Source organism: Falsiroseomonas tokyonensis (assembly GCF_019024325.1).
GTDB classification, from domain to species: Bacteria; Pseudomonadota; Alphaproteobacteria; order Acetobacterales; family Acetobacteraceae; genus Falsiroseomonas; species Falsiroseomonas tokyonensis.
Genome location: NZ_JAFNJS010000001.1, coordinates 500,153 through 557,823, shown reverse-complemented (window position 1 = coordinate 557,823; position 57,671 = coordinate 500,153). Strand labels below are relative to the sequence as shown.

At 70.4% G+C, this 57,671-nt stretch carries 43 protein-coding genes (2 of these 43 running past the window's edge); 29 read left to right on the top strand and 14 right to left on the bottom strand.

Going from position 1 to position 57,671, the window contains the following annotated elements:
- On the bottom strand, positions 1-137 hold the beginning of the coding sequence (locus J3S20_RS02565; protein ID WP_216834319.1) for an isocitrate/isopropylmalate dehydrogenase family protein. Its footprint begins 955 nt before the window's first position; the window shows 137 of its 1,092 coding nt (coding positions 1-137); the start codon lies at positions 135-137; its stop codon lies beyond the left edge, outside the window.
- Positions 128-817: a GntR family transcriptional regulator gene (locus tag J3S20_RS02560; RefSeq protein WP_343215136.1), complete on the bottom strand. Its 690-nt coding sequence runs from the start codon at positions 815-817 to the stop codon at positions 128-130. The genes J3S20_RS02565 and J3S20_RS02560 overlap by 10 nt, the downstream gene beginning before the upstream one ends.
- A 281-nt stretch (positions 818-1,098) precedes the next feature.
- On the opposite strand from J3S20_RS02560, the gene J3S20_RS02555 reads away from it, so the two are divergent.
- Together J3S20_RS02555 and J3S20_RS02550 are read left to right on the top strand one after the other, a co-directional pair.
- Positions 1,099-2,832, top strand: coding sequence for an ABC1 kinase family protein (locus tag J3S20_RS02555; protein WP_216834315.1), 1,734 nt, complete (start codon positions 1,099-1,101; stop codon positions 2,830-2,832).
- A 62-nt stretch (positions 2,833-2,894) separates the two neighbouring features.
- The gene (locus J3S20_RS02550) at positions 2,895-3,764 is read left to right on the top strand and encodes a class I SAM-dependent methyltransferase (protein WP_216834313.1); all 870 of its coding nucleotides are present in this window, start codon (positions 2,895-2,897) and stop codon (positions 3,762-3,764) included.
- Here the strand turns inward: J3S20_RS02550 and J3S20_RS02545 are convergent.
- Positions 3,761-5,077, bottom strand: coding sequence for a cytochrome P450 (locus tag J3S20_RS02545; protein WP_216834310.1), 1,317 nt, complete (start codon positions 5,075-5,077; stop codon positions 3,761-3,763). The two genes, J3S20_RS02550 and J3S20_RS02545, sit on opposite strands and share 4 nt — an antisense overlap.
- A 2-nt stretch (positions 5,078-5,079) precedes the next feature.
- On the bottom strand, positions 5,080-17,178 hold the full coding sequence (locus J3S20_RS02540) for an alpha/beta fold hydrolase (protein ID WP_216834309.1): 12,099 nt from the start codon (positions 17,176-17,178) through the stop codon (positions 5,080-5,082).
- 169 nt (positions 17,179-17,347) lie between these two features.
- Between J3S20_RS02540 and J3S20_RS30715 the strand changes: the two genes are divergently transcribed.
- From J3S20_RS30715 to J3S20_RS02515, 5 genes are read left to right on the top strand one after another with little or no spacing between them, the layout of a single operon-like run.
- Entirely contained in the window at positions 17,348-17,722 is a 375-nt protein-coding gene (locus tag J3S20_RS30715; protein ID WP_216834307.1) for a DUF6312 domain-containing protein, read from the top strand.
- Between the two features lie 57 nt (positions 17,723-17,779).
- The gene (locus J3S20_RS02530; protein ID WP_216834305.1) at positions 17,780-18,079 is read left to right on the top strand and encodes a DUF6200 domain-containing protein; all 300 of its coding nucleotides are present in this window, start codon (positions 17,780-17,782) and stop codon (positions 18,077-18,079) included.
- Between the two features lie 31 nt (positions 18,080-18,110).
- Positions 18,111-19,502 carry a PfaD family polyunsaturated fatty acid/polyketide biosynthesis protein gene (locus tag J3S20_RS02525; RefSeq protein ID WP_216834303.1) on the top strand — a complete coding sequence of 464 codons (1,392 nt, stop codon included), beginning with the start codon at positions 18,111-18,113 and terminating at the stop codon, positions 19,500-19,502.
- Positions 19,499-20,257 carry an alpha/beta hydrolase gene (locus J3S20_RS02520; protein WP_216834302.1) on the top strand — a complete coding sequence of 253 codons (759 nt, stop codon included), beginning with the start codon at positions 19,499-19,501 and terminating at the stop codon, positions 20,255-20,257. The genes J3S20_RS02525 and J3S20_RS02520 overlap by 4 nt, the downstream gene beginning before the upstream one ends.
- A 12-nt stretch (positions 20,258-20,269) precedes the next feature.
- Positions 20,270-20,653 carry a VOC family protein gene (locus J3S20_RS02515; protein ID WP_216834300.1) on the top strand — a complete coding sequence of 128 codons (384 nt, stop codon included), beginning with the start codon at positions 20,270-20,272 and terminating at the stop codon, positions 20,651-20,653.
- Between the two features lie 61 nt (positions 20,654-20,714).
- On the opposite strand, the gene J3S20_RS02510 is transcribed toward J3S20_RS02515, so the two are convergent.
- Genes J3S20_RS02510 through J3S20_RS02490 form a run of 5 tightly spaced genes read right to left on the bottom strand, consistent with a single transcriptional unit; the run spans position 20,715 to position 25,324 of the window.
- Entirely contained in the window at positions 20,715-21,920 is a 1,206-nt protein-coding gene (locus J3S20_RS02510; protein ID WP_216834298.1) for a mandelate racemase/muconate lactonizing enzyme family protein, read from the bottom strand.
- Positions 21,917-22,891: a Bug family tripartite tricarboxylate transporter substrate binding protein gene (locus J3S20_RS02505; protein ID WP_216834296.1), complete on the bottom strand. Its 975-nt coding sequence runs from the start codon at positions 22,889-22,891 to the stop codon at positions 21,917-21,919. Before J3S20_RS02505 ends, J3S20_RS02510 begins: the two co-directional genes overlap by 4 nt.
- Complete coding sequence (locus J3S20_RS02500; RefSeq protein ID WP_216834294.1) at positions 22,891-23,655, bottom strand: RraA family protein; 765 nt, start codon at positions 23,653-23,655, stop codon at positions 22,891-22,893. Before J3S20_RS02500 ends, J3S20_RS02505 begins: the two co-directional genes overlap by 1 nt.
- Positions 23,652-24,650, bottom strand: coding sequence for a Bug family tripartite tricarboxylate transporter substrate binding protein (locus J3S20_RS02495; RefSeq protein WP_216834292.1), 999 nt, complete (start codon positions 24,648-24,650; stop codon positions 23,652-23,654). Before J3S20_RS02495 ends, J3S20_RS02500 begins: the two co-directional genes overlap by 4 nt.
- A complete protein-coding gene (locus tag J3S20_RS02490) occupies positions 24,647-25,324 on the bottom strand; it encodes a GntR family transcriptional regulator (protein ID WP_216834290.1) in 678 nt (225 codons plus the stop codon). The genes J3S20_RS02495 and J3S20_RS02490 overlap by 4 nt, the downstream gene beginning before the upstream one ends.
- Positions 25,325-25,517: 193 nt before the next feature.
- On the opposite strand from J3S20_RS02490, the gene J3S20_RS02485 reads away from it, so the two are divergent.
- From J3S20_RS02485 to J3S20_RS02465, 5 genes are read left to right on the top strand one after another with little or no spacing between them, the layout of a single operon-like run.
- Entirely contained in the window at positions 25,518-26,165 is a 648-nt protein-coding gene (locus tag J3S20_RS02485; protein WP_216834289.1) for a hypothetical protein, read from the top strand.
- 13 nt (positions 26,166-26,178) lie between these two features.
- Positions 26,179-27,129, top strand: coding sequence for a hypothetical protein (locus J3S20_RS02480; RefSeq protein WP_216834287.1), 951 nt, complete (start codon positions 26,179-26,181; stop codon positions 27,127-27,129).
- 13 nt (positions 27,130-27,142) lie between these two features.
- Complete coding sequence (locus tag J3S20_RS02475) at positions 27,143-28,774, top strand: Dyp-type peroxidase (RefSeq protein WP_216834285.1); 1,632 nt, start codon at positions 27,143-27,145, stop codon at positions 28,772-28,774.
- On the top strand, positions 28,771-30,123 hold the full coding sequence (locus J3S20_RS02470) for a cytochrome P450 (protein WP_216834283.1): 1,353 nt from the start codon (positions 28,771-28,773) through the stop codon (positions 30,121-30,123). Before J3S20_RS02475 ends, J3S20_RS02470 begins: the two co-directional genes overlap by 4 nt.
- 56 nt (positions 30,124-30,179) lie before the next feature.
- Positions 30,180-30,728: a carboxymuconolactone decarboxylase family protein gene (locus J3S20_RS02465; RefSeq protein WP_216834282.1), complete on the top strand. Its 549-nt coding sequence runs from the start codon at positions 30,180-30,182 to the stop codon at positions 30,726-30,728.
- Here the strand turns inward: J3S20_RS02465 and J3S20_RS02460 are convergent.
- Genes J3S20_RS02460 through J3S20_RS02450 form a run of 3 tightly spaced genes read right to left on the bottom strand, consistent with a single transcriptional unit; the run spans position 30,725 to position 35,498 of the window.
- The gene (locus tag J3S20_RS02460) at positions 30,725-32,689 is read right to left on the bottom strand and encodes a hydantoinase B/oxoprolinase family protein (RefSeq protein WP_216834280.1); all 1,965 of its coding nucleotides are present in this window, start codon (positions 32,687-32,689) and stop codon (positions 30,725-30,727) included. The genes J3S20_RS02465 and J3S20_RS02460 overlap by 4 nt on opposite strands.
- Before the next feature lie 11 nt (positions 32,690-32,700).
- Entirely contained in the window at positions 32,701-34,758 is a 2,058-nt protein-coding gene (locus J3S20_RS02455; protein ID WP_246602237.1) for a hydantoinase/oxoprolinase family protein, read from the bottom strand.
- Positions 34,746-35,498 (bottom strand): SDR family NAD(P)-dependent oxidoreductase, encoded by a 753-nt coding sequence (locus J3S20_RS02450; protein ID WP_216834279.1) that lies wholly within the window; start codon positions 35,496-35,498, stop codon positions 34,746-34,748. Before J3S20_RS02450 ends, J3S20_RS02455 begins: the two co-directional genes overlap by 13 nt.
- 147 nt (positions 35,499-35,645) lie before the next feature.
- On the opposite strand from J3S20_RS02450, the gene J3S20_RS02445 reads away from it, so the two are divergent.
- Genes J3S20_RS02445 through J3S20_RS02425 form a run of 5 tightly spaced genes read left to right on the top strand, consistent with a single transcriptional unit; the run spans position 35,646 to position 41,084 of the window.
- Positions 35,646-37,235, top strand: a complete 1,590-nt coding sequence (locus J3S20_RS02445) for an ABC transporter substrate-binding protein (protein ID WP_216834277.1) — start codon at positions 35,646-35,648, stop codon at positions 37,233-37,235.
- A 31-nt stretch (positions 37,236-37,266) separates the two neighbouring features.
- The gene (locus J3S20_RS02440) at positions 37,267-38,271 is read left to right on the top strand and encodes an ABC transporter permease (RefSeq protein WP_216834275.1); all 1,005 of its coding nucleotides are present in this window, start codon (positions 37,267-37,269) and stop codon (positions 38,269-38,271) included.
- Positions 38,271-39,122 carry an ABC transporter permease gene (locus tag J3S20_RS02435; protein ID WP_216834273.1) on the top strand — a complete coding sequence of 284 codons (852 nt, stop codon included), beginning with the start codon at positions 38,271-38,273 and terminating at the stop codon, positions 39,120-39,122. Before J3S20_RS02440 ends, J3S20_RS02435 begins: the two co-directional genes overlap by 1 nt.
- Positions 39,112-40,122: an ABC transporter ATP-binding protein gene (locus J3S20_RS02430; RefSeq protein ID WP_216834272.1), complete on the top strand. Its 1,011-nt coding sequence runs from the start codon at positions 39,112-39,114 to the stop codon at positions 40,120-40,122. The genes J3S20_RS02435 and J3S20_RS02430 overlap by 11 nt, the downstream gene beginning before the upstream one ends.
- Positions 40,119-41,084, top strand: coding sequence for an ABC transporter ATP-binding protein (locus tag J3S20_RS02425; RefSeq protein WP_343215135.1), 966 nt, complete (start codon positions 40,119-40,121; stop codon positions 41,082-41,084). Before J3S20_RS02430 ends, J3S20_RS02425 begins: the two co-directional genes overlap by 4 nt.
- Here the strand turns inward: J3S20_RS02425 and J3S20_RS02420 are convergent, their stop codons facing one another.
- Positions 41,085-42,377 (bottom strand): NAD(P)/FAD-dependent oxidoreductase, encoded by a 1,293-nt coding sequence (locus tag J3S20_RS02420; protein ID WP_246602236.1) that lies wholly within the window; start codon positions 42,375-42,377, stop codon positions 41,085-41,087. It lies immediately after the preceding gene.
- 106 nt (positions 42,378-42,483) lie between these two features.
- Here J3S20_RS02420 and J3S20_RS02415 point away from each other — a divergent pair, with 106 nt between their 5' ends.
- From J3S20_RS02415 to J3S20_RS02360, 12 genes are all read left to right on the top strand, one after another.
- Positions 42,484-43,329: a VOC family protein gene (locus J3S20_RS02415; RefSeq protein WP_216834270.1), complete on the top strand. Its 846-nt coding sequence runs from the start codon at positions 42,484-42,486 to the stop codon at positions 43,327-43,329.
- A 70-nt stretch (positions 43,330-43,399) separates the two neighbouring features.
- The gene (locus J3S20_RS02410) at positions 43,400-45,001 is read left to right on the top strand and encodes an ABC transporter substrate-binding protein (protein ID WP_216834269.1); all 1,602 of its coding nucleotides are present in this window, start codon (positions 43,400-43,402) and stop codon (positions 44,999-45,001) included.
- Between the two features lie 7 nt (positions 45,002-45,008).
- The gene (locus tag J3S20_RS02405) at positions 45,009-45,983 is read left to right on the top strand and encodes an ABC transporter permease (protein ID WP_216834267.1); all 975 of its coding nucleotides are present in this window, start codon (positions 45,009-45,011) and stop codon (positions 45,981-45,983) included.
- A complete protein-coding gene (locus J3S20_RS02400) occupies positions 45,980-46,813 on the top strand; it encodes an ABC transporter permease (protein ID WP_216834265.1) in 834 nt (277 codons plus the stop codon). Before J3S20_RS02405 ends, J3S20_RS02400 begins: the two co-directional genes overlap by 4 nt.
- On the top strand, positions 46,810-48,417 hold the full coding sequence (locus tag J3S20_RS02395) for an ABC transporter ATP-binding protein (protein ID WP_216834263.1): 1,608 nt from the start codon (positions 46,810-46,812) through the stop codon (positions 48,415-48,417). Before J3S20_RS02400 ends, J3S20_RS02395 begins: the two co-directional genes overlap by 4 nt.
- Positions 48,418-48,473: 56 nt before the next feature.
- Positions 48,474-50,528 (top strand): hydantoinase/oxoprolinase family protein, encoded by a 2,055-nt coding sequence (locus J3S20_RS02390; protein WP_216834262.1) that lies wholly within the window; start codon positions 48,474-48,476, stop codon positions 50,526-50,528.
- Positions 50,525-52,156: a hydantoinase B/oxoprolinase family protein gene (locus tag J3S20_RS02385; protein ID WP_216834261.1), complete on the top strand. Its 1,632-nt coding sequence runs from the start codon at positions 50,525-50,527 to the stop codon at positions 52,154-52,156. Before J3S20_RS02390 ends, J3S20_RS02385 begins: the two co-directional genes overlap by 4 nt.
- A 25-nt stretch (positions 52,157-52,181) precedes the next feature.
- Positions 52,182-53,705, top strand: a complete 1,524-nt coding sequence (locus J3S20_RS02380; RefSeq protein ID WP_216834259.1) for an ABC transporter substrate-binding protein — start codon at positions 52,182-52,184, stop codon at positions 53,703-53,705.
- A 135-nt stretch (positions 53,706-53,840) separates the two neighbouring features.
- Positions 53,841-54,758: a glycine betaine ABC transporter substrate-binding protein OsmF gene (gene osmF, locus J3S20_RS02375; RefSeq protein ID WP_216834258.1), complete on the top strand. Its 918-nt coding sequence runs from the start codon at positions 53,841-53,843 to the stop codon at positions 54,756-54,758.
- 10 nt (positions 54,759-54,768) lie between these two features.
- Positions 54,769-55,893 carry an ABC transporter permease subunit gene (locus tag J3S20_RS02370; protein WP_216834255.1) on the top strand — a complete coding sequence of 375 codons (1,125 nt, stop codon included), beginning with the start codon at positions 54,769-54,771 and terminating at the stop codon, positions 55,891-55,893.
- Positions 55,890-56,804 (top strand): ABC transporter ATP-binding protein, encoded by a 915-nt coding sequence (locus tag J3S20_RS02365; protein WP_216834254.1) that lies wholly within the window; start codon positions 55,890-55,892, stop codon positions 56,802-56,804. The genes J3S20_RS02370 and J3S20_RS02365 overlap by 4 nt, the downstream gene beginning before the upstream one ends.
- Complete coding sequence (locus J3S20_RS02360) at positions 56,801-57,529, top strand: ABC transporter permease subunit (protein WP_216834252.1); 729 nt, start codon at positions 56,801-56,803, stop codon at positions 57,527-57,529. The genes J3S20_RS02365 and J3S20_RS02360 overlap by 4 nt, the downstream gene beginning before the upstream one ends.
- Here J3S20_RS02360 and J3S20_RS02355 read toward each other — a convergent pair.
- Positions 57,454-57,671 carry the end of an MFS transporter gene (locus tag J3S20_RS02355; protein WP_216834251.1) on the bottom strand. The gene runs 961 nt beyond the window's last position, so 218 of the gene's 1,179 nt are visible here — the last part of the coding sequence; its start codon lies off the right edge, out of view; its stop codon occupies positions 57,454-57,456. The genes J3S20_RS02360 and J3S20_RS02355 overlap by 76 nt on opposite strands.

Below are 57,671 nucleotides of genomic sequence, written 5' to 3'. Positions count from 1 at the left end.
AGGGTCTCCGTCGCCAGGCCCAGCCCGTGGCGGCGCACCAGCTTTTCCAGCACGAAGCTCGTGGCTTCCGTCACCTCCACGCCGATGCCGTCGCCGGGCATCACGGCGATGCGCAGGGAATTGGTGGTCACAGCCATGCCAGGCCACTCCGTTCGATCAGGGCAATCAGTTCCGCCCCGCCGCGCTGGCGGTGCTGGCGATAGACTTCGCGCGCGCCATCGGCATCGCCGGCGCGGATCGCGACCAGGGTTGCGCGATGCTCGGCGGTGGAGCGCGCCGGCAGCGGGCGCATGGCCAGGGTGAACATCCGCGCCCGGTGCGACTGGTCCCAGACCTGCATCACCATGGCCGACAACCGCCGATTGCCGCAGAGCGTGGCCAGGCCATGGTGGAAGGCCTCATCCGCGCGGGCCCAGGCCGGGCGATCCTCGGCCGCGATCGCGGCTTCCATCGCGTCGCAGGCCTCGGCCAGCGGGCGCAGCGCGGCATCGTCCAGCCCGCGCCGCGCCAGCAATTCGGCAGCCTTGGGTTCCAGGCTTTCCAGCACGTCGTAGATGTCGCGCATATCGGCGGCCGAGATCGGCTGCACGCGCATGCCGTGGCGCGGCGTCACCGTCACCAGCCCGTCCTGCTGCAGGCGCAGCATCGCCTCCCGCACCGGGGTGCGGGACAGGCCGAGCTGCACCGCCAGCTCCGCCTCCAGCCGCTGCGACCCCGGGGGCAGCAGATTGTCCAAGATCATCGCCTTCAGCCGCTGATAGGCGGTTTCGGCGGCGGTGGCCTGGCGCGCGGGCGCGGTGGGAAGGGCGGCGTTCACCCCCATAATAACGCATACGTTGTTGCATGCGACAAGGGCTTCACCCGGGCTAAAGACGCCTGCCACCTGGGCGTGTAGGTTGCACGCAGTTGCTCGGCGTGGGGACTGCTCGCGGGATGGAGGACAGGGACAGTCTGCGGCGGGTGACGGCGGTGCGCCGTGTGCGATTCCGCGACCCGGCGGCGCTGGCCGCTCGCCCGGGGGGGGATCAGACCCCGCCACCGCCTTCGCGGAAAACCTCGGCGCTGTCAGAGCATCTGCGGCCGAGTGACCTGGTCCCCGTGACCACCAGCGCAGCCATGACCTTCGATGCGCCGCCTTCCGTGGCCCGCCTGGCCACGCTGCGCATCGTGCTGAAGCTGACGGGCTATGGGCTGCGCGTTCTGGGCCAGCGCATCACCGGCCGCTACGATCCCACCGCCGCGGCGCGCGACCTGCGGGAGATCTTCGAGAAGCTCGGCGGGCTTTGGGTGAAGATGGGCCAGCTGATCGCGCTGCGCTCCGACCTGCTTGACCCCGCCTTCTGCGAGGAGATGAACCGGCTGCAGTATCGCGCCGTGGGTTTCCCGCCCGAGGAATCGCTGCGCATCATCCGCGCGGAGCTGGGGGTGAACCGGCTGGAGGATGTCTTCGAAAGCCTGAACCCGCTTCCCTTCGCCTCCGCCTCCATCGCGCAGGTGCATCTGGCGCGGCTGCGCAAGCCGAATGTCGATGTCATCGTCAAGGTGCTGCGGCCCGGCGTGCAGCAGGTGTTCGAACGCGACTTCCGCCTGCTGAAGAGCATGGTCTCGATCATCGACCTGATGCCCAGCATCCGCGTGCTGCGCCTCGGCGATGCCCTGGCCGAGCTGCGCCGCATCATCGCGGAGGAAACGGACTTCCGCTTCGAGGCGGCGAATATGAAGCGCATGCGCCAGCTGCTGCGCGACGAGAAGGTGCTGATCCCGCGCGTCTTCCGGCACTACTCCTCCTCTCGCATCCTGGTGTCCGAATGCGTCTGGGGCGTGCTGATGGCGGACTATATCCGCGTCAGTGCGCAGGATCCGGAACGGGTACGGCGCTGGCGGGCCGAGAACGACATCGAGCCGGAGGAGGTGGGTGAGCGCCTGTTCTCCAGCTATCTCCGCCAGCTGATGGAGGAGAATTTTTTCCATGCCGACCTGCATCCGGGCAACATCATCCTGCTGCGCAACGGGCGCTTCGCGCTGATCGACCTGGGCAGCGTGGGGTCGGTGGACCGCGAATTCCTCGGCATCTACCAGGCCATGCTGCGCTCGCTCGGCAACCAGGATTTCGCCAAGGCGGCGGACCTGCTGCTGCGCATCTGCAGCAATGTGCGCGCGGGGGACCTGCAGCAGATCCGGGCGGAGCTGATCCGCTGCTATCGCGACTGGGCCGCCAAGGTGCATGTGGAGGGCCTGCCCTATCACGAGCGCAATATCCTCTCGGGCAGCAATGCGGCGGGCCGGGTGCTGGCGCGCTACGGCGTGGCGCAGAGCTGGGACCTGCTGAAGCTGGGCCGCGCCTGGGCGACGATGGACGCCTCGCTGAACCAGCTCTTCCCGGACATGAACTACATCAAGCTGTTCCGCGCCTATTTCGCCGATGCGCAGCGCCGCCAGCTCAGCCGCATGCTGCGGCCGGGCACGCTGCGCAAGCAGATCGGCGGCGCCGTCAGCACCCTCTCCGAATACAACCTGGTGCTCAGCTCGCTGCTGCGGACCCAGGCGATCGCGCTGCAATCCACCACCTCCAAGCTGTCGCGCATCGGCGTGATCCTCGCGCGCGGCATGAAGCTCGGCACCGGCGTCGCGCTGCTGGTCTTCCTGATGACCTATCTGGAGCAGCACCATCCGCAACTGGCCCAGGCCGCGGGCCTGTCCCGGCTCAATCCGCTGTCCGGAACCAACATGCCGCGGCTCAGTGAGATGTGGTGGGGGCTGCTGCTGCTGGGGGGCTTCGTCACCTGGCGCGCGCTGAAGCGCATGCAGCGGGAGCTCTCGCGCCGCGATTGATCCTTCCCGTTCCACACGCAAAGCGATAGTCTTTCCCGCCTGCTGCAAGGGGAGGGCCGCCGATGTCGCAGACCGCAACCGCCGAGGCGCCGCAGCGCTCCGCCCTCGGCCTGCTGGGCCGGCTGCTGCTGGCGCGCGGCCGCAACCGCGCCGACCTCTGCTACGAATTCATGGGCACCCGGAACTGCCCGACCACCGACTGCACCTATCTCAACCTGGGCTATTGGCGGGACGCCACCAGCTATCGTGCGGCGGCGGAGGCGATGGTGGACCTGCTGGGGGAAGCCGCCAGCATCGGCCCGGGCGATATCGTGGTCGATGCCGGCTGCGGCTTCGGCGACCAGGACCTGCGCCTGGCCACCACGCGCAATCCCGCCCGCATCCATGCGCTGAACATCACCAGCCTGCAGGTGGAGCATGCGCGTATCCATCGCGCCGATCCGCGCATCACCTACCACTGCGCCAGCGCCACCCAGCTTCCCTTTCCGGACGGCAGCATCGACCGCGTCATCTCCCTGGAAGCCGCCTTCCACTTCGACACCCGCGAGGATTTCCTGCGCGAGGCGTTTCGGGTGCTGCGGCCTGGCGGGCGCCTCGCCGTGATCGACCTGGTGCCGCTGGAACGCGAGGGCCGCGTGGTGACGGGCGGGCTGCGCGGCACGCTGGAACGCTGGGCCTCGCAGATTCCGAACGCCAATGTCTATGGCGTGACGCGCTACAACGCGCTGCTCGGGGAGATCGGCTTCACGGACCGCGTCTTGCGCTCCATCACGGATGACGTGGTGCCGGCCTATCTCACCTTCATGCGCGGCGTGCTGAACGACCCGGCCGAGGGCGCGCGCTTCCACCCGATGATCCGGGAGACGATGAAGCGTAACGGCAACCCCTTCGCCATGTCCGACTACATCCTGGTGACCGCCGGCAAACCCTAGCGCCGCCCCTCATACCGCACCGGCACGCCGGCGGCGGGGGAGACGAGAAAGCCCACGCGCTTCAGCGGCGGCACGCCCGGCTGCAATAGCGAAAAGCGGCAGCGGGCGAGCAGGGTCCCCAAGAGCACCTTCAGCTCGAACATCGAGAATTGCGCGCCGGGGCACATGCGCTCCCCGCCCCCGAAGGGGAAATACTCCCAGGGGGCGTAGCTGCGCTCCAGAAAGCGTTCGGGGCGGAAGACCTCCGGCTCCGGGAAGATCGCCGGGTCGTAGTGCAGGATGGCGGAGGCGGCGGCAACCGTGATGCCGGGCGGAATCTCGTAGCCGCCGAGGGTCATCGGCTTGGCCAGCACGCGATTCACATCGGTGACGGCGGGCCACAGGCGCAGCACCTCCCGTACCACGGCATCGAGGTAGGTCAGCTTGCCCAGCGCTTCCGGCGCCGGATCCGGCCCCAACGGCGCCAATTCCTCCAGCAGCCGCGCCAGTGCATGCGGCGTGCTGTGCAGCCAGTGGATGGCCCAGGTGAGGGAGACGGCGGAGGTCTCGTGGCCGGCGACGATGGTGGTGATCAGGTTGTCGATCAGCGCGGCCTCGGACATGCCGTTGCCATCCTCATAGCGCGCCGCCACCAGGTGGCCGAGCGTGTCGCCGCGCCCCGCGCCTTCGCTGCGCGCCCGCGCGATGGCCTCGCGCAGCAGCGCCTCCAGTCGCGCACGGGCCACTGCGAAACGGCGGAAGGGCGGCAGCCAATTCCATTCGACGCGCAACGCGGACAGCAGCAGGAAGGAGGGACGGCCGAAGGCCAGCACGAAGTCGCGCAGTGCCGCATCGAAATCCGCGCGCTGCCGCGGCGTATCGGCGCCGAAGACGGTGCGCAGGATGACGTCCAGCGCGATCTCCAGAGAGGCCTCGCGCAGCACGAATTCATCGCCTGGCTGCCAGCGGTCCGTCACCTCCCGCACGGCGTCGCGCATCATGCCGCCCTGGCGGGCCAGCACATCGCCCTGGAAATTCGGTACCAGCAGCCTGCGGTCGCGGCGCAGCGCGCGGCCGGCGAGCTGCGCCATGCCATTCTCGCCCAGCACGCGGCGCGGGCCGATTTCGGTGTTCACGCCATACTGGTCGACGGGCGCGCCAAAAATCTGGCGGACGAGGTCGGGCCTTCCGGTCATCACGCAGCGCCGCGCGGTGCGGATGGTGAAGACATCACCGTAGCGCCGCGCGGCCTCCCGCAGCAGGGTGTAGGGATCGGCGACATAGCGCGCGGCCTGCAGCGCGCCGAAGCCGGGACCGGGGGGCAGCCGCGCCATGCTCAGCCCCGCTTCGCTAGACGCGTGGGGGTTGGCGGCGCGAGGATTTGCCCGATGCGTCGGCCATTCTCGCCCTGCAGCAGGGCAAAGTGGTCGCAATCTATAGGGATGCGCGTGATCGGTCCGGCGAAGAGCGCCTGCCAGCCCTCCCGGTAGCCGCGCGTTGCCGCCGTATCCGGCAGGCCCAGCAGATTGCCCGGCGCGGCGAGGCCGTCGCGGCATTCGAACAAAAGCACCTCGAGCTCCTGCGTCAGCGGCGCCGGGCGATAGGCGCGGAGCGCATCGCCGATGGCCCAGCCGATGCGATCCATGGCCGCGAGCTGCCGGCGCAACTCATCCTTCGGCAGCGGCGGCGTGGCGTGCTGCCGCAGATGCGCCACCACGTGGTCCAGCGCCGCGGGGCCGTCGAGCCCCGCCAGGTCCTCCAGCACCAGAAGCTGACGCATGCCCCAGCGGGCGCCAAGCCAATTGCCGGCGACAAGGTGGATATAGCCAGGGCCGAAGCTGGATTGCAGGTCCAGCAGAGCGGGACTGCCGGGCGCATTCGCGTCCAGCAGCACCAGCTTTTCCACGGCCTGTCCTGCAGCAAGAAGCTGCCGCGCCATCTCGAAGGCGATGGCGCCCCCGCCGGAATAGCCGCCGAGCCGAAAAGGTTCGGCGATGCCACTGCGACGCAGCGCAGCGACGTAATGCGCCGCCATCGCCTCCACCGTCGGCAGCGGCGCCGCCTGGCAATCGAGACCGAGCGCCTCCAGCCCGAACACGCGCTGGTCGGGGCCGAGGTGGTGCGCCAGTTCCGGCAGCCAGTGCAGGTCGCCGGAGCCGCCATGCACGAAGATCCAGGCGGGGCCCTCGCCTTCGTCGCGGATCGGCACCAGTGGATTGTCGCCCTCCGCCATGGCGATCCGCCAGCCGCCGCGCGGCGCCGGCGGCTGGCGCGCGATGAAGGCGGCGAGGCGTGCCGGCGTCGGATGATCCCAGAGCGCGATAGGCGGCAGGCGCACGCCGAAGTCCCGCTCCGCCGTCTGCATCAGCGCGATGGCGGCGACGGAATCGAGGCCGAGCGTGCCGAAGGGCGCATCCGGCGCCACCGCCTCCACGCGCAGCTGCGCAGCAACCAGCGCGCAGAGTTTCTCCACGCCCGGATCGGCGGCAACGCGCGGCCGCAGGGGCACGGGATCGGCGGCGGGCACGGCCACCGGCTCCACCCAATGCCGCGTGCGGGCGAAGCGGTAACCGGGCAGGGGCGGCACGCGACCGGCCGGCATGAGCGGCGCCCAATCCACCGCCTCGCCCGCCTGCCATCGCGCGGCGAGGGCGTGCAGCGGGCCGGCCGCACGCTGCGGTGGGTTGCCTACCAACGCCGCGCGCAGCTCGGCGAGGTTCGCGACGACGAAGGCCCGGCGTTCGGCAAAGGCGGCGCGGCGGCGGGCGAGGGTATATGCGATGTCGCCCAGCGCGGCCTCCGGATGGCGCGCCAGCCAGTCGGCCAGCGCCGCCGCGGCACGATCCAGCGCCGCGGTGTCGCGCGCCGACAGCACGACCACTTCGAGCTCCCGCGCCACAGCGGCGTTAGACACCGAAGAAGCATCCTCGGCCAGCACGAGGTGCGCATTGGTGCCGCTGAAGCCGAAGGCGCTGATCGCGGCGCGGCGCGGCGCGCCATCCGGCGGCGCCGGCCAGGGCTGGGTCTCCGTGGCGATGCGGAAGGGCGTGCCGGAGAGCGCGAAATGCGGATTCGGCCTGGTGCAATGCAGGCTGGCGGGAATGGTCTGGTGGCGCAGCGCGAGCAGCAGCTTGATCAGCCCCGCGACGCCGGAGGCCGCCAGCGTATGCCCGATATTGCCCTTCACCGAACCCAGCGCGCAGTCCCCCGTGCTCCCGAAAACCTCGGCCAGCGCGGACATCTCCATGGGGTCGCCGAGCTGCGTGCCGGTGCCATGCGCCTCCACCAGCCCGATCGTCGCCGTGTCGATGCCGTGGCGCGCATGCACGGATCGCAGCAGTCGCACCTGGGAAGCGGCGCTCGGCGCCGTCAGGCTCGCGGTGCGGCCATCCTGGTTGGTACCGGAGCCCTCGATGATGGCGAGCACCGCATCGCCATCCCGCCGCGCCAGGTCCAGCCGCTTCAGCACGACCACGCCCACACCCTCGCCGGGCACGAAACCATCGGCCGTGGCGTCGAAGGGCCGGCAGCGCCCGGTGGCGGAGAGCATGCCGGCTGCGCCTGTCATCAGCTGCATCTGCGGCGTCAGCATCAGCGAAACGCCGCCGGCCAGTGCCATCTCGCATTCCCCGTCCAGGATGCTGCGCCGGGCCAGATGCGTGGCGACGAGGGCGGAGGAGCAGGCCGTATCCACCGCCAGCGCCGGCCCCTGCAGATCCAGCACATAGGCCAGCCGCGCGGCGAGGATGGAGGCCGCATTGCCGAGCAGCGTCAGCCCTGAGATCTGCGCCGGATCGCGCGGCAGCAGCTGGGAGTAGTCGCCCTGGCCGCAACCGACAAAAATGCCGCAGGCGGTGCCGGCAAGGCGCTCCGGCGTCTGCCCCGCATCCTCCAGCGCATGCCAGGCGGATTCGAGGAACAGCCGCTGCTGCGGATCCATCAGCGCGGCTTCCTGCGGCGACAGGCCGAAGAAGGGCGCGTCGAAGCGATCCACCTCCGTGATCGTGCCGGCCCAGGGCGTGGTCTCCGGGCGCTGCGCGGCGGCCAGGATGCGGCGATAGATCGCCTCCCGCCACGGCTCCTCCGGCATGGCGGTCACGGCGTCGCGCCCTTCCGCCAGAAGGGACCAGAAGGCCTCAGCATCCGGCGCGCCGGGCAGGCGGCAGGCGAAGCCGATGATGGCGACGCGCTGCTGGTCCTCGGGCCGCGGCGGCGGCGCGGCGGCGCCAGGTTCCGGCGCGGGCGGTTCCGCGCGGGAAGGGGGCGGCGGGTCGGGCGGCGTGCGGCTGGCCACCAGCCGCGCGAGCGCACCGAGATCGGCGCAGCGGCCCACCTCCTCCGCCGCCAGGGCGCAGCCGAAACGCTGGTTCAGCGCCTCCAAAAGGGCCATCGCCGCTTCCGGCTCCAGCGCGATCTCGGCCAGCGGCGTGGCGGCGGTGCAGGCCGCGCCATCCGGCAGCCGCGCGCGCAGGAAATCCAGCACCTCCGCCGCGCGGCCGGTCAGCGGTGCGGCCGGTGAGGCGCCGGCGCGCAGCCCGCGCAGATGCGCCGCGAGCGCAGCGAGATTTGCGTGGTCGTAAAGCCGCGCAGCGCTGAGCGAGAGGCCGAAGCGGTCATTGACCACGCGGGTGAATTCCACCGCCAGAATGCTGTCCAGGCCGAGATCGCCGAAGCTGGCCTGCGGGTCGAGATCGGCCGGCTCCAGGAACAGCGCGGCAGCGAGCAGGCGGCGCAGTTCCTCCGCCGTATCGTCGGCCGCAGCCGGCGCGGCGGGCGCGCTGCCGGCCAGGTGGTCCGCCAGCGCATCGATGGTGGCGTAGTCATAGAGCCGCGCCGCCTGCAGCGAGGTGCCGAAGGTGGCGTTCACTTCCCGCGTCAGCTCCACGGCCAGAATGCTGTCCACGCCGAGGTCACCGAAGCCAGTGGAGGTGCCGATCGCCTCCGGCTCCAGGTACAGCGCCCGCGCCACCATTTTCCGTAGCGCCTGCCGCAGGTCGGGCGTATCCGCCAGGGCGGGCAGAGCCTCGGTCACAGGTGCTGCGGCAACCGGCGGCGCCGCTACCGCTGCGATCGGGGCGGCGGCAGCAGGATGGTCGAACCAGCAGCGCTGGCGCGCGAAGCGCGTGCCGGGCAGCGGCACGCGCCGCCGGCCGGGGCCCAGCAGCGCGCCAAAGTCCAGCGCGGTGCCCTGGACCCAGAGCGCGGCGAGCGGCGCGAGCTGGCCCGCCGCCCACATCTCGGACTGCATCGCCGCCTCGGCCTGCGGCGTGGGGGCCGTGGCCTCCGGCGCCGTGCCGAGCCAGATGGCATCGCGGGTGGCCGCCGCATCCAAAAGCGCCGCGCGGGCTGCGTCCAGCCGCGCGGCCGCATCCTCGCCGGGTCGCAGCAGCACGGCGGCGCGCGCTGCCATCGGCTCCCGCCCCAGCATCAGCGTATCCGCCATGGCCTGCGCATCCAGCGCCGCGCCCTGCGCGCGGGCGTACTGCGCCAGAGCCGTCAGCATCTCCGCCAGCCGCGCCGTATCCCGCGCCGAGACCAGCAGCAGCAGCGGCTTCGTTGGCGAAGCCGCCGGCGGCACGGGCGGCGCTTCCTGCAGCACCACATGCGCATTGCTGCCGCCGAAGCCGAAGGCGCTGACGCCGGCGCGCCGCGGCAGTGCCGTGCCGTCCTTCGCCCGCAGCGGCGCCCAGGCGGCCATGCGGCCATCCATCTCCAGCGGTGAGCCTGCGAGGTCCACATGCGGGTTCAGCCGGGCGAAGTTGCGGGTGGCCGGCTGGATGCGGTGGCGCATCGCTAGCACCACCTTGATGAGCCCCGCAATGCCGGAGGCGGGCTCCAGATGGCCGAGGCTCGGCTTCAGCGCGCCGATCCGGCAGCGCGGTTCCGCCACCACATCGCCTGCAGTCGCCGCAAAAGCCTGGCGCAGCGCGAGTGCCTCCACGGGATCGCCGAGCTCCGTGCCCGTGCCATGCGCCTCCACCCAGCCGATGCTGTCGCTGGTGATGCCGGCGCGGCGGATCGCGGCCTGGATCACCGCGGATTGCGCGAGTGCATTCGGCGCGGTCAGCGATTGCGCGCGGCCGCCATGGCCTTCCGCGCTGCCCAGGATCACCGCCTGCACCGGGTCGCCATCCGCCAGGGCGCGGGACAGCGGTTTCAGCAGCACGCAGCCGACGCCCTCGCCCTTCACATAGCCGCGGCCTTCCGCATCGAAGGCGCGGCAGATGCCATCCGGCGCCAGGATGCCGAGGCGCTGGGTGCTGGCCAGGCTTTCGACCGACAGCATCAGCGAAACGCCACCGGCCAGCGCCATCTCGCATTCGCCATGCGCCACCGCACGCGCCGCGCGATGCAGCGCGACGAGGGCGGAGGAGCAGGCGGTGTCCACCGCCTCGCTCGGCCCGCGCAGGTCAAACAGGAAGGAGATGCGGTTGGGCAGCATGGCGGCGATATTGCCCAGCGTGATCTGCGCGCGCGCCTCCTCCCGCGCCGCCGGCAGCAGGGCCGCGTAGTCGTTCACCTGCGCGCCGAAGAAGACGCCGATGTCGCGACCCGCAAGGTCCGACATGCGCAGACCCGCATCCTCGACGCAAAGCCAGGCGGCCTCCAGCGCCAGGCGATGCTGCGGGTCCATGTGCACGGCCTCGCGCAGCGACAGGCGGAAGAAACCCGGGTCGAAATCCTCGACATTTTCGAGGAAGCCGCCGCGGAGCGCGAGCGTGGCGTCGGGCGTGACGTGTGGCTGCCAGGCGAGGCGCTCCGCCGGCAGCGGGCCGGTCATATCCTCGGCCGCTTCCAGGCGGCGCCAGAAGGCGTCGAGATCCGGCGCACCGGGGAAGCGGCCGGAGAGGCCGATGATCGCGATGGGTTCCTGCGCCGCAGGCTGCGCGACGACGGGCGGGGCGGGCCTCGCCTCCACGACGATGGGCTTGGCGACGGGCGCCGTGGCGCCATGCGTCTCCACCAGATGCCGCGCCAGGGCCGCGACGGTGCCATGCGCGAAGAAGACGGCCGGCGTGACCGCGACACCCCAACTGTCGCTGAGAACCGCCGCAAATTCCTTCAGGGCGATGGAGTCGAAGCCGAACTCCGCAAAACCGATGTCGCGGCCGATGCGCGCCGTGTCGATGTGCAGCAGCTTCGCGATCTGCGTGGTGAGGCGGCGCTCCGCCTCGGCCAGGTCGGCCGGGGCCGGCTCGGCGATGGCGGGCATGGCGGCGGGCTCCGTCCTGCTTGGTGGCGGGGGCGCGAAGAAGCGCGCGGCGGCGGCGGCATCGCCGGGCATCACGGCGTAGGCACCGCTGCCATGGGCCAGCGCGGCGTGGAAGGCGGCGAGGCCGGCCTCGGTCTCCAGCGGCGGTAGGCCGGCGGTCTTGAGGAACACCGCCTCGCCCTCTGTCGAGAGTACGCGCCGTCCCTCCCGCCACAGCGGCCAGCCGAGCGTGACGCTGCGGCCCGGGCGGCCGGCGGCGGCGCGTTCCTCGGCGAAGGCGGCGAGGAAGGCATTGGCCATGGCGTAGTCGCCCTGGCCGAAATCGCCGAGCTCCGCGGCCAGCGAGCCGAAGGCGGCGAAGACATCCAGCGGGTCCTGCGCGGTCGCTGCATCCAGTGCGCGCGCGCCCTGAATCTTCGGCGCGAGCACGCGGGCGATCTCGGGCCAGTCCTTCTCCGCCAGCACGGCCCCGCCCGGCACGCCCGCCGCGTGCAGCACGCCATGGATCGGCCCGAAGCTTGCGCGCACCTCCCGCAAGGTCACGGCCACCGCAGCCGCATCCGTGACATCCACCTGCCACCAGCCGGCCTCCGCCGCGCCGGCGGTGCGCAGCGCCAGGAGGCGGTCCTGCATCGCCGTGCCATCGCTGCGGCCGAGCAGCGCGATGCGGCCGCCGGTGCGGCGGGCAATCTCCAACGCGAAGATGCCGGCCAGCACGCCACCGCCGCCGCTGATGACGAAGGTGCCGCCACGGCGCAACGGTGCCGCATCCGCTGCTGCCGGCAGGGCCTGCAGGTGGCGTTCGCGGCGCCGGCTCTCCCCGCTCCAGGCGACGGGCGCCTGGCCCGGCATGGCGAGTTCCGCCAGCACAAGCGGTGCGGGAATCGCGCCGGGCGGCACCTGCACCAGCCGCAGCTCCACCGGCGTGCCGGTAAAGGCGAGCGAGGCGCCGAGCGGTTGCGCGGCCAGCGCCTCCGCCGTGCCGTGATGCAGCCGCAGCACGCGTGGCGCGACATGGGCCACGGCCTGCAGCAGCGCGACCAGCGGCCGCAGCGCAGCCTCCGCGCCTGGCGAGACGGGCGGCATCAGCACGCAGGCCTGCGGCCGGCCGGAGGCAAGAAGCGCGGCGAAATCCGCCTCGGGGGGCACTTCCACCACGCGCCAGCCGGCGGCGCGCAGCGCTGGCGCCAGGCCTGCCGCAGCGCCGATCAGCCAGGCCAGGCCGGGCGCCGCCTGGCCGGTGGGGGGCGCGTCTTCCCACACCGGCGGAAAGAGCGTCACGGCGGGCGGCGGTGCGCCGATCCAGTAGCTCTGCTCGGCGAAGGGGTAGCTGGGCAGCGAGATACGCCGGCCCTGCCATTCCGCCTTGTCCGGCTCCTCGCCCGCCAGGTAGCGCGCCGCTCGTGCCTGCAAATTTGCGCTGCCGCTGCTGGGCGCACCGCGCAGCCCCGCGACCAGCGCTGCGCGATCCGCGCCGATCACGGCCAGGCGCTGCCCGAAATGGCTGCGGCCCATCGCCAGGGTGAAGGCGACATCGCTGAGATCGGCGGCGGGATGCGCTTCCAGCCATTCGGCCAGCTGCGCCGCCCTGCGTTGCAGCGCCGGCGTATCCTTGGCCGAGAGCAGCAGCAGGAAGGGCGGCGCCGCGGTGGGCGCGGGCGCGCGGGGCGGCGCTTCCGCCACCACGACATGCGCATTCGTTCCCGAGAAGCCGAAGGAGGACACGCCGCCGATGCGCGCGCCGCCGCCCGGCACTGTCCAGTCCCGTGCCTCCGTCGCCACCGCGAAGGGCGTCTCCGCCAGCCGCAGATGCGGATTTTCCGAACGGAAATTCAGTGACGCAAAAATCCGCCGGTCGCGCAGCTGCAGCACGAGCTTCAGGAAGCCCGCGATGCCGGCGGCATGCGCGGCATGGCCGATATTGGTCTTCACCGAGCCCAGCACGACGGAGCCGGGCGGGCAGGCGCCGCGGTGGAAGGCGCGGGTCAGCCCCTCCACCTCGATCGGGTCGCCGAGCGGCGTGCCGGTGCCATGCGCCTCGATCAGCGTCACCGCATCGGGCGTGATGCCGGCCGCGTTCTGCGCCTCCGCGATGCAGGCGGATTGGGATTCGGGGCTGGGCGCGGTGATGCCGTTGGTGCGGCCATCCTGGTTCACCGCGCTGCCGAGGATCACCGCCTCGATGTGATCGCCGTCGCGCAGCGCATCGGCCAGGCGCTTCAGCACCACCACCCCCGCGCCCTCGCCCGGCACGAAGCCATCGGCTGCGGCGTCGAAGGTGTGGCAGCGGCCATTGGGCGAAAGCATACCCGCCTTCGCCGCCGCCACGTTGAAGCCCATGGTCGTGGTGATGAAGGCGCCGCCAGCCAGCGCCATCTCGCATTCGCCCGCCACCAGGCTGCGGCAGGCGAGGTGTAGCGCGACGAGGGAGGAGGAGCAGGCGGTATCCACCGCCAGGCAGGGCCCCTTCAGGTTCAGCACATAGGCGATGCGCGCGGCCAGAATGCTCGCGGCATTGCCCATGAAGGCGAAGGCCTCGGGCACGATGTCGAGCTGCGCCATGCGATGCGTGTAGTCGCCGCCATGCGCGCCGACGAAGACGCCGCAGCGCGTGCCGTCCAGCGCGGCCTCGCCATAGCCGGCATCCTCCAGCGCGCGCCAGGCCTCGGTGAGGAAGATGCGGTGCTGCGGATCGGTGAGCTCGGCCTCCTTGCCGGAGATGCGGAAGAACAGCGGATCGAAGCGATCGGCATCGCGCAGGAAACCGCCCCAGCGCAAATAGGGGGCGGCATCCTGTGCGGCGGCGGGCAGGTCCTTGGTGGTCCAGCGCTGCGCCGGCGCCTCCGTGATTCCGGCGCGGCCCTCGGCCAGCATGGCGTGGAACTCGGCCAGGCTGGCGCTGTCGCCAAAGCGGCCGGAGAGGCCGATGACGGCGATGCGGTTGTCAGTGGCTTCGCGCGCTGCTGCGGGCACTGGCTGCGCGGTGGACTCGGCGGCGAGGCCGAGCGTGCCGAGATGCCGTGCCAGCGCCTCCGGCGTCGGATGGTCAAACAGCACGGTGGGGCGCAGGTCCAGGCCGAAGCGCGCATTCAACCGCGCCACCACCTTCAGCCCCATCAGTGAATCGACGCCGAGATCAACGAAGCGGTCGCGCCGTTCGAATTGCGTCGCGGGCAGTTCCAGCGCCGCCGCGACAACCGCCAGCACGGCGCCGAGCAGCCCCTGCGCCGGCATGGCCGGCGTCGCGACGACCGGCTTGGCGACCGGTGCGGCGACCGGCGCCACCGCGGGTTCGTCGCGTTGCGCCACGAGGATCGCCTGACCGAAGCCCGCCTCCTCCGTCTGGCCGGGCAGTCCCTGCGCGCTGCTGCGGGCAAAGCCGGCGGCCGCAAAGGCGGTGCGCCAGCCGGCCACGTCGAGTAGTGGAGAGCCCGGTATGCGCGCCTCGCCGGGCTCCGCCGCCCACCAGCCATCGGTCAGGCCGAAGGTCAGCGTGGCGAAATCCTGCAGCGCGGTGACCTCGTTCAGCACCAGCGCGCCGCCATCCGGCGCCACCAGGCGGTGCAGCCGCGCCAGGGCCGGGCCGATGCCGCGCATGGCATGCACGACATTGGCGGCGATGACGATGTCGAAGCCGCCGGCAGGCAGGCCCTGAGCCTCCGGGTCGCGTTCCAGGTCGAATTGCGCCGTCTCGAAGCCCGCATGCCGATCCGCGAAGCGCGCGCGGCCGGCCTGCAGGAAGCTTTGGGATACATCGGTGTAAAGGTACCGCGCCGCGCCCAGCCCGGCGGCGCCGAGCGCGGCCAGAATCCCTTCTGTTGCGCCGCCGACGCCGGCGCCGACTTCCAGGATGCGCGGCGCCGCATGCCGCTTGGCCAGTGAAACCACCGTCTCGGCCAGCGTCGCATTGAACTGGTCCGCCAGCCGGTTGCCGCGATAGACGCCCTCCACCAGCGTCATGTCGCCGTTTGGGAACAGGATCTCGGGCGCGGTGATGCGGCCCTGCAGCAGCGCCGGCAGGTTCTGGGTGCAGCGTGCGAGCAGCGCGAGGAAGGGCGCCATGGCGGGCGCTTCCGCCACCAGCGACTCCCGCGCGGCGGTCAGCGTAGCGGCGCTGGCCGGCACGAAGCCGGGCGCGGGCCGCAGCAGCCCGTCGCGCCAGGCCACGGCGCCGGCGCGTTCCAGCATGGCCAGCAGCGCCTGGTGCAGGCCCAGCCGCGCCGGCTGGATGCCAAGGCTGCGGGCCAGCCCTGCGGGCGTATGCGCCGCGCGGCCGCGGAACAGGCCGAGCTCGGCATAGGCGGCCGCCAGCGCCTGCCGGCCCCAGGCTTCCACGCGGGCGAAATCGGCGCCCTGCGCGGCCAGATCCTGCTCCGGCGCCCCGGTCGGAGGCAGGAAGTGGCGCGCACGGGCGAAAGGCGCGCTGGGCAGGCTGATGCGCCGCGCGGCGGCGTCGCCGGCCGCCGCCCGCCCCGGCACGGCGCCGCCCTGCAGGAAGCGCGCCGCCCCATCCGCCAGCGCCGCATGGGCCGGCAGCGGCAGCAGGCCCGGCGCCTCCGCCCCACTCGCCGTCGCCACCCCCTCCGCCGCGCCATCCCGGGAAAAGGCGGCGAGGCGCGCGCGCAGCGTGGCGAGGTCCGGTGCGATGGTGGCCAGCCGCAGCGGCAGCACGGCGCGGCCCTCGGCCAGGGTGAAGGCCAGGTCGCGCGCCTCGCAGTCGGGCGCCTCGGCGAGCAGCGCCGCCTGGCGACGCAGCACCGCCTCGCTGCGAGCGGAGAGCAGGAAGAGGCGCGGCTTCGCCACCTCCGCCGCGCGCGCGACGGGGGCGGGGGGGTCTTCCAGCAGCAGATGCGCATTGGTGCCGCTGAAGCCGAAGGCGGAGAGCGCGGCGCGGCGCGGCCGGGCGCCCCGCGGCCAGGGCCTTGCCGCACGCGGCACGAAGAAGGGCGTGCTGTCCAGCTCCAGCCGGGGGTTCGGATGGGCAAAATGCGGCTGCGGCGGGATCGTGCCGTGCCGCAGCATCAGCAGCAGCTTCAGCAGCCCGGCCACCCCCGCCGCGGTCAGCGCATGGCCGATCGCCGCCTTGGCGGAGCCGAGGGCGATGCTTCCCGGCTTGGTGCCGCCCAGCGCCCGCAGCGCGGTGCAAAGCCCCTCCAGCTCGATCGGATCGCCGAGCGGGGTGCCGGTGCCATGCGCCTCGACATAGTCGAGCTCAGCAGGCAAAAGCCCGGCCTGGCGCCAGACCGCCTCCTCCAGCGCTGCCTGGGCGCTGGCGCTGGGCGCGGTGATGCCGTTGGTGCGGCCATCCTGGTTCAGCCCGCTGGCGCGGATCACGCCATGGATGACATCGCCATCGGCCAGCGCCTCCGCCAGCCGCTTCAGCACCACCACCCCCGCACCCTCGCCCGGCACGAATCCATCCGCCGCGGCATCGAAGGCGTGGCAGGCCCCGGTCGGCGAGATGGCGCCGCCGCGCGCCATGGCGGTGACGAAGGCGGGGGTGGAGATCACCGCCGCGCCGCCGGCCAGCGCCAGGTCGCAGCCGCCGGCGCGCAGGCTCTCGCAGGCTAGGTGGATGGCGGCCAGCGAGGAGGAGCAGGCGGTATCCACCGCGATGGCGGGGCCCTTCAGGTTCAGGTGGTAGGCGATGCGCGCCGCGAGGATGGAGGCGACATTGCCCAGCAGCCCCAGCGGATCCTCCGCCGCCGGCGTGCCGGCGAAGCGATGCGCGTAGTCGCCCGAACCGGCGCCGGCGAAGACCCCGCAGCGCGTGCCGGCGATGGCGGCGCCGGCATGGCCCGCATCCTCCAGCGCCAGCCAGGCCTGTTCCAGGAACAGCCGCTGCTGCGGGTCGATCAGCGCGGCCTCCGCCGGGGCGATGCGGAAGAAGCCAGGGTCGAAATCCTCGGCATCTGGCAGGAAGCCGCCGCGCAGCCCGGGCGCCGGCGCGCCCCATCGGCTGGCGGGCGCATCGCTCAGCGCATCGCCGCCGCTGGCGAGCAGCGTCCAATAGGCATCGAGATCGGCGCAGCCGGCGAAGCGGCCGGCCATGCCGATCACGGCGATGGCATCGTCGCGCGGCGGCTTGGCGGCGGGTTCGGGCAGCCGGCGCAGCAGGCGCTCGGCCTCCACGGCCCCCACCTCGCCCTCGGCCACCATGCGGAAGATGATGGATTTCAGCGAGGGGGAGGGGCGGTCGCCTGGGGAGGGTGGTGCCGTCATGCCTTCACCCAATCGTTGCATCGCAGCCCGGCGCACAAGCATGGGGCGAAGGGTCCCAGATGATGCTTCCCAACGCACCCTTTCCGCAATAGTGTTCAACCGAAGCGAAGCGTCGGAGAGAGCGCCCGTGCCCAGCATCGTTTTCAGGAAGCGCGCCACATTGCACGGCGTGCGAAAGGTCTCGGTGGTCAAGATCGGGCGGCATGGGCGGGGGCAGGAGCGCGTCCTGTTCCGCTCGGCTGGCAGGAATAGGGCGGAGGATGTGGTGGACGACATCCTCGATGACGGCGTGCGCATCCATGTGGTGCGCCCGCATAGCGGCGTGGTGCGGTCCGGGGAACTGGACGATTCCGGGCCGCGGCGGCGCAAGCAGGCGAAGATGCTGAAGCCGCTGGAGCGCGGGATGCGAAAGCTGGTCCGCCGGCAGCTCGGCGTGGCGCAGATCTATCTCGCGCGGCATGAGCGTTCCAACCGCCGCAAGCGCGACGGCTGGCTCAAGGACCTGCCGCGCAATGTCTTCCGCGCGGTGCGCGACAGCGACTGATCCGGTCCGTTGGTGTCCTTCGGGCGACCGGCCCGGCAAGGGAGAGAAGGGTTCGCAATGAGCGAGGCAACCACCAGCCGGAAGGCGCCACCGCCGCCGGCGCCGGAAGACAGCGACGAATTCTACATCGTCGATCTCGGCCGGCAGAGCCGCAAGCGCATCCGCCGCCTGCGCCGCGGCGCCGGGCCGCTGATGCGCAAGGTGGACAATTCGGTCGAGGCGCTGCGCGAGGACGGCGTCATCAAGGCCGATGCCTCCGTCGTCGTCGTCCTGGTGCGGGAGAAGGCGACGCTCGCCTCCCTGCTCGATGACGATGATGACGACGACGATGATGACGATGACGACGATGATGATTGAGCCGCGGCGCGGCTGACGGAAGCGGCCGCGCTTGGACGGCACCGGGCCCCTGGCAACGGCGCGCTTCGCGGCGCGTGACCTCGGGGACCGGGACTTCCTCGCGGCGCATGGCGTGCGGCTGGCCTATGTGGTCGGCGCCATGGTCAAGGGCATCGCCTCGGAGGCGATGCTGGAGCGGCTGGCGCGGGCCGGGTTGCTGGGGTTTTTCGGTGCCGGCGGCTGCACCCTGCCGCGCATTGCGGAGGCGATCGATCGGCTGCAGGCCAGCCTGCCGCCCGAGGCGCCCTGGGGCATCAACTTCCTCCACAATTTCGTGCTGCCGGCGCAGGAGGAAGCGCTGGTGGACCTGCTGCTCGCGCGCGGCGTCCGGCGCATCGAGGCTTCCGCCTTTGTGCAGGTGACGCCGGCGCTGGTGCGCTACCGGCTCAACGGCCTGGCGCGGGATGCGGCGGGGGTCGCGCGGCCGCGCAACCTGGTGATGGCCAAACTGTCGCGGCCCGAAGTGGCGCGGCAATTCCTGGCGCCGCCGCCCGCGGACATCGTGGCGTCGCTGGCCGCCGCCGGGCGCATCACGCCGGACGAGGCGGCGCTTGCGCACACAATACCGCTGGCGGACGATATTTGCGCGGAGGCGGATTCTGGCGGCCATACGGATCGGCGCGTCGCCTTCACCCTGGTCCCCAACTTCTGCCAGCTGCGCGACAGCCTGGCCGCCACCCACGGGTTGGCGCAGCGCGTGCGGATCGGCGCGGCGGGCGGGCTCGGCACGCCGGAGGCGATCGCGGCCGCCTTCATGCTGGGCGCTGACTTCGTGCTCACCGGCTCGATCAACCAGGCGACGCCGGAGGCCGGGACCAGCGAGGCCGTGAAGGACCTGCTGGCGCGCGCCGGCATCGCGGATACGGACATGGCGCCGGCCGGCGACATGTTCGAGATCGGCGCCAAGGTGCAGGTGCTGCGGCGCGGCACGTTGTTCCCGGGCCGCGCCCAACGCCTGTACGAGCTGTATGTCCGCCACGAGGGGCTGCACGAGATTCCGGCCGCGACACTGACAGAGATCGAGACGCGCTGGTTCGGCCGCAGCATCGCCGAGGTCTGGGCAGAAACCGCCGCCTATTACGCCCGCGCCGCACCGGCCGAATTGGCGGCGGCAGAGGCCAATCCGAAGAAGCGCATGGGCATGGTCTTCCGCTGGTACTTTGTTCATACCAACCGCCTGGCGATCGAGGGGAAGGCGGCGGATCGTGCGAATTTCCAGGTGCATTGCGGGCCGGCAATGGGTGCGCTGAATGCCTGGCTGGCAGGCACGCCGCTGGAGGATTGGCGCGCGCGGCATGTGGATGTGCTGGCGGAGCGTCTGATGGCGGGCGCCGCCGATGTCGTCTCGCAACGCCTGGCAGCGCTGGTCGCGCATCGGCGATGACGGTCTGGTTGCACTATGATCAGGCGGCGCTCGATGCCGCCTACGACCAGCGCGTCTGGGCGCCGGACATGGCGGATTGGCTGGCCCGCTACCGCGCCGATACGGACGCTGCCCGTGCCGCGCTGCGGCCTGAGATTTTCTCCTATGGTCCGCATCTGCTGGACCTGTATCCGGCCCAAGGCGCCGCGCGCGGCATCCATCTGCATATCCATGGCGGCGCCTGGCGGGCGCAGTCGCGCGACGATTCCGGCTTCCTGGCGCCGGCGCTGACCGCTGCGGGCTTTGCCGTGGCGGTGCCGGATTTCAGCCTGCTGCCGGCACGCCGCCTGCCGGATGTGGTGGCGGAGCTGCGGGACTGCGTCGCCTGGCTGCGGCCGCGTGGGCCCATCCATCTCTCCGGCCATTCCTCCGGCGCGCATCTGGCGGCCGTGCTGGCCACCGAGATGGAGTTTGCCAGCGTCACCCTGGTCTCCGGCGTCTACGACATGGAGCCGGTGCTGCTCTCCGCGCGCCGGCACTATGTGCTGCTGGATGCGGCGGAGGCGGAGGCGCTGAGCCCGGTTCGCCACGCCGCGCGCATGACCGCGCCGCTGCGCCTGGCCTGGGGCACGGCGGAAAGCCCCGAATTCATCCGGCAGTCCGAGGCCATGGCGGCCGCGACCGGCGCGGAAACTTTTGTGCTGCCCGGCGTCAACCACTTTGGCGCCGCCTATGCACCGGCGCAGGGCGCGCTTTACGCTACGCTGACCGCCTGAGAGACACCGCGCATGACCGCCGCCACCGCCATCACCTTCTTCTACTATGCCGACCTTGCCGCCGTGATTCCCTTCTATGAGGAGACGCTGGGCTTCGAACTGCTGGTGGACCAGGGGAGCGCGCGCATCTATCGCATCGCGCCCAACTGCCATTTCGGGATCGTCGATGGGAATAGGGGCCATCTGCGTCATCAGCCGCGCAGTGCCGCGCTGCTGACCTTGGTGGTGGCGGACGTCGCCGCCTGGCATGCGCGCCTGATGGCGGCTGGCGTGCCGAAGCTGGGCCCGCTGCAGCGCGGCCCCCATCTCGAGCATTTCTTCTTCGAAGATCCCACCGGCTACGCCCTGGAAATCCAGCGCTTCCAAAACCCCGAGGTCGCAAAGCTCTTCGCCTGATTCCCCTGGGTCCAGGGACCCACTGGTCCCTGGTGGGGGAGTTTGAGGGGGCAACGGCCCCTCATGCTTCCTTCTGCGCAATCCCCATCCTCGGCGTCCGCGGCTGGTTGTACAGCGTCGCCCCCTCCGTCCCCTTCGGCCACCCCCCACTCGGCAGCCCACAATTCCGAACCGAGGGGCTCGCCGCGACGAAGGCCTCGTCCAGCGTCACGCCCAGCCCCGGCGCCGTCGGCAGCAGCACATGCCCCTCCTGCATCACCGGCACCACGCCCCTGGTGACCTGCGCGCGGCCGGGCCAGTCCGGATCCATGCGTTCCAGGATCAGCGCATTGGGAATTGCCGCCAGCAGGTGGATGGCGGCGAATTCCGCCACCGGCCCCAGCGATCCCGAATGCGGCGCCACCGTCGCGAAGCGCGCCTCGGCGAGGCCCGCCAGCTTGCGCAGCCCGGTCAGCCCGCCGGCCCGGCCGCTATCGGGCTGGATCACGTCGACCAGATTCTCGAAGAGCAGCGGCGCGACGCCGTGCAGCCCGCCATGCCGTTCGCCCGCGGCCAGGGGCACGTCCACGGCGCGGCGCAGCGCGCGGTAGCCTTCCATGTTCTCCGGCGCCAGCGGTTCCTCGACAAACAGGGGTTTCAGCTTGCCGAGTTCGCGGCAGATCTCGATTGCGTCCGGCAGGTTCAGCCAGGGCGGGCCGTGCAGGTCGATCATCAGGTCGGCCTCCTCGCCGATGGCGGCGCGGATCTCGCGGGCCTTGGCGACGGGGTTCGCGACGCCGCCGGTCTTGATCGCGGTATAGCCGCGCGCCACCGCATCCTTCGCCTGTTCCGGTGTCGAGGCATGGGTGTAGCAGCGGATGCGGTCGCGCATCTTCCCGCCCAGCAGCTGCCAGATCGGCACGCCGAGTGCCTGGCCCTTGATGTCCCACAGCGCTGTGTCGAGGGCGGCGATGGCACCCTGGCCGACCACGCCATTCATGCCATGGCCCATCATGGCCACCGTCAGGCGCTGGCTCAGGCGCTCGATGTCGAAGGCGTCCTGCCCGATCAGGATATGCGCCAGGTCGCTGACCGCCGCTTCCACCACCCGTGGCCAGCCGCTGCCCTCGCCGAGGCCGGTGATGCCGGCATCGGTCTCCACCGTCACGAAGAGCCAGTTGCGCGTGCCGGTGGTGATGCTGGTCTTCACATCGCCCCAGCCGGAGACGCCGAGCGGCCCCGCCTGCATGAGATGCGTGCGGATGGCCGTGATCTTCGGGCTTTTCATTGGGCGGTGATCCCGGCTTCGCGGATGACGCGCGTCCAGCGCTCGGTCTCGGCCTGGACGAAGGTGGTGAAGGCGGCGGGCGACTCGCTGGCGCGCGGGGTGATGCCGGACCGCGCGAAGCCGTCCTGCACGGCGGGGGCGCGCAGCGCCTGGGTCACCGCCTCGAACCAGCGCGCGCGGGCGCGCTCGGGCGTGCCGGCACGCAGCATGATGCCGTGCCAGGAACTGATGAAGACCTCCGGCCCATAGCCGGCTTCCGCGATCGTCGGTGTCTCAGGCGCCGCGGCCAGGCGTTCGGGCTGCATCACCGCCAGGCCGCGGATGCGCCCGGCGGCGATATTGCCGGGGATGGAGGCCTCCGCCACGGTGAAGGAGCATTGCACCTCCCCCGCCAGCAGCGACTGCATGGAGGGGCCGCCGCCGCGGAAGGGCACATGGGTGAAGCGGAAGCCGGCGCGGCGGGCGAAGAGTTCGGCGGCGAGGTGGGAGGAGGTGCCGACGCCGCCGGAGGAGAAGGTGAGGTCGCCGCCGGCCTCCCGCGCCTTCGCCACCGCCTGCTGCACGCTGGTGATGCCGCTGGCGAGGCTCGCCAGGAAGAAGACCGGCACCTCCCCCGTCTGGGTCAGCATCTCGATCTCCTGCGCCTCGTAGCCCAGCGGCATCAGCGCGGGGTTGGTGGCCAGGTGGATGGCGGCGAAGCCGATGCTGTGGCCATCCGCCGGCGCGCGCACCAGCGCCTGGGTGGCGAGGTTGCCGGAGGCGCCGGTGCGGTTCTCCACCACCACGGACTGGCCCAGCATCGGGCCGAGTTCGCGCGCCAGCAGCCGGGCGCAGAAGTCGATATTGCCGCCGGCGGGGAAGCCGACCTGGAAGCCCACGGGTCGGCTCGGCGCCCATGGCTGCTGCGCCCGGGCCGGCAGCGGCAGCAGGGCGGCCGCGACCAGGCCGCGGCGGGTGATGCGCGGCTGCATCAGAAATAGCCCCCCTTGGCGCTGATCTCCGCCACCGAATCGCCCTGGGCGATCCAGCCGAAGATTTCGCGCTCGAGCCCCAGGATCTCCTCGCAGCGTTCCAGCATCGGCAAGGCGAGCGCGCGCGGCACCACCACCACGCCATCCATATCCGCCACCACGATGTCGCCGGGATGCACCATGACGGCGCCGATGCGCAGCGGCACCTGGAAGTGCGACAGCATGGCTCGGCCGAGCGCCGCATTGGGGTGGCGGAAGCGGCAGAACACCGGGAAGTCCGCATCCATCACCTGGCGCGTGTCGCGCACGCCGCCATCGATGGCCGCACCGCGCACGCCGCGCGCCTTGGCGGCGGCCGTCATCACGCCGCCCCAGGCGGTGGAATCCTCGGCCCCGCCGGCATCCCAGACCACGAAATGGCCTTCGCCCATCGCCTCCAGCATCGCGCTGCGCAGCGTCATCTCCCCGGTCACCTGCGTGTTCGGTGCGGATTTGGCGGTGAAGGCGAAGCCCGCCGTGCAGGGCTGCTCCGGCCGCAGCGGCTGGATGCGCATGGGCAACGCCTGGTCCATCAGCGCATGCTCGCGCAGCACGTCGGAGACGGCGCCGGTATAGAGCCGCCCGTAGCGGTCGAGCAGGTCCCGGCCCGGGATGGGCAGCGGCGCCAGCGGCCGTGCCTCGCGCTCCGCCACCAGCCAGTCGAGGCGCATGGCCTTCACCTCCGCGCGCAGCCGCGCGGCGGGATCCTGCGCGCCCGCGCTCATTGCACGGTGATCCCGGCGGCGCGGATCAGCGCCGTCCAGCGGCCGAGCTCGGCGCGGTAGAGCGCATCGAACTCCGCCGGGCTGGCGCTTGCCACCGGCTCGATCGAGAGGGATTTCATCCGCGCCACGAAGTCCGGCGCGCGCACGGCGGCGACGGTCGCGGCATGCAGCGCGGCGATGGCGGCCGGCGGCGTGCCGGCGCGGACGCAGATGCCCTGCCAGGAACGCATCTGCGCCTCCGCCGGCAGGCCGGCCTCGCCAAAGGCGCGCACCTCCGGCATGCCTTCCGCCCGCTGCTGCTGCATCACGCCGAGGATCTTCACGCGCCCTTCCGCTGCGGCGGGGGCCTGGTAGCTGGCGACCAGGTCGAACATCATTTCCACGTCCCCGGACAGCAGCGCCTGGAAGGCCGGCGCGCCGCCGCGATACTGCACGCCCTCGAACCGCCCGCCGACGGTGCGGAACAGCAGCTCCGCCCCGAGATGGGAGGAGGTGCCGACGCCGGCCGTGCCGATGGTGACGCCGGCGCCCTTGGCGCGGGCGATGGCCTCCTCGATGGTCGTGATGCCGGACCGCGCGCTGGCCATCACCACCACTGGCAGGGCGGTCAGCTGGCCGCACATCTGCAGGTCCCGCGCCGGGTCGTAGCCGAGCTGTGCGATCAGCCCGGGATTGGTCACCAGCTGCAGCCCGGCGAGCGCCAGCGTGTGGCCATCCGCCGGCGCCTGCACCACGGCCTGGGTGGCGAGGTTGCCGGAAGCGCCGACGCGGTTTTCCACCACCACGGTCTGGCCCACCGCCTTGCCCATCTCCGCCGCCGCCAGCCGGGCGACGAGATCCGCTGTGCCGCCCGGGGCGAAGCCGACGATGAGCCGCAGCGGCCGGTCCGGCCGCCAGGCGGGGGTTTGCGCCCCGGCGGGGGCGGCGAGGCCGGCGAGGGCGGCCCCCAGCAGGAGGCGGCGCGTGGGCCTGGGCGAAGGGCTCGGTGGCTTCATTTTTCGGGCGTCCTTCCTTGTTCTTCCGCGAACCTTTCGAGCAGGTCGCGCTTGGCGGATTCGACATGGCCGAAGGCGGCTTCCGCCGCCGCCTCCGGCTTCCGGGCGCGCAGCGCGGCCAGAATGGTCTCGTGCTGCGCCGCGGCCTGCTGCAGTCGGGCCGGGCCATAGCCCAGGCGCAGCCGCACGGCGTTGACGAAGGCGGTGCGCGCGGCGACGACGGCCTGCGCCTGGGGGTTACCGGCGGCACTGTCGATGGCGGCGTGGAAGGCCTCGTTGTGGCGCAGCGCCTCGGCCGCATCCGCGCGTTCCGCCGCCGCGGCGAAGCCGGCGGCATGGGCGGCGATGCCCTCCAGCTGCGCGGGCGTCGCGCATTCCGCGGCGCGCCGGGCCATCAGCGCCTGCAGGGCGCCGCGCAGGTCATAGAGGTCGGCGAAAAGCTTGGCGTCAAGCAGCGGCACGATGGCGCCGCGATGCTGGCGGATCTCGACCAGCCCCTCGCCCTCCAAGGAAAGCAGCGCTTCCCGCACCGGGCTGATGGAGACGCGATGTTCCAGCGCCAGGGCGCCCAGGGTGCGATGGGTGCCGGGCGGCCAGGCGCCGCTCAGGATGGTGGTGCGCAGCCGGTCGCGCAGGATGGCATAGGCGGGGGTGGAGGCGGTGGGGGGGGGCATGCGGCATCTTGCGCATTCGATTTTATAAAATGCAAGATCTTCCGAGTGCCCTTGGACCCCGGGCCGCCCAAGATCATGAACCGCGTGTTTCCGATGGTTTCGCGGGAGACCTGTTTTGCCTTGCAACGACCGGCCGGCGCGATAGCGTGCCACCCGTCACGCGACGCAGGTCGCGACGCGCGGGGGGCTGCCGATGTCGAATGTCGCGGGCAAGGCCTATGGGATGAACGTCGTCACCCCCATGCGGCCCTGGAAGACCTGGATCAACCGGCTGCTCTTCATGGTGGCGCGCACCCAGCCGCAGCAGCTGGGCGGGCTGCTCGGCCTGTCCATCATCCACTTCGCGCGCTGGGTGATGATCAAGCGGGACCAGTGGCCGGATCTCGGCCAGGGCAAGCCGGATATCGAGAACGACTACATGCTGTTCGTCAGCAACTTCAACGGCACCTGGGACCAGTATATCGACGCCTTCAGCGACGGCATCCCGAACGGGCTCGATCTGTTCTGGTATTCCAGCACGAAGTACCCGGGCTCGATCCCGATCACGCCCTTCAAGAACTACATCCGCGCCAACCAGGTGGACACCGACTACTACTACAACGCCACCCCTGGCGCCGCGCAGCGCGACATCAAGGCGGCGCTGCGGCTTTGGTCCGTGCTGGATGACCTGCGCGCCCAGCACGCGGCGCTGCCGCCCGCGGACTTCGCCGAGGCCTTTCGAAAGGCCTTTGTCGCCGTGCAGAACGACATGCCCTCGCCCGGCTACGCCCCGGTGGCGAGCAACGACACGCAGAATGCCGACCTGAACCGCGAGGCGCTGATCCGCCGGCCGCCGACCTGAGGGGAGACCGCGCATGCCCAATTTCGATGGCGGCCACTACTTCCTCACCGCCCTGATCCCGGTGCGCACCGGACTCTGCGCCGATCCGCGCACGGATGCGACCGTCACCTCCCATGTGCATGAACTGCGCGCGACGCTGGCGGCGATGCCGACCGCGCTGCAGACGCCGGCGACGGAAAAGATCGGCATCAACAGCCCCTTCGCGCGCAGCGACCGCACGCATTTCGCGCGCTTCGCCATCCTCGACGATGTCGCCTTCAATGGCCGCGGCCAGCGCGACCCGATCAAGGTGGCGCTGAAGCTGGCGCCGCAGCCGAGCGAGGCGGATCCGGTCGACCGCCTACCCTGTTCCTACCTGATCTTCGTGGTGGATTTCGATGCGCCGGATGGCAGCGAGGCCGCTCTGGCGGACTACCTGACGCATCTCTGGTCCGTCATGGAGCCGGAGCTGCGGGCGATCCTCATGCATACCGAGGGCCATGAGCGCGCCACGGATGCCGCCGGCTTCGTGCGGCTGATCCGCGCCTGCCAGCTGGAGACCACCATGCCCTTCAACGACTATTGGCAGGGCGCGCCGCCGCTGGTGCCGCTGCCGCTGAAGCGGCTGCTGCTGCCCGCGGCCCTTGCCGCCGGCGCGCTGGTGCTGGGGCTGGTCATCGGTATTTTTGCCAAGGGATGGCTGTGGCTGGCGCTGTTGGGGTTGGTGGCGCTGCCGGTGACGCTGTGGTGGGCCTGGCGCAGCGTCATGCAGGCGGGCGCAAAACCCTTTCCCATGGCGCCGCGCTCCGACCTGCCGCACGTGCTGAAGGCGCTCTACCTGCAGCAGAAATTCACCCGCTTCGCGATCGAGACGCAGGGCCAGGGGCCGGAGGCGCTGCATGCGGCCTTCGGCGATTTCCTCGCCCGGCATCGGCCGGAGGATGTGGCCGCGCCCACCCAGCACCGGGGCGTGGTGCGAAGCTGAGGAGGCGGTGAACATGGCAACCCAGCTCGACCTGGCGGATATCCAGGGCAATGTGCTGACCGCCTATGGGCGCCTCGGCTTTCCTAAGGGGCGCTGCCTGCTGCTAAACATCGTGGAAGCGCGCGCCGGTCGCCGGCTGCTCGACATGGTGCGGCCCTATGTCACCACGGCGCTGCGCTGGCCCTCCTCCAAGGACAAGGCGCCACCGCCGGGCACGGTGTTCCAGCGGCGCCCGCAGGTGGCGGTGAATGTGTCCTTCACCTTCTGGGGCCTGCTGGCGCTGGGCGTGCCGATCCGCACGCTGCGCGGCATGCCGGATGAATTCATCGACGGCATGCCCGCCCGCGCCGATATCCTGTGCGACAATTTTCCGGACCGGATCGAGAAGACCTGGGACCCGGTCTGGCTGTGGCGGGAGGATCCGCGCCGGCGCGTGCATGTGCTGCTGACGCTGAATGCGCAGGCCAATCCGGATGGCACGGCCGTGGCGCGACTGGATGAGCTGACGGCGGAGATCGAGGCGCTGGTCCGCGCCACGGAAGGCAAGGTGACCCTGCTGGACGGCCATCGCGGGCCGGAGTCCCGCTGGCAGGACCTTTCCGCGCTGATGGAGCGTCAGCCGGATGGCAGCATGGCGCCGACGCCCAGGGAGCATTTCGGCTTCACCGATGCCATTGGCGATGCGGTCTTCGACGGGCAATACCCGCCGGAGCGCATGGCCGGCGCCGTGATCGGCCAGGGCAAGCTGCTGCCGGACCAGAGCTGGGCGCCGCTCGCCACCGGCGAATTCCTGCTCGGCCATCCAGATGAATCGCAGGAGATCCCCTCCGCCGGCATGCCGCTGGATTTCAGCCGCAACGGCACCTTCGTCGCCTATCGCAAGCTGCACCAGAATGTCGCCGCCTGGCACGCCGCGATGGACCGCATGGCGGTGCAATTCGCCGCGGTGATGGGCGTGCCGCAGGAGGAGGCCTGCGAGACGCTGAAGGCCAAGATCGCCGGCCGCTGGACCGATGGCGTGCCGCTGATGGCTGCCCCCACCTATGCCGAATGGCGCGCCTTCCAGCAGCGCCGCGCGACGGCGGAGGCGCAGGACGACAAGGCGACGCTCGCCGCCCTGGCGCGCGCCATGGTGGACTTCACCTTCCGAAGCGATCCGCTGGGCGCCAAGTGTCCCTTCGGGTCGCATCTGCGCCGGTCCAATACGCGGGACATGATGGACCCGCTGCTGACCTCGGATGATCCGAAGCAGCTGAACGGCTCCGTCCTCAACAACCGCCGCCGAATCCTGCGCCGTGGCCTGCCCTATGGCCAGGCGGCACTGGATGCGGTGGCGGATGACCAGGAGCACGGCATCGTTATGCTGGCGACCTGCGCCAATCTGTTCCGGCAATTCGAATTCGTGCAGCAGCAATGGATGCAATACGGACTGGACTTCAACACCGGCAACGACACCTGCCCGATCGTCGGCAATCACGGCGAGGATGCGAAATTCGTCATCGCCGCGGACCCCGCCTCCGGTAAGCCACCCTTCATCTGCGACCGCCTGCCGCAATTCGTCGAGACGCGCGGTGGCGAGTATTTCGTCACGCCCAGCATGACGGCGCTGCGGATGATCGCGGCGGGCATCGTCGACCCGACATGAGCTTTCTCGGGAATGTTGCGAGCGCGGCGGGCGTGCGGCTGGGCATGGCGGGTGCGGCGCTGGGTGCTGCCGGCAAGCTGGCGCTGCGTGGCGCGCGGGCCTATGCGCGCGGCGCCGATGGACGCGGCGCGCGCATCGCGGCACTGCTGGGCGCCACCGAGAACCAGCGCCTGGTCTTCGACCTGCTGCGCGCGGCCAAGCCCAACCTGGCGCTGTCCCGAAAGCTGATCGCGGCCTACGAGAACACCGGCACCGTCATCGTCACCCGCCATGCCGATGTCACGGAGGTGCTGGAGCGCGAGAGCGATTTTGCCGTCGTCTACGAGCCGAAGATGCGCGCCATCACGGATGGCGAAAACTTCTTCCTCGGCATGCAGGACAGCCCCGCCTATACGCGCGACGTTTCGAACATGCGCCTCGCCGTGCGGCGCAGCGAGGTGCCGGAGATCGTGATTCCCTATGTGGCAGCACAGGCGGAGGCGATCGTTACCGCCGCCGGCAGCCGCATCGATGTGCCGCAGGCGCTGACCCTGCCGGTGCTGACCGGGCTGCTGGGCCACTACTTCGGCACGCCCGGCCCCTCCGGCCCCGTGATGGCGGACTGGACGACGCGGATGTTCTGGTACCTCTTCGTCGACCTGGCGGGTGAGGCGGCGGTGACGCGCGCGGCGATGGAGTCTGCGAGTGCCTGCCGCGCCTATCTCGACGCCACCATCGCGGCGCGCAAGGCGGCGCCGACCGGTACGGACCAGGTGCTTGACCGCTGCCTGGCGATGCAGGCCGGAGGCGTGCCGGGCATGGACGACCTCGGCATCCGCAACAACCTGATCGGCTTGCTCATCGGCCTGGTGCCCACCCTGTCCAAGGCCAGCGTCAAGGCGCTGGACACGCTGCTGGACCGGCCGGAGGCGCTGGCGGCCGCCCAGGCCGCGGCCCGCGCCGATGACGACGCCGCCCTCGCCGCCCTGCTGTGGGAGGCGCTGCGCTTCGACCCGGTGAACCCCTTCATCTATCGCCGCGCTGTGCGGGAGACGGTGATCGCCCGCGGCACGCTGCGGGCGCAGCGCGTGCCGCAAGGCGCCATGGTGCTGGCCGCGAACCTTTCGGCCATGTTCGATCCCATCGCGCATGAGCGGCCTGCGGAATTCCGCGCCGGGCGCGGGCCGGAGGCGTACATCCTCTGGGGGTATGGCATGCACACCTGCTTCGGCGCGCATATCAACCAGGCCGTCATTCCACAGCTTTTGAAGCCGCTGCTGCGCCGCCCCGGCCTGCGGCGAGCCGGGCCCGTCGATGGCGCGGGCACGCCCTTCCCGGTGCATTTCCAGGTCGCCTTCGACGCCGCCTGACCGGCTTGCGCGGCACACCTCCCGCTGGTCTGCTGCCGGAAACGGAGGAGCCCAGCATGGCGAGACTACCCTATCGTGACGTCGCCGATCTGGCGCCGGAGGACCAGGCGCTGCTGGTGCGGCCGATCAACCTCTACCGCGCCATGGTGAACAGCCCCGGCATGACGCGCGCCTTCCTCGGCCTGGCACACCACATCCGCCACCACAGCGTGCTGGATGCGCGGCTGCGGGAACTGGCGATCTTGCAGGTGGGTTGGGTGGCGCGCAGCCCCTATGAATGGTCGCACCACGTCGCCATCGGCCGCGATTTCGGCGTGACCGATGACGATATCCGCGCCATTGCGGTGGAGACCGATGGCGGCGTCTCCGCGCTGGAGCCCGCCGCCCGCGCCGTGCTGCGCGCGGCGCGGGAGATGGCGCAGGGTGCCGATACCTTGAGTGACGCCACCTTCGCGGAGGTGCAGGCGCATCTGGACGCCGCCAGCCTGACCGACCTGCTGGTGATCATCGCCTTCTATTGCGGCGTGGTGCGGTTTCTCGGCGCCGCGGGGATCGAGGTGGAACCCTCCTACCAGCCCTGCCTGGACGAGCACCCGCTGCCTTAGCCGGCGATCTGCGGAAACGCCTCGCGCAGCGCCGTGAAGGCCGCCCGCACCTCGCTGCCATCCCCGCGCCGCGCCGCCGACGCATCCACCCGCGCAAAGATCTGGCGCTTGGCATAATGGCGCCAGTGGATCGGCAGCGCGGCGAGAATGTCGGTCAGTGCCGCATAATTCGCATCGGTCCAGACCTGCTCATAGATTTCGCGCTCCGGCCCCGGGTCAAAATCACGGCGCGGCGCGGCGGCAAGCGCAGCACGCAGGCGCTGTGTCTCCGCGGCGTTGCCCGCCACCACACCGTAGTCGCGCGCGGCGGCCTCGGCCGAAATCTTGCCCGCGGCGAGATCCGCCTCCACCGCCGCCACCGGCCTTTCCCAGGCCGGCCCCCAGCCGGAGGCACCGGAGCAGACAATGCGGATGACATCGCCGGGGTCCAGCGTGACCACATCGGTATTGCCCAGATTCTCGGTCCGCGCCGTGCCCGGATTGCGCCAGAACTGGGAGGCCGCACCGGGCAGCCCGCCCTGCACGCCCCAGGACCGGAAGCGCGACCGGTCGCGGTTGCGCGCCGTCACCACCGTGCCCGGTGCATGCACCCGGAACTCCAGCACCGTCGCCAGCCCGCCACGATGCTTTCCCGCGCCGCCGGAATCGGGTTCCAGCCCATAGCGCAGGATGCGGATCGGCACCTCCGCCTCGTTGATCTCCACCGGCGTATTCTTCAGGAAGCCGCTATTGCCGCCGGATCCGTCATTGCCATCCGCATCGGGCGCGCCGCCGCCGCCGCCGGTGATCGGGTCGATCGCCGCCATCACGCGGCGGCCGGTTCGGTTGTCCGTGGTGTTCACGTTCATCATCGGCCCGCCGCTCGCGGGGCCGGCCGGCAGCCGGTCCGGCACCGCGCGCTGGAAGGCGCCCATCAGCACGCCCTGCAGCCGCATGCAGGTCATGGAGCGCATGCCGACCGCGGCGGGGAAGACCGGATTCAGCACCGTCCCCTCCGGCACGATGCAGGTCGCCGGCCGAACCAGACCGCCATTCAGCAGCATGGTGGGGTCCAGCGTGTAGAGCACGTAGTTCCAGCCCACCATCAGCAGGATGTGCCGCGCCGATCCGCCCGTGGGCATGTTCAGCGAGGCGGTGAGCTGCGGGTCCGACCCCGTGAAATCCAGCTCCGCCGTCTCGCCGCGAATGCGCATGTTGAGCTGCAGCCGGCAGGGCAGGCCGCCCGGCGAATCCTCGTCGAGATAGTCGTGGAACTCGTAGTCGCCATCAGGGATTCCGGCCAGCACGCGCCGCGCCTGCCGGTCTGCGAGATCCAGCAGACCCTCCATGCCCGCGCGAAACGTCGCCAGGCCGAAGCGGCGGATCATCTCGTGCACCTTGCGCTCGCCGGTGGTCATGGCGGCGAGCTGGGCCTTGAGGTCGCCCCAATTCTGCGTCGGCGCGCGGACATTCAGCAGCATGATGTCGAGCAGCCGCTGGTCCAGCACCCCCTCCGCCACCAGCTTGACAGGCGGAAAGCGGATGCCTTCCTGATGCACCTCTGTGAGCGCGCGGGAGAGCGAGGCCGGCACCGCCCCGCCGACATCGGTGTTGTGAATATGCCCCACGGCGAAGCAGACCAGCTCGCCTTCCCAGAAGATGGGCTTCCACAGATGGATGTCGGGCGAATGGGTGCAGACGAAGCCGCTATAGGGGTCGTTGGTCATGCCGACATCGCCCTCGCGATACTCGGACAGCGCGCGGATCACCGGCCCGTATTCCAGCCCGATGAACCAGGTGGCGCCGAGCTCGCGCGGACTCGCAAAGGTCAGCCCCTCAGGCGTGCAGAGGCCAGTTGTGAAATCCTCCGTCTCCTTCACGAAGGTGGAATGCGCGGTGCGGAACAGGGTGAAGGCCATGGCCTCCGCCGCCGCCTGGGCGTGATTGCCGAAGATCTGCAGGGTGACGGGGTCGATCGACATGTCGCCTCTCCTCAGCCGGCCGTCAGGCGCAGATTGCCGAAGCGGTCCACCTCGCCCGTCATGCCGGGCGGGATGCAGCTGGTGGTGTCGTCCTGCAGCACGATGCAGGGGCCGGCAAAACGATGGCCGTGGCGCAGCGCGCTGCGGAGATACAGCGGCGCTGTCTGCGCGCGGCCATCCAGCCAGACCTCCACCTCGCGCAGGATTTCGGGCGTGCCGTCCACGCGCGCCTGTTCCGGGAATTGCGGCGCGGGCACGGTGCCGGCGACCACCATGCGCAGCGCGATGGCCTGGATCGGCGCGCCGCGATCGGCATGGCCGTAGAGCTTTTCGTGTGCCTGGTGGAAGGCTTCCGCCATCGCCGCCAGATCGCCGGTGTCGATCCAACCGGCTTCCAGCAATACCTCGATCTCGAAGGATTGGCCGCGATAGCGCATCTCGGCGGAGGGTTTGTAGGCGACCTCGCCCGCAAATTTCTGGTCCTCGCGGATCCAGCGCGTGGCTTCTGCGCGCAGCCGCGCGAAGGCGGCGGTGAGGCCGGGCAAAGCGGCGGCGTCGAGATCGGCATAGACCGTCTCGATGAAGTCGCTGCGGATATCCGCGATCAGCCCGCCAAGCGCGGAGAGCACGCCGGGCGTCAGCGGAATCAGCACCTCCCGCATCCCCAGCTCCCGCGCCAGCAGCGCACCGAGCATCGGGCCGGCCCCGCCAAAGGGCATCAGGCAGAAATCGCGCGGATCAACGCCCTGGCGCGCGGCGAGCTTGCTGACCTCGCGATACATGCCGCTGACCGCGACCTGTACGATCGCCTCCGCCGTCTCCTGGCGCCCGCGGCCAAGTGCCTGCGCCACTTCATCGACTGCCTGCGCCGCGAGATCGGCGCGTACGCGCACGCTGTCATAGCCCAGCGCGCCATGGCCGATGAAGCCGAGCACGCACATCGCATCCGTGATGGTGGCGCGCGTGCCGCCGCGGCCGTAGCAGGCCGGGCCGGGGGTGGAGCCCGCGCTTTCCGGCCCCACCGTCAGCAGCCCCAGCGCATCCACTGCGGCGATGGAACCGCCGCCCTCGCCGATCGAGGTTACGGCGACGGTCGGGATATAGACGGGAAAATCACCCACCCGCTCGCCGGTGCCGTAGCTCGGCGCGCCATCCACGATGACGGCGACATCCGCGCTGGTGCCGCCGATATCCAGGCTCATCGCGCGCGGCACGCCGGCGGCGCGCGCTACGAAGGCCGCGCCGATCGCGCCGGCGGCGGTGCCGGACAAAAGCATCTCCACGCAGCGCGTCTTGCCGAGCTCGGCCCGCATCACGCCGCCATTGGATTTCGTCACCATCGGCTCCGCCCCCACGCCCGCTTCCGCCAGCGCGCGTTGCAGGGAGCCAAGGTAGAAGGCGACCCGCGGCTGCACATGGCCATGCACCACGGCGGTGACGCTGCGTTCGTATTCACGGATGATCGGCCAGACATCGGCGGAGCAATAGACGGGCATCTCCGGCCGCAGTTTTGTCAGCAGCGCCTGCGCCGCGTGCTCATGGGCCGGATTGCGGTAGCTGTGCAGCAGAGCGAGCACGATGCCCTCCGCGCCGCGCGTCTCCGCCTGTTCCAGCGCGGCGCGGACGGAACCCTCGTCCAGCGGCTCGGCCTCGCTGCCATCCGCGTTCAGCCGGCCATCGATCTCGATCACCCGCTCCCGCGGCACCAGCGGCGGCGGGCGGCGGGAGAGGAGGTCGTAGGGATCAGGCGTCTTCAGCCGCGCCAGCTCCAGCACATCCCGAAAATTGCGCGTGACCAGCAGCGCGAGCCGGATGCCCTTGCGCTGGATCACCGCATTCACGCCGACCGTGGTGCCATGCGTGAACCAGGCCAGGTCAGCAGGAGCGATGCCGAAACGCGATTGCACGCCCTGCAGCCCGTCGATCACCTCCTGCCCCGGTGTCGCCGGCGTGGACAGCACCTTCAGCGTCGAGACCTCGCCCGTCGTCTCGTTCAGCACGCAGAAATCCGCAAAGGTGCCGCCGATATCGACGCCGAGCCGGTAGCGCATGGGGGTCAGATCTCCCATTGGAAGCCGTCGATGGTGATGGCCTGGCCAGTGATGAAGAAGGGCTCCGCCGTGGCCAGGAAGGCAACCAGCTGCGCCACATCCGCCGGCGTGCCCAGCCGGCCGAGCACGATCTTCTTCGCCAGCTCCGGCCCGCGCGCCTTGGTCAGGCTATTGCCCACCTCGGTTTCGATCACGCCGGGGCAGACGCAGTTGATGGCGATCTCCGGCCCCAGCTCCTTGGCCAGCGCCTTGGTCATCCCCATGATCCCGGCCTTGGCGGCGGCATAGGAGAATTTGGAAACCGCACTCGTCACGCCGCCGGTATGCGCATTCAGAGAGGACATGGAGACGATGCGCCCGCCGCCGCCTTCCTGCATCAGCGGCACCAGGGCCTGGATGTAGTTGAAGCAGGACTTCAGGTTCACCGCGATGGTGCGGTCGAAGGCCTCCTCGGTGATCTCCAGGATGCCGGTTGGATTGCCGCGGCCGGCATTGTTCACCAGCACGTCGATGCGGCCGAAGCGCATGCGGACCTCGGCGGCGATCTCCCGCGCGCGGGCATGGTCGGCGACATCGGCCTCGGCGATCATCACCTGCCGGCCCATGGCCTCCACCTCCGCCTGGGTGCGCTCCATCTCGGCGCGCAGCAGGTCGACGATGACGATGTCATGGCCGCGTTCCGCCAGGGCATGCACGCAGCCGCGGCCAATGCCGCGCGCGCCACCGGTGACGAGGGCGAGCTTGCGATCGCTCGGCATATGTCCTGTCCTTCCAAACCCGCTTTCCCGAACGCTATCCGCAGCCCTGTGCGGCGGCAACCAGGCCAGGCGCAGATGCATGACACGCCTTGACTGTCCTCTTTTTCGCGGTGCAACCTTCGGCCTTCGCATTCGGGGGACGCGACGATGAAGCAGCGCGACATGAGCGGCCTCTCGGCTGGAGTGCGCCGCCGGACCCTGTTGGCCGCAGGCGCCGCCATCGGTACGGCCGGCCTGCCGCGCCTCGCGGAGGCCCAGCGCAGCGGCGGCGGGCGAATCGTCTTCGCCAATGGCAGCGCCTATGACACGATGGACCCGCATGCGACCTTCGACGTGGGGCGCGTCGCCTATCGCCTGAACTGCTATGACGGGCTGATGCGCTGGCTGGGCAATCCGCCGAAGCTGGAGCCCTGGCTGGCGGAATCCTACACCACCTCGGAGGACGGCCGCACCTATACCTTCAAGTTGCGCCAGGGCGTCACCTTCCACGACGGTGCGCCACTGACGGCGGAGGATGTGGTCTATTCCATGGAGCGCATCCTGGCGGTGAAGAAGGGCGCCTATCCGCTCTTCCAGCCGCTCGTCGCGCCCGGCAGCACCAAGGCGTTGGACCGCCACACGGTGCAGTTCAACCTCACCACGGCTTCCGCCATCTTCGCCGCCACCACGCACGACATCTATGTGGTGAACAGCGCGCTGCTGAAGCGGAACGAGCGCAATGGCGACTGGGGCCAGGCCTTCATCGACCGCAACGATGCCGGCTCCGGCTCCTACATCATCCGCCGCTTCGACCCGGCGCGTGGCTTCCTGGCGCAACGCTTCGACAACCACTTCCTGGGCCCGGCCGGCATCGCCGAGATCGATTTCCGCTATGTGGCGGAGGTGAACAGCCGCGTGCTAGGCCTGATCCGCGGCGACTTCCAGGGCACCGATCCCTATATGCCGCAGGACCAGATCACGCGGCTGCAGGGCGATTCCAACCTGAACGTGATGGAAGCGGAATCCACACGCTTGTTCTACACCTGCATCCACAACCAGCGCGCGCCGATGACGGATGTGAATTTTCGGAAGGCGCTCTGCCATTCCTTCGACTATGACGGCTGGATCAACAACATCCTCGGCGGTTCCGTGGTGCGGAACACCGGCGTGGTGCCCAATCCGATGTGGGGCGCGCCCAAGGACCTGGCCGGCTATACCTACGACATCGACAAGGCGAAGTGGCACCTGGCGCGCGTGCAGGCGCCGATGCGGGAGATCGTCGTCGCCGGCATGATCGGCTATGAGCAATCGATCCAGGCGGCCTCCCTGCTGCAGAACGGCCTGACCCGCGCCGGCATCCAGAGCCGGCTGCTGAACGAGCCCTGGCCCGTCGTCTCCAACAAGATGCGCGACCCGGAGCAGATGTACGACCTGCTGTTCCTCTGGCGCTCCACCTACTACGCCGATCCGCACAACTGGGCCGGCGAGATCCTGGCGACGGAACGCCATCGCGGCGGCAATGCCAGCTACTATTCGAATCCGGAGGTGGATCGGCTACTGGCCGAGGCGCTGGCCACGCCGGACCAGGCGAAGCGGGCGCCGCTCTACGAACAGGTGGCGCGAATCTCCTCCGAGGATGCGGCGGCGATCTTCATCCACAACACCAAGTGGTACGGACCCTTCCGCAAGAATATCAGCGGCGTGCGGTTCTGCCCGATCGGCGATGGGCAGGAGATGCGCTGGCTCAGCATCGCGTGACGGAAGGACCGCGTGACGGGGCTTCGGCCCCGTGAAGATTCTCGTCCTGGTTGTCAATCGCGTGATCTGGTTCGTGCCGACGCTGCTCGGCCTGCTGGCGATCGTCTTCTTCATCTCGCATGTGATCCCGGCGGATCCGGCGGCCTTCGCCGCCGGCGAGAATGCCTCCGCCGCCACGATCGCGGAAATGCGAGCGCGGCTGGGGCTGGACCAGCCACTGCACATCCAGTTCCTGCGCTATGTGCAATCCATCCTGGTCGGCGATATGGGGCGCAGCATCTATACCGGCCGCCCGGTGGTGGAAGACCTGTTGAGCCGGCTGCCGGCGACGCTGGAGCTGACGCTGGTCACCGTCGTGGTCGCCACGCTCATCGGCGTGCCGCTCGGCGTGATCAGCGCGCTGCGGCGGAATTCCTGGGCGGATCACGGGCTGCGGCTGGTCACCATCGCGGGCCTGGCCATCGCCAGCTTCTGGTTCGCCATCCTGCTGCAGCTGTTCTTCTCCATGCGCCTCGGCATCACGCCGCTGACCGGGCGCGTCGAGGGGTGGGGGCCGGAGCCGATCACCGGCTTCTACATCCTCGATTCCCTGATCAAGTGGGACATGGAGACGCTGCTGGACGCGCTGCACCATATGATCTTGCCGGTCGCCACGCTCGCTCTGCCCGCGGCCGCCACCATCGTGCGCTTTACCCGCGCCGGCGTGCTGAATGCGCTGGAGAGCAACTATGTCCTGTATGAGACGGCGATGGGCTATCCGCGCCGGCAGATTGTCTGGAAGTATGTGCTGCGCAATGCGCTGATCGGCACGGTGACGCAGATCGGCCTGATCTTCGGCATCCTGCTCGCCGGCGCCGTGGTGGTGGAGGCGGTCTTCGACTGGCCGGGCCTGGGCATGTTCGCGGTGAATTCCATCCTGAACTCGGACTACAACGCGGTGATGGGTTTTACGCTGATTGCCGGCACCATGTTCATCGTGGTCAACCTGCTGGTCGATATCCTGCAGGGCATCATCGATCCACGGGAGACCCGCTGATGCGCCAGGTGCTGCGCAAGCTGGCGGAAGACCGGGCCTCGATGCTCGGTCTGGCGCTGATTCTCATCGTCCTCCTCGCCGCCATCCTGGCGCCCTTTCTGTCCACGCATCCCGGCGACGTCGCGGAATTCCACACCGAGATCCGGTTGAGCCCGCCCAATGCCGACAACTGGCTCGGCACGGACCGCATGGGCAGCGATATCTACTCGCGGCTGCTCTTCGGCGCGCGCATCACCCTGACCATCGCGGTGGTCGCCATCCTGGTCGCCGTGCTGATCGGCGTGCCGATCGGGCTGATCGCGGGCTATTACGAGGGGCTGGGCAGCGACATCCTGATGCGCGGCTCCGACGTCTTCCTTGCCGTTCCGCAGATCGTGCTGGCCATCGCCATCGCGCAGACGCTCGGCCCCTCCATCGAGAACGTCATCCTCGCGCTCTCCGCCACGTACTGGCCCTTCTGGGCGCGGCTGGTCTATGCCGAGACGCGGTCCTGCAAGAACGAGACCTTCGTCGAGGCCGCCATCGCGCTCGGCTGCTCGCCATGGCGCGTGATGGTGCTGCATATCCTTCCCTTCATCTCCTCCTCCATCATCGTGCGCACCACCATCGGCATGGGCGGCACCATCCTCACCGCCGCGACGCTCGGCTTCCTCGGCCTCGGCCCGCCGCCGCCGACGCCGGAATGGGGGCGCACCATCGCAGAGTCGCGCGAGTTCCTGCCGATGGCCTGGTGGTATGCGGCCTTCCCAGGGCTCGCCATCTTCATTGTGGTGATGGGCTTCAACCTGTTGGGCGACGGGCTGCGCGACGTGCTCGACCCGCGCCTGCGGCGGGCTTCCAGTGGAAAGTGACCTGATCACCGTTCGCGACCTGCGCGTGGCCTTCGCCGCGGATGCAGGGCTGGCCAAAGTGCTGGATGGCGTGAGCTGCGCCATCCGTCCGGGCGAGATCCGCGGCCTGGTCGGCGAATCCGGCTGCGGCAAGACCACGCTGGCCCGCGCCATCCTCGGCATCCTGCCGCGCAATTCCGCACGGATCGAGGGCGGCCAGGTGCTGTTCGGCGGCCGCGACCTGCTGAAGGTGCCGGAAGCGGCCCTGGCGCGGGAGGTGCGGGGGCGGGAGATCGCCTATATCCCGCAGGACCCCTCCACCGCCTTCAACCCGGTCTTCACCATCGGCACGCAGATCGCCGACCTGATGCACTGGAAGTCGCCGCTGCTGCGCGACCCGAACTTCAAGGGCAATGCTCGCGCGCGCCGCGCGGCGGATCTCGCGCGCGTGGTGGAATGGCTGCGCCTGGTGCAGCTGCCGAATCCGGAGGCGCTGCTGCGCAAATATCCGCATGAAGTCTCGGGCGGCCAGCGCCAGCGGCTGATGATCGCCATGGCGCTGCTGCCGGAACCGAAGCTGGTGATCGCGGACGAACCCACCACGGCGCTGGACGTCACCGTGCAAGCACAGATTCTGAAGCTGCTGAAGGGCCTGGCACGAGAGCGCAATGTGGCTGTGCTCTTCACCACGCACGACCTCGGCGCCGCCTACGAAATCTGCGACCGCATCACGGTGATGTATGCGGGGCAGGAGGTGGAGGAGGCGCCGGTCGCCGAATTCTTCAACCGCCCGAGCCATCCCTATACCCGCAAGCTGCTGGACAGCCTTCCGAGTGCGGAGACCGGGCTGCGTGGAATCCCCGGCGAAATCCCGCGCCTGATCGACCCACCGCCCGGCTGCCGCTTCAACCCACGCTGCGACCGCGCCACCGAGATCTGCCAACAGCGCCCGGCGCCGGAACTCGCCAGCCCCGGCCATAGCGTGCGCTGCCACCACCGCCTGACGGAATTCGCCGCGTGAGCGCGCCCATCCTGGAAGTCGAAAACCTCCGCAAATACTTCCCCGTGCGGAACCTGTGGAAGCGCCGCGTGGGCTGGCTGCGGGCGCTGGACGATGTCTCCTTCACCGTGCAGCCGGGCGAGATTTTAGGCATCGTCGGCGAATCCGGCTGCGGCAAATCCACCCTCGGCAAGACGCTGATGGGCATCCACACCGCAACCCAGGGCCGCATCCTGTTCCAGGATCAGGACATCGCGCCGCTGAAGCCGCATCAGTCCCGCAAATTCCGGCAGCACCTGCAATACTGCTACCAGGATCCGGGCGCCTCGCTCGACCCGCGCTGGACCATCCGTGCCTCGCTGCACGAACCGCTGATCGTGCACACGGATCTGGACGAGGCGGCGCGGGAGGAACGGGTGCGAGAGATCCTGGCCGCGGTCGGCCTGCCGCTGACGCATCTGGATCTCTATCCGCATGAGATCAGCGGCGGCCAGCAACGCCGCGTCGGGCTGGCGCGAATCCTGACGCTCAAACCCTCGGTCGTGATCCTGGACGAGCCGACCTCCGGCCTCGATGTCTCCGTGCAGGCCACCATCCTGAAGCTGTTCCTGTCATTGCAGCAGCAGTTCGGCCTGACCTATCTGTTCGTCAGCCACGACCTGTCCGTGGTGCGGCTGATCTGCGACCGGGTCGCCGTGATGTATCTCGGCCGCATCGTGGAGATCGGCGAAACCGCGCAGGTCTTTGCCACGCCGCGCCACCCCTATACGCAGTCGCTGCTTGCCGCGATTCCCAAGATCGGCGGCGCGCGCGTGACCGATACCTTCGCGCTGGAGGGCGAGCCGCCGAGCCCCACCAACCTGCCCTCCGGCTGCCGTTTCCGCACGCGCTGCCCGCGCGCCCAGGCGCTGTGTGCGGAGCAGGACCCGGCGCTGCGGGCGGATTGGCCGAACCAGGCCGCCGCGTGCCATTTTGCCGAGTAGCTACACCTCCCGCGCGTCGCGATAGCGATACAGGTTCAGCATCAGCGGGGCGACGCGGCGCGCCAGGCCATGCAAGGGGATGGGCTTGGGCTCTGTGAAGGGCAGGCCGAGATCCTGCTCCGGCACGCCCTGCACCGCGCGGGCGAATTCACGGCCCAGCGCGACGGAAAGCGCCACCGCGCGACCGTTGCAGCCGGCCCAGGCGTAGCCATCCGGGCCCAGCCGGTGCAGATGCGGGAAGTAGTCCGGAGTCATGCCGATATAGCCGCTCCAGACATGGTCGAACTTCACCTCACCCATCTGCGGCCAGAGCCTTTGCAGCCGCGCCGAGATCATCGGCGGCAAGCGGCTGGCCTGGGCGACCGGCAGCGCCACGGCACCGCCCGTCACCAGCCGCCCGCGCGCATCCCAGCGGCAGAAATACAGCTCGCCATGCGTGTCGGACATCGCCTCCCGCGCCGGGATGATGGTGGCCGCGACGTTGTGGCTGATCGGCTGCGTCGCCATCTGCCAGGACAGCAGCGGCACCACTTCCTGCGCGATCTTCGGCGCCAGCCGCTTGGAGAACTCGCCGGTATAGGCATTGGTGGCCAGCACCAGCGCGCGGGCGGTGACGCTGCCGGATTCCGTCGTCACCACCCATTGGCCCTCGCGGCGCTCGATGGAGACGGCGGGTGAGCGCGCATAGATGGTGGCGCCGGCGGCCAAAGCGGCCTGGGCCATGCCGCGCGCCATCATCAGCGGGTTCACATGCCCGCCCGTGCTGTTGGCCCAGCCGCCGAACCAGGCCTCGCTGCCCAGCTTCTCCCGCATGGCCGCGCGATCCAGCAGCGCCACGGGCGCGCCGTGGCTGCTCCAATCCTTCACGCGGCGCTCCGCAATCTTCATGCGGCCGGGCGTGTGCACGGGCTGCAGCCAGCCGGTCTGCTCGGCCTCCGCCGCGATGCCGTGGCGGCGCACCAGGTCGAACAGGATCGCGGCGCTGTCGCGCAGCACATGCACGAAGCGCAACCCGGCCTCCCCATGCCGCGCGATGATCGCCGCCGGGTCGTGCCGCGAAAGCGTGGGAATCACCTGGCCATTGTTGCGGCCGGAGGCGCCCCAGCCGGGCTCCGCTGCCTCCACCACCACCGTCTCGATCCCCGCCTCGCGCAGATGCAGCGCGGTGGACAGGCCGGTGAAGCCGGCACCGACCACCACGGCCTCCGTCGTCACGGCGCCCTGCAGGCTGGGCAGCTCCGGCCCCGGGGGCGAAACCTTCGCCCAGAGGGAAGGGGGCCAGGTCACGGCCATGGGCAGCGTCTCCATCACGGGCAGGCCCGCATCAAAGACCCGGTCCGCGATTGCCTCAAGGGGCGTTGCGGTGTGTCATGCGCGCTCAAGGCGGGGAGTGGATGCGATGGCGCTGCGGCATGTGATCGGCGTGGACCATGTGGTGGTCGCGGTCCGCGACCTGGATGCGGCGGCGGCCGCCTGGCGCGCGCTGGGCTTCACCGTCTCCCCGCGCGGCACGCACAGCGCGCATATGGGCTCCGGCAATTACACCATCATGTTTGGCGAGGATTATCTCGAACTTCTGGGCGTGCTGACGCCGACCGAGCACAATGCGCCGATGCGCGCCTTCCTGGAGAAGCGCGAGGGCCTGGACCGCGCCGCCTTCACCACGGATGACGCGGCCGCCGGCGCCGAGGAGCTGCGCGCCAAGGGCATCGCCGCCATCGGTCCCATCGCCTTCGGCCGCCCTGTCACGCTGCCCGGCGGCGGCGAGGCGGAGGCGCGCTTCCAGGTCTTCCAATGGCCACGGGAGGCGCGGCCGGCGGGCCTCGGCATCTTTGCGTGTCAGCATCTGACGCGGGAGAATGTGTGGATTCCCGAACTGCAGTCGCATGCCAATGGCGCCAGCCGCCTGCTGCGCATCGAGGTGCTGGCCGCGGACCCCAAGGCGGGCGCCGAGGAGCTGGCGCGGCTGATCGATCGGGTCGCGGAGCCGGAGGCCGATGGCGCCTGGCGTGTCGCCTCCGGCGCCCACCGCGCGGACTTCGTCTTCCTCGACCGCGCGACGCTGGCTGCGCGCCATCCGGGCGTGGCGCTGGACGGGCTGCCGGAGCAGGGCGCCGCGGCGCTGGTGCTCGGCACCGCCGATCTGCCGGCTGCGGCCAAGGCCCTGGGCGTCTCAGCCGGGGGAACCGTTGCCGTGCCGCCGGCGCGCGCCAATGGTCTTCTGCTGCGCTTCGAGGCCGCGTGAGCTTCGGTTGACGCAGGGCCAAGCCGCGCCTCATGCTGCGCCGCAGAATTGACCGTGGCAGGAGACCCCCATGGATCCGACGCGTCGCGCGATACTGCTGACCTCCGCCGCCCTCGCCGGCAATGTGCTGATGCCGCAGCGAAGCTTCGCCCAGCAGCAGCCGCAACGCGGCGGGGTGATGACAGTGCACTTCGCCACCGAGCAGCGCATCCTCAACCCCTCGCTGCAGGCCTCCACCGGCGTCTACATCGTCGGCGGCAAGATCCAGGAACCGCTGGTGGACCTGGATGCCGCCGGCCGGCCGGCGCCCTGCCTGGCGGAAAGCTGGGAGAGCTCGGCGGATGGCAAGACCATCACCTTCCGCCTGCGCCGTGGCGTTACCTGGCATGATGGCCGCCCCTTCACCTCCACGGACGTTCAGTTCACGGCGATGGAGATGTGGAAGAAGATTCTGAATTACGGCTCCGCGCTTCAGCAATTCCTGGACGCGGTTGAGACGCCGGATGCGCAGACCGCGGTGTTTAAATACGCCCGGCCCATGCCGTTGAACCTGCTGCTGCGCGCGCTGCCGGACCTCGGCTATATCTCGCCGAAGCATGTCTATGAGAGCGGCAACATCCGCGAGAACCCCACGAATACCGCGCCGATCGGCACCGGCCCCTTCAAGTTTCTGCAATATGAGCGCGGTCAGTACATCATCGCGGAGCGCAATCCGAACTACTGGCGCGAGAACCTGCCCTATCTGGATCGTGTGGTCTGGCGCGTGGTGACGGACCGTTCCGCGGCAGCGGCGCAGATGGAGGCCGGGCAGATCCTGTTCAGCCCCTATTCCTCGCTGACCATCGCCGACCTGCAGCGCCTGGGCCGCGACCCACGCTTCGACGTGACGACCAAGGGCAATGAGGGCAATGCCCGCACCAACACGCTGGAGTTCAACTTCCGCAACCCGATCCTGGCCGATCTCCGCGTGCGCCGTGCCATCGCGCATGCGATCGACGTCCCCTTCTTCATCGAGAATTTCCTCGGCGACTTCGCCAAGGCAGGCACCGGGCCTATTCCCTCCGTCTCCACCGACTACTACCCGACGGAGCCGATGCCGCAGTACCCCTTCGATCGCCGCCGCGCCAATGCGCTGCTGGACGAGGCGGGGCATCGGCGCGGCGCGGGCGGCACGCGCTTCACGCTGCGCCTGACCCCCGCGCCCTGGGGCGAGGACATTGCGCTGTGGTCCACCTATATCCAGCAATCGCTGCAGGAGGTGGGCATCCGCGTGGAGATCGTGCGGCTGGACGCCGCTGGCTTTCTGCGCACCGTCTACAACGACTGGAACTTCGACCTGGCGACGGGCTGGCACCAGTACCGCAACGACCCCGCCGTCTCCACCAGCGTCTGGTATCGCTCCGGCCAACCCAAGGGCGCGCCCTGGACGAACCAGTGGGGTTGGCAGGATGACGAGGCCGATCGCATCATGGATGCGGCGCAGACGGAGCTCGACCCGGCGAAGCGCAAGGCGCTCTACGCCGATTTCGTGCGGCGGGTGAATACGGAGCTTCCGGTCTGGATGCCGATCGAGCAGATCTTCGTCTCCGTCTTCAACAAGCGGCTGCGCAACTACGCCAACAACCCGCGCTGGGCCTCCTCCTCCTGGCACGATCTGTGGCTGGCTTCGTGATCACCTGATGCGCGTTCTGGCTCTGGCGGGGCGGCGGCTTCTGTCGTCGGTGCCCACGCTGCTGCTGATCCTGGTCGGCATCTTCCTGCTCCTGCAACTGGCGCCGGGCGATGCGGTGGATGCGCTGATCGCGCAGACCGGCGGCGGCGCGGATGCCGCCTCCGCCGCGGCGATGCGGGCGGAGATGGGGCTGGACCTTTCGGTGCCGGCGCAGCTCGCCAACTACATGTGGCGGCTGGTGCGGCTGGACCTCGGCTTTTCCTCCATCTACGGCAAGCCGGTCTCCACCGTGATCTTCGAACGCCTGCCAGCCACCCTGCTGCTGATGCTGGCGGCGCTGTCTTTCGCTTTCTTCTTCGGCCTGGTGCTGGGCGTGCTCGCGGCGCGGCGAGTGAATGGCTGGCCGGATACGCTGATCTCGACCCTCGGCCTGATCTTCTACGCCACGCCCTCCTTCTGGTTCGGGCTGATGGCCATCGTGCTGTTCTCCGTGCATCTGCAATGGCTGCCGGCGGGCGGCTTCGAGGAGATCGGCTCCGGCTTCACTGGCCTGCGGCGCACGCTGGACATCGCGACGCATCTGGTGCTGCCGACGCTGACGCTCGGGCTGATTTTTCTCGCGATCTACCTGCGCATCATGCGTGCCTCGATGCTCGAGGTGCTGTCCCTGGATTTCGTCCGCACCGCCCGCGCCAAGGGCCTGGACGAGACCCGCGTCGTGGTGCGGCATGTGCTGCGCAACGCGCTGCTGCCGATGGTCACGCTGATTGGCCTGCAGGCGGGCACCATGCTCGGCGGGTCCGTGGTGGTGGAAAGCGTGTTCTCGCTGCCCGGGCTGGGGAGGCTTGCCTATGAATCCGTGGTGCAGCGGGACCTGAACACGCTGCTCGGCATCGTCTTCGTCTCGGCCCTGCTGGTCATCTGCGTGAATTTCGTGGTGGACCTGCTCTACGCCCGGCTCGACCCCCGGATCACGCCATGAAGGCCTTTTTGCGCGGCTATCTGCGCAGCCCGCCGGCGATGATCGGGTTGCTGCTGCTGCTGGCCATCGTCGCCATGGCGATCTCCGCCGATTGGCTGTTCCCGCGCGATCCGCTGGCGCTGGCCGGCCGGCCGCTGCAATGGCCGCAGGGCAATCCGCGCTTTCCGCTCGGCACGGACAATTCCGGCCGCGACATTGCGGCGCAGATCTTTCACGGCGCGCGCATCTCCCTGCTGATCGGCGTGGTGGCAACGGCCATCGCGATTCTGGTTGGCATCGTGGTGGGGGCGCTGGCCGGCTACCATGGTGGCTGGGTGGATGATGCGCTGATGCGGCTGACCGAGGCCTTCCAGACGCTGCCGAATTTTTTGCTGTTGCTGGTGCTGGTGGCGGTGTTCGGGTCGGACCTCAGCACCGTTACCATTGCCATTGGCGCCGTGTCCTGGCCAGCGCCGGCGCGGCTGACACGGGCGGAGTTCCTGACGCTGCGCAACCGCGAATTCGTCCAGGCCTGCCGCACGCTGGGCATGAGCGATGCGCGGATCATTTTCCGCGAGATCCTTCCCAACGCCCTGCCGCCTATCATCGTCTATGCCTCCGTCGTCATGGCGGTGGCCATCCTGCTGGAATCGGCGCTGGCCTTCCTGCGTCTGTCGGACCCGAACGTCGCCTCCTGGGGCAACCTGATCGGCCTGGGGCGGGATGTGCTGCGGGTGCAGTGGTATGTCTCCGCCATTCCCGGCTTGGCCATCCTGCTGACGGTGCTGGCGGTCTCGCTGGTGGGGCAGGGGCTGAACGATGCGCTGAACCCGCGGCTGCGCAAGCGGTGAGCCCCGTTCTGGCGATCCAGGGCCTGACGGTCGCGCTGCCGGCGGGTGCGGACCGGCCGCATGCTTTGGACCGCGTCTCGCTGGATCTCAATGCGGGCGAGATCCTTTGCGTCGTGGGCGAATCCGGCTCCGGCAAGTCGATGACGGCCGGCGCGGTGATGCGCCTGCTGCCGCCGGGCGTCGCCATCACCGGCGGGTCGGTGATCTTCGAGGGCCAGGACCTCGCCACCGCGGATGAGGCGACGATGCGCCACCTGCGCGGCGCGCGCATCGCCATGGTCTTCCAGGAACCTATGACGGCACTGAACCCGCTGCGCCGCATCGGCGACCAGATCGGCGAGATGTTCCGCATCCACACCGCGCTCTCCGCCACTGAGATCGCAGCGCGCGTCCTGGACCTTCTGGCCGAGGTGCATATCCCGGAGCCCGCCCAGGCCGCCCGCGCCTATCCGCACGAGCTTTCGGGCGGCCAGCGTCAGCGCGCGATGATCGCCATGGCGCTGGCGCTGGACCCCAAGGTGCTGATCGCGGATGAGCCGACCACCGCGCTGGATGTGACGACCCAGGCGCAGATCCTGCACCTCATCAAGGACCTGCAGCGCCGCAAGGGCACGGCCGTGCTCTTCATCACGCATGACTTCGGCGTGGTGGCGGAAATCGCCGATCGCGTGGCGGTCATGCAGCACGGCATGGTGGTGGAGGAAGGCCCCGCCGCGCAGGTGCTGAATGCGCCCCGGCACGAATACACCCGGTCGCTCATCGCCGCCGTCCCGCCGCTCACTGCCCGGGCACCGCGCCCCGTCAGCGCGGAGCCGATCCTGGTGATGCGGGATGTGCGGAAGACCTATCGCACCGGCGGCTTCCTCGGCCGCGGCGGGCGGGTGACCCATGCGGTGCGCGGCGTGACGCTGACACTGCCGAAGGGCGCGACGCTCGGCATCGTCGGCGAATCCGGTTCCGGTAAGTCGACGCTCGCGCGCTGCCTGGTGCGGCTGATCGAGCCCGAGGGGGGCAGCGTGTCGCTCGGCGGGCTGGAGCTCACGGGCCTGACCCGGGCGCAGATGCGGCGGCAGGCACATCGCATCCAGATGGTCTTCCAGGACCCCTATGGCTCGCTCAACCCGCGCCGCCGGGCCGGGGAGCTTGTGGCGCAGGGCCCGATGATCCACGGCACGCCCCGCGCCGAAGCCTTGCGCCGGGCCAAGGAACTGTTCGAACTCGTCGGCCTCGACCCGGCCTCCACCGAGCGCTTCCCGCATGAATTCTCCGGCGGCCAACGCCAGCGCATCGGCCTGGCCCGGGCGCTTGCGCTGGAGCCGGAAGTGCTGGTGGCGGATGAACCGGTCTCGGCGCTGGATGTCTCGGTGCAGGCGCAGGTGCTGCGGCTGCTGGCGGAGCTGCGCGAACGCCTCGGCCTGTCGCTGGTCTTCATCACCCATGACCTGCGCGTGGCAGCGCAGGTCTGTGACCTGGTGGCGGTGATGAAGGACGGGGAGGTGGTGGAGCACGGCCCCGTCGCACGCGTCTTCGAGGCACCGGAACACCCCTATACGCAGGCGCTGCTCGCCTCGGTCCCCGGCCGGGATTTCGCGCGGAAGAATTGACCGCCCGCGAAATTCGGCGCGAGACTGTGGTCCAGGCTGCAGCGGGGATCGCGAGAGTGGGCTGGCGCGTCGGCGTGGATTCGGGCGGCACCTTCACGGATGTTTACCTGTTCGAGGAAGACACCGGCCGCATCGCGGTCTGGAAGGTGTCCTCCACCCCGGATGATCCCTCGCGCGGCATTGCGGGCGGCGTGGCGGAGGGGATGGCGGAAATCGGCCAGGCGCCTTCCGACATCGCCTATTTCGGCCACGGCACCACGGTCGCCACCAATGCGCTGATCCAGCATCGCGGCGTCCGCACCGGCCTGGTCACCACGGATGGCTTTCGCGACCTGCTGGAGATCGGCCGGCAGAAACGTCCTGACCTTTACGACCTGCAGGTGGACAAGCCGCCGGTACTGGTGGCGCGGGAACTGCGCCTCCAGGTGCCGGAACGCATCCGCCATGACGGCAGCGTGGAGACGGCGCTGGACGAACAGGCGGTGCGGGAGGCGGCGCGGGCGCTGAAGGCCGCCGGCGTGCAGGCCATCGCCATCTGCTTCCTCTACAGCTTCGTCCACCCGGCGCATGAGGCGACGGCGAAGCGCATCATCGCGGAGGAACTGCCCGGCATCTTCCTCACCACCAGCCACGAGATCGCGCCGGAATTCCGGGAGTTCGAGCGGCTGTCCACCGCGGTGGTGAACAGCTACCTCGGCCCCGTCATGCGCGGCTATATCAAGCGCCTGGCGGAACGCCTGGCCGCGCTGGGCGTCACCGCCACGCCGCATCTCACGCAATCCAATGGCGGCGTCATCGGCTTCGAGGCCGCGGCGGAAATGCCGGTGCGGATGGTGCTCTCCGGCCCCTCCACCGGCGTGGTCGGCGCGCAGGCCATCGGGCAGTTGTCCGGCTTCCCCGACCTCATCACCTTCGACATGGGCGGCACCAGCACGGATGTGGCGCTGCTGCAGGGCGGCGCGGCGCGGCTGACCGGGGAGGCCATCGTGCATGGTTATCCCATCAAGGCGCCGATGCTGGATATCCACACGGTCGGCGCCGGCGGCGGGTCCATCGCCTATGTCGATTCCGGCGGCCTGCTGAAGGTCGGGCCGCGCAGCTGCGGCGCCGATCCGGGGCCGGTCTGCTACGATCGCGGCAATCCGGAAGCCGCGGTGACGGATGCGAATGTCGTGCTCGGCACGCTGCACCCGACTCATCTGCTGGGCGGCCGCATGCCGATCCGCCGCGACCTGTCGCTGGCGGCGGTGGAGCGGCTGGCGGCGCAGCTCGGTATGGGGGTGATGGAGACGGCGCAGGGAATCCTCTCCGTCGTCACCGCGAATATGGCCAAGGCCATCCGCGTCATCTCCGTGCAGCGCGGCCATGATCCGCGCGACTACACCCTGATCGCCTTCGGTGGCGCCGGGCCGCTGCATGCGGCGCGACTGGCGAAGGAGCTCGACATCCGCCGCGTGCTGGTGCCGCGCAACCCCGGCATCCTGTGTGCCATGGGCCTGCTGCTGACCGATCTCCGCGCCGATTTCTCCGCAACCCGGCTGACGGCGCTGGTCCAGGACGCGTTGGCCCCGATGGAGGCCGCCTTCGCCACCCTGACCGCGACGGCGGAGCGCTGGTTCGACCAGGAACACATCGCCGCCGACAAGCGCATGATCCGCCGCAGCGTGGACATGCGCTATGCCGGCCAGAACTACGAACTGCCCGTGGCGCTGCCGGACGGCCCCTTTACCGAGGCGACGCTGGCGCATCTCGCCGAAGGTTTCGCCGCCGCACATCGCCAGATGTACGGCTTCGTCGCCGAGGGGGAGGCGGTGCAGCTCGTCACCTTCCGGCTGGAGGCCACCGGCGTGGTCCGCAAGGCGGAGCTGCGCCCGCGTCCGCTGCAAGGTCCGGATGCCAGCGCGGCGCTGGAAGCGACGCGCGAGGTGTGGCTGCCGGAATCGCAGGGCATCGTCGCCGTGCCGGTCTATGCGCGGGATCGCCTCGCCCCCGGCAACCGCATCGCCGGCCCCGCCATCATCGAGCAGATGGACGCCACCACCGTCATCCTGCCAGGCCAGGAAGCCCGCGTGGATGAATACGAGAACCTGATCCTGGAGGCGGCGGCATGAGCAACACGCGGCCCGACCCCATCACCGTCGAGGTCATCGGCTCCGCCCTCTCCTCCATCGTCGAGGAGATGGGGGAGGCGCTGGTCCGCGCCTCCTACTCCACCAACATCAAGGAAAGGCGGGACTGTTCGACTGCGCTGTTCGACATCGCCGGCAATACGCTGTGCCAGGCGGAACACATCCCCATCCATCTCGGCAGCTTTATCGGCATCATCGCGCATATCCTGAAGCGCCATCCGATGGAGCAGATGCAGCCCGGCGACGTCTTCGTCGGCAACGACGCCTATGAGGGCGGCGGCACCCATCTGCCCGACATCGTGCTGGCGGAGCCGATTTTTGTGGATGGCCGCATCGTCTCCTGGGCCGTGAACCTGGCGCATCACTCGGATTTCGCCGATCGCGGCCATGCGCACATCTTCCAGGAAGGGCTGCGCATCCCGCCCATCCGGCTGTACCGTGCCGGTGAATTGCAGCAGGACGTGCAGGACCTCATCCTGCTGAACTGCCAGGTGCCGCGCGAGCGCCTGTCCGACCTGCGGGCACAGATGGCGGCCAACCGGCTCGGCGTGTCCCGTATGCAGGCGCTTTGTGCGAAATACGGCACGGAGACCGTGCTGGCGGCCGGCGAGGCCCTGCAGGACTACGCGGAGCGCAAGATGCGCGCCGGCATCGCCGCGATCCCGGACGGCACCTGGCATTTCACGGATGTGCACGACAGTCCGGAGATCGACGGCGAGCTGAAGTTGACGCTCACCCTCACCGTTTCGGGCGATACCATGTCGCTGGATTTCGACGGGCCCGACCAGGTGCGCGCCGGCATCAACATGACCTTCACCGCGCTGCTCGCCACCGTCTACTACGCGGTGAAGACGGTGGTGGACCCCACGCTGCTGCCCAATGCCGGACTGGCGCGGCCGCTGCAGGTCTCGGCGCGAGAAGGCAGCGTGCTGAACTGCGTGCTGCCGGCGGCGGTGAATGCACGCCTGTCCACCTGCCAGCGCGTGGTGGACCTGATCCATGGCGCACTCGCCCAGGCGGTGCCGGAACGGGTGACGGCGGCGCATAACGGCGCCTGCTTCGTCGCCTCCTTCGTCGGGCGCCAGCCCGTCACGGGCGAGCCCTGGGTCTATCTGGAGACCATCGGGGGCGGCTTCGGCGCGCGCGCGACCAAGGACGGGCTAGATGGCGTGCATGTCCACACCACCAATACCTCCAACCTGCCGGTGGAGGCGCTGGAGATCGAATACCCGCTGACGCTGATGCGCTACGAGCTGGTGGAAGGCTCCGGCGGCGCCGGGCGGCAGCGCGGCGGCATGGGGCTGCGCCGGGTCTATCGCGCGGAAGCCGAATGTCGGCTGCGGATGGATGGCTCCCGCTTCGCCTCCGCCCCCTGGGGCCTGCAGGGCGGGCAGCCGGGCGGGCGCGGGCACTTCGTCTATGGTCCGGGCATCGAACCCTTCGTGCTTGGCAATGGGCTGTTGCGGGCGGGCGACTGGGTGGAGATCATCACCCCCGGCGGCGGCGGCTATGGCCCGCCGGCGGAACGCGACCGCGCCGCGCTGCAACGCGACCTGGCCGAAGGCAGCATCACGCCCGAAGCCACACAGAGGATCTACGGAGCAGACTGACAACAACAGCAGGGAGATTTTCGCCATGCGCTTCACCCGCCGCGGCCTGATCGCCGCCACCGCTGCCTTGCCCTTCCTGCCGGGCGGTGCCGCCCGCGCCCAGGGCGGGACCCTGCGCTTCGGCCTCTCCTCCTTCCCACCCAGCCTGCTGCCCTGGGCCAATACCGGCACCGCGGCCGCCACCGTGAAACTGCTGATCCATCGCGGCCTGCTGTCCTATGCGCCGGATGGCACGCTGCGCGGCGAGATCGCCGAATCCTGGCGCAACGAAAGCCCCACCGTCTGGGTCTTCACGCTGCGCGACAACGCCCTGTTCCACAATGGCGAGAAGGTCACCGCCGCCGATGTGAAATGGAACATCGAGCAGATCGCCGCCGAACGCTCCACCGCGCATTACCGGGCAGAGATGCAGCAGGTGGCCAGCATCGAGACGCCGGATGCGCGCACGCTGCGCATCACCACGAAGGCCCCCATCGCCACCTTGCCGAACTGGATGGCCTCCTACCACATGATGATCGTCAATCCGCGCAGCCCGACCGGCGCGGGGGTGCTGCCGATCGGCGCCGGCCCCTTCACCATCCGCGCGCAGGAACGCGGCACCTCGATCGACCTCGTGGCCTTCGACCGCTACTACAAACCGGGTCAGCCGAAGCTGGCCGGCATCCGGCTGATCGCCTATGCGGATGAGAACCTCCGCGTTTCCGCCATCCGCGCCGGCGATGTGGACCTCATCGAATACGTGCCCTGGCAGGCCATGGCGGCAATCGAGGCGGATGACAGGCTGCGGCTGGACGCCACCGACGGCCCCTTCATGTACCTGAACTTCAACGCGACGCGCCCGCATCTGGGCGATGCGCGGGTCAGGCGCGCCATCGGCCACGCCATCAAGCGCGACGATATCGTCAAGGTCGCCTTCTTCGGCCGCGGCAGTCCGCTGCAGGGCATGCCCATCGCCCCCGGCAGCGAATTCTTCGACGAGGCGCTGTCCCGCGGCCAGGCCTATGACCCGGACAAGGCCAAATCCCTGCTGCGGGAGGCGGGGCTCGCCAATGGCTTCAGCACCACCCTGCTCTCCACCGCGCAATACGGCATGCACAAGGACACGGCGGAGGTGGTGCAGCAGCACCTGGCGGCCGTCGGCATCCAGGCGGAGCTGCGCCTGCCGGATTGGGCGACACGCGTGAACCTGGGCAATCGCGGCCAGTTCGACATCGCGGTGATGGGCACGGCCACCGACAACAACGATGCCGATGGGCTGAACACCCTGATCGACGGCTCGCTCTCACCCTCCTATGTCCGCAGCGCCGGGCTGCGCATTCCGAAGCTGGAGGAGCTGATGCAGGCCGGCCGCGCGGAATTCGACACGGCCAAGCGCCGCGAGATCTACCTGCAGGCCCAGCGCGTGGCGCTGGAGGAAGCGCCGCTGGTCGGCCTCGCCTGGCGCAGCCAGGGCTATGCGATGAAGAAGGAGATTACCGGCTTCAAGGCCATGCCCGGCGCGCTGAACTTCTTCTCCGGCATCACGCTGGAGGATGCGGCGCTCAGCTGAACCTGGGCAGCCGGCCGGGCGCACCCCATCTCGGCTCGGCCGGCGCCCTGCAACCGAAGCGGGACGGAACCGGTTGCCCTGTGGCACGCTGTGCTGCTGGCAGAACGTGACACCGAAGCGGGACGGGACAGGATCATGGCAGGCATCATGCGGCGGCGGCTGATGGCCGCGCTTCCCCTGGTTTTGGCGGCCCCGCACCTGGCGCGCGCCCAGGCGGCGCGGCCCGTGGTGGTCTCCTCCAAGATCGACACCGAGGGTGCGCTGCTCGGCAACCTGATCCTGGTGGCGCTGGAACGCGCCAATATCCCGACCGAGGCGCGGCTCTCGCTCGGCCCCACGCGCATCGTCCGCACGGCGCTGGTGGCCGGCGAGATCGACCTCTATCCCGAATACACCGGCAACGGCGCCTTCTTCTTCCAGCAGCCGGAGGCCCCGGCCTGGCGCCAGGGCGACACCGCCTATGAGACGGTGGCGCGGCTGGACCGGGAGGCCAACAACCTCATCTGGCTGCCCCGGGCGCCGGCCAACAACACCTGGGCCATCGCGGTCCGCGGCGATGTGGCGCGTGCCGAGAACCTCGCCACCATGGAGGATTTCGGCCGCGCGGCGCAGGCCGGCAAGCTGCGCCTCGCGGCCTCCGCCGAATTCGTCGAGAGCCCGGCGGCGCTCGGCAGCTTCGAGCGCACCTATGGCTTCAGCTTCCCGCGCGACCGCATCGTGGTGCTGCCGGGTGGCGATACGGCGGTGACCATGCGCGCCGCGGCGCAGGGTATCTCCGGCGTCAACTCGGCCATGGTCTATGGCACGGATGGCGCGATCTCGGCGCTCAGCCTGGTGGTGATGCAGGACAGCAAGGGCGCGCAGATCGTCTATGAGCCGGCGCCGGTGGTCCGCCAGGCGGTGCTGGAGGCGCATCCGGGCATCCGCGCCGCGCTGGCGCCGGTCTTCGCCTCCCTCACCCTGGAAAAGCTGCAGCAGCTGAATGCGCGTGTGGCGGTGGAAGGCCAGCCGGCGGCGGCGGTGGCGCGGGCGCATTTCGCCAGCCTCGGCTGATCCGCCGCGGATGCGGGCCGGGGAAATCGGCCGGGCGCTGCTGCTGGCGTCGGTGCTGGCCGGCCTGCTGCTGCCCTGGCTGACCGTCGCGCCGAACCGGCTGCTGCCGGGCACCGGGATGCCGGGCTTTTCCGCCCTGGGCTGGGCCGGGCCGGCTGCGCTTCTCGCGCTGGCTTTGGCGGTGCCGTGGCGCCTGCCCGCTTGGCTTGGCGCCGGCGCGGGCCTTGCCGGCCTGGCGCTGCTGCTGGCGGCCACCGGATGGGCGGCGGCCGCCGCCTTGGAAGGCATGGCACCCGCGGCACGGGCCGGTCTGGGCGGTGGGTTCTGGCTGGGGCTGATGGCGGGCGCGGCGCTGGTAGTGGCGCGCGCGGCGGCGCTGCCGACCCTTGGCCGCGTGGCCCTGGCCGCGCTGGCGCTGCTGGTCCTGGCGGGGCTTTGGCAGGCCGAAACCTTCGCAGCCCTGTCCCTGGTGGTGGAATACCAGGCGCGGCAGGCGGCGGTGCATGCGGCGCTGCTGCGCCACCTGGCGCTGGCGGGCGCCGCGCTGGCCCTGGCGCTGCTGCTGGCCGTGCCGCTGGCCTGGGCCGGCTTCCGGCGGCCGCGCGCGGCCGGGCCGATGGGCGCCGCGCTCGGCGCCGTGCAGGTGGTGCCGGCCATCGCGCTCTTCGCCGCGCTGATCCCGCTGCTGGCCGGGCTGCTGGCGCTGCTGCCGGCGCTGCGCGGCCTCGGCCTCGGCGCCATCGGCCCGGCGCCGGCGGTGCTGGCGACCGCCGGCTACCTGGCGCTGCCGCTCTGGCGGTCCATCCTGGGCGGGCTGACGGCAGCCGACCCCGCCGCGGTGGCCGCCGCCCGCGCCATGGGCATGACCGAAGGCGGCATCACGCGGGAGGTGCGGCTGCCCCTCGCCTTGCCGGTCTTCGCCGGGGGCCTGCGGCTGGCGGTGGTGCAGGCGATCGGGCTGGTGACGCTCGGCGGCCTGGTCGGGGCCGGCGGCCTTGGCGCGCTGGTCTTCGAGGGGCTGGCCCAATTCGCCACGGACCTGATGCTGCTGGGCGCCCTGCCGATCATGGCCCTGGCCCTGGCGGCGGATGCGCTGGCCCGCCTGGTGGAACAGCGGCTGGGCACGAACACATGATCCATTTCGAAAATGTCTCCGTGCGCTTCGGCGGCACCACGGCGCTCTCGGAGGTGACGCTGGAGGTTCCGGCCGGCATGCTCTGTGTCTTGGTCGGCCCCTCCGGCTCCGGCAAGTCGACGCTGATGAAACTGGTCAACCGCCTGGTGGAGCCGAGCGCCGGCCGCGTGCTGGTGCGCGGCAGTGACGTGGCGGGCCAGGATCCGGCGCGGCTGCGGCGCTCCATCGGCTATGTGATGCAATCCACCGGCCTGTTCCCGCACCGGACCGTCGCCGCCAATATCGGCACGGTGCCGCGGCTGCTGGGCTGGGACTCCTCCCGCATTGCCGCCCGCGTCGCCGATCTGCTGGAGATGGTCCAGCTCGACCCCGGCCTGGCGGAGCGCCTGCCCGGCGCACTCTCCGGCGGCCAGGCGCAGCGTGTCGGCCTGGCCCGCGCCCTGGCGGCGGACCCCGACATCCTGCTGATGGACGAGCCCTTTGGCGCCGTGGACCCCATCACCCGCCGCGACCTGCGCGCCGAGCTCCGCCGCATCCATGCCGAAACTGGAAAAACCATCCTGCTGGTGACGCATGACCCGGAGGAGGCGCTGGAACTGGCCAGCCAGGTGGCGGTGCTGCGCGACGGCCGGCTGGTGGCGGAAGGGCCGCCCGCCGCCCTGGTGGCGCCGGATGCGCCGGATTTCGCCCGCACCCTGCTGGGCGGCGGCCAGCCCGGCCTGCGCCGCCTGTCGCTCTTGCCGGCCGAGGTGGCGCAGGACGCTCGGCCCGCACCCGCCGATGCCCCCGCGCTGGATGAGGGCGCGACCCTGGCCGATGCGCTGTCCCGCATGGCGGAGACGGGGCGGGACGTGCTGGCGCTGGGCCAGGGGTCCCTGCGGCTGGAGGCCGTGCTGGCGCGCGGCCGATGATGGCGCCGCTGCTGGCCCTGGTCCTGGCGCTGGTGGCGCTGCTGCCCGGCTGGTTCGGCGGCTTCCCGCCCGGCCGCCTGCTGGGCCTGGCCGCCAGCCATGCCGGGCTGGCGCTGGCTGGCGTGGTGCCGGCCGCGGCGCTGGGGCTCGCGCTCGGCGTGCTGGTGACCCGCCCCGCCGGCCGCGCGCTGCGCCCCGCCGCCGATGCCCTGGCCGCCGCCGCCCAGGCGGTGCCGCCGGTGGTGGCGGTGGCGCTGGCCGTGCCCGCCATGGGGTTCGGCTGGGGCCCCACCATCCTGGCGCTGCTGCTCTACGGGCTGATGCCGGTGCTGCGCGCCACGGTGGCGGCGCTGGAGGCAGTGCCGCCCGAGGCGCGGCTGGCCGCGCTCGCCTTGGGCTATACCCCCGCCGGCGCGCTGCGAGAGGTGGAGCTGCCGCTGGCCTGGCCGCTGGTGCTGGACGGGCTGCGCGTGGCGCTGGTGCTGGCCGTGGCCACCGCCGCGGTGGGCGCCCTGGCCGGGGCGGCGACGCTCGGCACGCCCATCGTGCTCGGCCTGCAAAATCAGAACCAGCTGCTGGTGCTGCAGGGCGCGGCGGCCACCGCGGCGCTGGCCTTCGCGGCGGAAGGCGCCCTGCTGGCGGCCTCCACCTATGCGGCGCGCGGCCGGCGCAGCAGCGCCAGCCCGGCCAGCAGCGAAGGCAGGCCACAGAGCAGGAAGCCGTAATCGTAGCGGCCCGTCAGCCACAGCACGCTGGCAAAGGCCAGCGGCATCAGCAGCGCGCCGAGCTGGCCGAAGGACAGCACGCCGCCGGTCGCCGCCCCGCGTAGCCCCTCCGGCGCCAGCCGCGCCGCCTCCGCCAGCAGGA

What these genes read in the sequence shown, in the direction of transcription:
- J3S20_RS02550 (WP_216834313.1), top strand. Translation starts at nt 2,895, where the DNA reads ATGTCGCAGACCGCAACCGCCGAGGCGCCGCAGCGCTCCGCCCTCGGC.
- J3S20_RS02545 (WP_216834310.1), bottom strand. Translation starts at nt 5,077, where the DNA reads ATGGCGCGGCTGCCCCCCGGTCCCGGCTTCGGCGCGCTGCAGGCCGCG.
- J3S20_RS02540 (WP_216834309.1), bottom strand. Translation starts at nt 17,178, where the DNA reads ATGACGGCACCACCCTCCCCAGGCGACCGCCCCTCCCCCTCGCTGAAA.
- J3S20_RS02530 (WP_216834305.1), top strand. Translation starts at nt 17,780, where the DNA reads ATGAGCGAGGCAACCACCAGCCGGAAGGCGCCACCGCCGCCGGCGCCG.
- J3S20_RS02520 (WP_216834302.1), top strand. Translation starts at nt 19,499, where the DNA reads ATGACGGTCTGGTTGCACTATGATCAGGCGGCGCTCGATGCCGCCTAC.
- J3S20_RS02515 (WP_216834300.1), top strand. Translation starts at nt 20,270, where the DNA reads ATGACCGCCGCCACCGCCATCACCTTCTTCTACTATGCCGACCTTGCC.
- J3S20_RS02510 (WP_216834298.1), bottom strand. Translation starts at nt 21,920, where the DNA reads ATGAAAAGCCCGAAGATCACGGCCATCCGCACGCATCTCATGCAGGCG.
- J3S20_RS02505 (WP_216834296.1), bottom strand. Translation starts at nt 22,891, where the DNA reads ATGCAGCCGCGCATCACCCGCCGCGGCCTGGTCGCGGCCGCCCTGCTG.
- J3S20_RS02500 (WP_216834294.1), bottom strand. Translation starts at nt 23,655, where the DNA reads ATGAGCGCGGGCGCGCAGGATCCCGCCGCGCGGCTGCGCGCGGAGGTG.
- J3S20_RS02495 (WP_216834292.1), bottom strand. Translation starts at nt 24,650, where the DNA reads ATGAAGCCACCGAGCCCTTCGCCCAGGCCCACGCGCCGCCTCCTGCTG.
- J3S20_RS02490 (WP_216834290.1), bottom strand. Translation starts at nt 25,324, where the DNA reads ATGCCCCCCCCCACCGCCTCCACCCCCGCCTATGCCATCCTGCGCGAC.
- J3S20_RS02485 (WP_216834289.1), top strand. Translation starts at nt 25,518, where the DNA reads ATGTCGAATGTCGCGGGCAAGGCCTATGGGATGAACGTCGTCACCCCC.
- J3S20_RS02480 (WP_216834287.1), top strand. Translation starts at nt 26,179, where the DNA reads ATGCCCAATTTCGATGGCGGCCACTACTTCCTCACCGCCCTGATCCCG.
- J3S20_RS02475 (WP_216834285.1), top strand. Translation starts at nt 27,143, where the DNA reads ATGGCAACCCAGCTCGACCTGGCGGATATCCAGGGCAATGTGCTGACC.
- J3S20_RS02470 (WP_216834283.1), top strand. Translation starts at nt 28,771, where the DNA reads ATGAGCTTTCTCGGGAATGTTGCGAGCGCGGCGGGCGTGCGGCTGGGC.
- J3S20_RS02465 (WP_216834282.1), top strand. Translation starts at nt 30,180, where the DNA reads ATGGCGAGACTACCCTATCGTGACGTCGCCGATCTGGCGCCGGAGGAC.
- J3S20_RS02460 (WP_216834280.1), bottom strand. Translation starts at nt 32,689, where the DNA reads ATGTCGATCGACCCCGTCACCCTGCAGATCTTCGGCAATCACGCCCAG.
- J3S20_RS02455 (WP_246602237.1), bottom strand. Translation starts at nt 34,758, where the DNA reads ATGGGAGATCTGACCCCCATGCGCTACCGGCTCGGCGTCGATATCGGC.
- J3S20_RS02450 (WP_216834279.1), bottom strand. Translation starts at nt 35,498, where the DNA reads ATGCCGAGCGATCGCAAGCTCGCCCTCGTCACCGGTGGCGCGCGCGGC.
- J3S20_RS02445 (WP_216834277.1), top strand. Translation starts at nt 35,646, where the DNA reads ATGAAGCAGCGCGACATGAGCGGCCTCTCGGCTGGAGTGCGCCGCCGG.
- J3S20_RS02435 (WP_216834273.1), top strand. Translation starts at nt 38,271, where the DNA reads ATGCGCCAGGTGCTGCGCAAGCTGGCGGAAGACCGGGCCTCGATGCTC.
- J3S20_RS02420 (WP_246602236.1), bottom strand. Translation starts at nt 42,377, where the DNA reads ATGGCCGTGACCTGGCCCCCTTCCCTCTGGGCGAAGGTTTCGCCCCCG.
- J3S20_RS02415 (WP_216834270.1), top strand. Translation starts at nt 42,484, where the DNA reads ATGGCGCTGCGGCATGTGATCGGCGTGGACCATGTGGTGGTCGCGGTC.
- J3S20_RS02410 (WP_216834269.1), top strand. Translation starts at nt 43,400, where the DNA reads ATGGATCCGACGCGTCGCGCGATACTGCTGACCTCCGCCGCCCTCGCC.
- J3S20_RS02405 (WP_216834267.1), top strand. Translation starts at nt 45,009, where the DNA reads ATGCGCGTTCTGGCTCTGGCGGGGCGGCGGCTTCTGTCGTCGGTGCCC.
- J3S20_RS02400 (WP_216834265.1), top strand. Translation starts at nt 45,980, where the DNA reads ATGAAGGCCTTTTTGCGCGGCTATCTGCGCAGCCCGCCGGCGATGATC.
- J3S20_RS02385 (WP_216834261.1), top strand. Translation starts at nt 50,525, where the DNA reads ATGAGCAACACGCGGCCCGACCCCATCACCGTCGAGGTCATCGGCTCC.
- J3S20_RS02380 (WP_216834259.1), top strand. Translation starts at nt 52,182, where the DNA reads ATGCGCTTCACCCGCCGCGGCCTGATCGCCGCCACCGCTGCCTTGCCC.
- osmF (WP_216834258.1), top strand. Translation starts at nt 53,841, where the DNA reads ATGGCAGGCATCATGCGGCGGCGGCTGATGGCCGCGCTTCCCCTGGTT.
- J3S20_RS02370 (WP_216834255.1), top strand. Translation starts at nt 54,769, where the DNA reads ATGCGGGCCGGGGAAATCGGCCGGGCGCTGCTGCTGGCGTCGGTGCTG.
- J3S20_RS02365 (WP_216834254.1), top strand. Translation starts at nt 55,890, where the DNA reads ATGATCCATTTCGAAAATGTCTCCGTGCGCTTCGGCGGCACCACGGCG.
- J3S20_RS02360 (WP_216834252.1), top strand. Translation starts at nt 56,801, where the DNA reads ATGATGGCGCCGCTGCTGGCCCTGGTCCTGGCGCTGGTGGCGCTGCTG.